This window comes from Streptomyces shinuiensis (assembly GCF_043660855.1).
Taxonomy (GTDB): domain Bacteria; phylum Actinomycetota; class Actinomycetes; order Streptomycetales; family Streptomycetaceae; genus Streptomyces.
The window spans coordinates 1,019,982-1,076,536 of sequence record NZ_JBIHML010000001.1; the positions used below are offsets into that span (position 1 = coordinate 1,019,982).

The following is a 56,555-nucleotide window of genomic DNA, read 5'->3' on the forward strand; positions in this document are numbered from 1 at the left end:
GAAGCAGCACCCATGAACCGCCCGTGGCGCGCTTCACAAGGCGCCGCACGGGAACGGCCTGCGTTTCACAGCTCGACGGCCATGTCATCCCTTACGCCGGGGAAGGGTTCCCCTGCTCCGGACGGACCGCGGGCCCCGGCGGGGAACGGCCGGGCGCGACACCGCGCACCCGCCCCGGCCGGGGTCGGCGACGATCCCGGCTCCCCGGACTCCGGGCCGGCACCGGCCCCGCCGGGTCAGAGCCTGCACAGCGCCTCGTCGGCCGCCGCGCGCAGTTCCTCGCGCTCCCGGGCGGCCAGCAGCACCAGGCGGGCCCGCGCGTCGCCCAGTGCCCCGAGCCCGTCCACGCAGGCGCGGGCCACCTGCCAGTGGTGGACGGGGCCGGCCAGCAGCCGGTCCAGGACGCGGATCAGGGTCGGCGCGGACTGCGGCGCGCGCAGGGCGGCCAGCAGCCGTACGGGGTGCAGCGCGTAGGAGGTGCGCAGCTCGTTGGTCGCCAGCGCCGCCGCGGCGCGGGCGGTACGCGGGTCACCCAGGCGCAGCAGGGCGCGGGCCGCGGCGGCGCAGCGGGCCGGTTCGCGGTGGTTGAGCAGGAACACCAGGGTCTCGAAGGCCCGGGGATCCCCGGCCCGGCCCAGGGTGCAGGCGGCCAGCTCCCGGGCCCACAGGGGGCGGGCGGGGGCGGTGAGTTCGGCGGCCAGCGCGTCGCGGGCGGCGGCCGTGTCCCGCCGGGCCAGGGCGAGCAGCCGCCCGTACTCCTCCGGATCCGCCTCGGCCCGCAGCCGGTCCACCATTTCGCGGTCCATCGTGCCCGCCCTGCCCACCGGCACGTCACCTCCCTGTGGTATGTGCCACATTCCTGGAAGCGGTCTACCCTCTGGCATTCGGGTTACCCGCAGGTTAGCCTGCTCATCGGAGCGGTACCCCCGCTCAGTCGGACGGCCTGGTGACGCAGCCGTCCGGTGTGCAGTCGGTTCAGCACGCATACACGCAGGTCGAGCACGGCCCCGGGACAGGGCCGCTCTCGCTCGTTCCACACCCGCGTAACGCCTCGGGCCCGGCGCTCCCGCGCGCCCTCGCCCGCCCCTCTCCCCTTTTCTCCCCCGCAGTCGTCACCGTCTCTTCCTCTTCCCTGGAGTCCCGTGATGGACCGTCCCACCCTCACCACTGTCGCCGTGGTCGGCCTCGGCACCATGGGCACCGGCATCGCCGAGGTCCTGGCCCGCGCCGGCCGCGAGGTCATCGGCATCGACACCGACGAGAACGCCGCCCGCCGGGCCGTCGCCGCGCTGGAGGCCTCCACCGCCCGCGCCGTGGAGCGCGAGCGGATCACCGAGCAGGAGCGGCGCGACGCGCTCGCCCGCTTCCGCACCTTCTGCGACCTCCAGGCCGCGGCCGAGGCCGATCTGGTCATCGAGGTGGTGCCGGAGGACTACGGGCTCAAGCAGCGCGTCATCACCGAACTGGACGGCATCGTCAAGCCGTCGGCCGTCATCGCCACCGGCACCAACGCCCTGTCGGTCACCCGGCTCGCGGCCGACTCCGCGCACCCCGAGCGCGTGCTGGGGATGCACTTCTTCAACCCCGCGCCCGCGATGAGGCTGGTGGAGATCGTCTCCTGTGTGCTCACCTCCCCCGAGGCGGTCGCCGCGGTCACCGGTCTCGCCGTCGACCTGGGCAAGGAGCCGATCCCGGTCGGCGACCGGCCCGGTTTCGTCGCCGACGGGCTGCTGTTCGGCTACCTCAACCAGGCCGCGGCCATGTACGAGTCGAAGTACGCCACCCGCGAGGACATCGACGCCGCGATGCGCCTGGGCTGCGGTCTGCCGATGGGCCCGCTCGCCCTGCTGGACCTGATCGGCGTCGACACCGCCCGCACCGTGCTGGAGGCGATGTACGCCGAGTCCCGCGACCGGCTGCACGCCCCCGCCCCGATCCTGGGCCAGCTCAGCGCCGCCGGCCTGACGGGCCGCAAGGCCGGGCGCGGCTTCTACACTTACGAGGCGCCGGGTTCGGCGACGATGGTGCCGGACGCACTCACCCCGCGCGAGGGCGAGCTGCGGGGCACCCCGCGCCAGGTGCGCTCCGTCGGCGTGGCGGGCTCGGGGACCATGGCCAGCGGCATCGCCGAGGTGTTCGCCAAGGCCGGCTACGACGTGGTGCTGGTCGCGCGCAGCGACGAGAAGGCACAGGCGGCCACGGCGCGGATCGCCTCCTCGCTGGAGCGGTCGGTGAAGAAGGGCCGGATGAGCGCCGGGGCCCGCGACGAGACGCTCGCCAGGGTCACCCCGGCCGGCTCGCTGTCCGCGATGGCGGACGTGGACCTGGCGGTCGAGGCGGTGGCCGAGGACCTGGAGGTCAAGAAGGGTCTGTTCGCGTCGCTGGACGAGGTGTGCAAGCCGGGCACGGTACTGGCCACCACCACCTCCTCGCTGCCGGTGGTCGCCTGCGCCCGCGCGACCTCGCGCCCGCGGGACGTGATCGGCATGCACTTCTTCAACCCCGCGCCCGCGATGAAGCTGGTGGAGGTGGTGAGCACCGTCCTGACCGGCGACGACGTCCACGCCACCGTGCGCGAGGTGTGCGGAAGGATCCGCAAGCACCCGGTGGACTGCGGCGACCGGGCGGGCTTCATCGTCAACGCGCTGCTGTTCCCGTACCTGAACAACGCGATCAAGATGGTGCAGGAGCACTACGCCGACATGGACGCCGTCGACGCGGCCATGAAGCTCGGCGGCGGCTACCCGATGGGTCCGTTCGAGTTGCTGGACGTGGTCGGCCTGGACGTCTCCCTGGCGATCGAGAAGGTGCTGCACGAGGAGTTCCGCGAGCCGGGCCTGGCCCCGGCGCCCCTGCTGGAGCACCTGGTCGCGGCGGGCTGCCTGGGTCGCAAGAGCGGACGCGGCTTCCGCGAGTACGCGAGGCGGTGAGCCCGGCGACCCCGGCGTTCCCGCCCCGGGCGGACTCCGGGTGGGGCGGGCTGCTGGATCCCGGCGGCCCACCCGCCGGCGGCGGTGCGCCGTGTAACGTTCCCCACATGTCGCAGTCCGTTCGGTCCGCCCGCCCCAACGTGCCCAGCCAGCGTCTGAAGATGCGCCGTGAGCTGGCCGCCGCCGCGATGGAACTCTTCGCCACCAAGGGCTACGAGGAGACCACGGTCGACGAGATCGCGGCCGCGGCCGGGGTGGCCCGGCGCACCTTCTTCCGGCACTTCCGCTCCAAGGAAGAGGCGATCTTCCCGGACCACGACGACACCCTGGAGCGCGCCAAGGCGGTGCTGGACGCGGCGCCCGCGCACGAGAACCCGCTGGACACCGTGTGCCGCGGCATCAAGGAGGTCATGCGGATGTACGCGGCCTCCCCGGCGGTGTCGGTGGAGCGCTACCGGCTCACCCGCGAGGTGCCCACGCTGCGGGAGCGGGAGATCGCGTCCGTGGCCCGCTACGAGCGGCTGTTCACCCGGTATCTGCTGGGCCACTTCGACGAGTCCGCCGTGGCCCACCGGGACGGCGACGAGGACGGTCTCGACGAGCCGCTGCTGGCCGAGGTGGCGGCGTCGGCGGTGGTCACCGCGCACAACCACGTGCTGCGGCGCTGGCTGCGCGCGGGCGGCCAGGGCGATGTGGAGGCCCAGCTGGACCGGGCCTTCGCCACCGTGCGTCGGACCTTCGGCACCGGCTTCGTCGCCAGCCGGGCGGCGGCCGACCTGCCGGCCGGGACGGGCGGAACGGACGTGGCGAGCGGCCGGGAGGGCGAGGTGCTGGTGACGGTGGCGCGCACCGACGCCCCGCTGGACCAGGTGATGCGCACGATCGAGGAAGCCCTGCGGCGGGGCTGAGCACCGCGCGGCACATCGAGCGCGAGCGGAAACCGGAGCGGTCGGACATAATCAGAACAATCGGACACGGACACGCGGCCGCCTCCCCCGGGAGGCGGCCGCTTCCGCCTGCACCCCGCTCATGCGTGCACTCCCGATGACAATTGAGGGAAATTCTTGGCACGCAGTGTCTTGTGAACTGGCACGCAGTGCCATAACGTGAGCGGTGTCCGGGCACTGTCCCCGCGGTCACTGCCGTGCGCCCGGGCGCCTGCGTCACAGGCACCTTCAGCGCTACCGCGCCGAGCCGCAGTACCACCGCCGAACCGACGGCACCAGCAGCTCACACAAGACCGAAGAAGACCCCAGCGACCCCTCAAGCGTCCCCGAACGCTCGCCGGAGGCCACAGTGAAGGAAATCCTGGACGCGATCCTCGCGTCGGACAGCAAGCCCGCCGACTTCGCCAACCTGGCGCTGCCCGAGTCCTACCGCGCGATCACCGTGCACAAGGACGAGGTCGACATGTTCGCCGGGATGCCCACCCGGGAGAAGGACCCGCGCAAGTCCCTGCACCTGGACGAGGTGCCCCTGCCGGAGCTGGGCCCCGGCGAAGCCCTGGTGGCGGTCATGGCCTCCTCGGTGAACTACAACTCGGTGTGGACCTCGATCTTCGAGCCGCTGTCGACCTTCGGCTTCCTGGAGCGCTACGGCCGCACCTCGGAGCTGGCCAGGCGCCACGACCTGCCGTACCACATCATCGGCTCCGACCTGGCCGGCGTGGTGCTGCGCACCGGCCCCGGCGTCAACGCCTGGCAGCCCGGCGACGAGGTCGTCGCCCACTGCCTGTCGGTGGAGCTGGAGAACGCCGACGGCCACAACGACACCATGCTCGACCCCGAGCAGCGCATCTGGGGCTTCGAGACCAACTTCGGCGGCCTGGCCGAGATCGCGCTGGTGAAGTCCAACCAGCTCATGCCCAAGCCCGGCCACCTCTCCTGGGAGGAAGCCGCCGCCCCCGGCCTGGTGAACTCCACCGCCTACCGGCAGCTCGTCTCCCGCAACGGCGCCGGCATGAAGCAGGGCGACAACGTCCTGATCTGGGGGGCCTCCGGCGGCCTGGGCTCCTACGCCACCCAGATGGCCCTGGCCGGCGGCGCCAACCCCATCTGCGTGGTCTCCTCCCCGCAGAAGGCCGAGATCTGCCGCGCCATGGGCGCGGAGGCGATCATCGACCGCAACGCCGAGGACTACCGGTTCTGGAAGGACGAGAACACCCAGGACCCCCGGGAGTGGAAGCGCTTCGGCAAGCGCATCCGCGAGCTGACCGGCGGCGAGGACGTGGACATCGTCTTCGAGCACCCCGGACGCGAGACCTTCGGCGCCTCCGTCTACGTCACCCGCAAGGGCGGCACCATCGTCACCTGCGCCTCCACCTCCGGCTACATGCACAGCTACGACAACCGCTACCTGTGGATGTCGCTCAAGCGCATCATCGGTTCCCACTTCGCCAACTACCGCGAGGCGTGGGAGGCCAACCGCCTGATCGCCAAGGGCAAGATCCACCCCACCCTGTCCAAGACGTACTCCCTGGAGGAGACCGGCCAGGCCGCCCACGACGTGCACCGCAACGCCCACCAGGGCAAGGTCGGCGTGCTGTGCCTGGCCCCGCGCGAGGGCATGGGCGTGCGCGACGCGGAGATGCGGGCCAAGCACGTCGACGCCATCAACCGTTTCCGGAACGTGTAGAGGTCACCCCCATGGCTGAGCGCCAGAAAGACCGTCCGTGGCTGATGCGGACGTACGCCGGGCACTCCACGGCCGAGGCGTCCAACGAGCTGTACCGGCGCAACCTCGCCAAGGGGCAGACCGGCCTGTCGGTCGCCTTCGACCTGCCCACCCAGACCGGCTACGACCCCGACCACGTCCTCGCCCGCGGCGAGGTCGGCCGGGTCGGGGTCCCGGTCTGCCACCTCGGTGACATGCGCCGGCTGTTCCAGGACATCCCCCTGGAGCGGATGAACACCTCGATGACCATCAACGCCACCGCCATGTGGCTGCTGGCCCTGTACCAGGTGGTCGCCGAGGAGCAGGGCGCGGACATCTCCGGGCTGTCGGGGACGACGCAGAACGACATCGTCAAGGAGTACCTCTCGCGCGGGACGCACGTCTTCCCGCCGGGTCCCTCCCTGCGTCTGACCACCGACACCATCGCCTACACCGTGGCGCACATGCCCAAGTGGAACCCGATCAACATCTGCAGCTACCACCTGCAGGAGGCCGGGGCCACACCGGTGCAGGAGATCGCCTACGCGATGTCCACCGCCATCGCGGTGCTGGACGCGGTGCGCGACTCCGGGCAGGTCCCCGCCGAGCGGATGGGCGATGTCGTCGGGCGCATCTCCTTCTTCGTCAACGCGGGCGTCCGCTTCGTCGAGGAGATGTGCAAGATGCGGGCCTTCACCCGCATCTGGGACAAGATCACCCGCGAGCGGTACGGGATCGAGAACCCCAAGCACCGCCGGTTCCGCTACGGCGTCCAGGTCAACTCCCTGGGGCTGACCGAGGCGCAGCCGGAGAACAACGTCCAGCGCATCGTGCTGGAGATGCTGGCGGTCACCCTCTCCAAGGACGCCCGCGCCCGCGCCGTGCAGCTGCCCGCGTGGAACGAGGCGCTCGGCCTGCCCAGGCCCTGGGACCAGCAGTGGTCGCTGCGCATCCAGCAGGTCCTCGCCCATGAGAGCGACCTGCTGGAGTACGACGACCTGTTCGCCGGATCGCATGTGGTCGAGGCCAGGACCGCCGAACTGGCCGAGGGCGCCCTCGCCGAGATCGAGCGCATCCAGGAGATGGGCGGCGCGATGGCGGCGGTGGAGTCCGGCTACCTGAAGTCGCGGCTGGTCGCCTCGCACGCCGAGCGCCGGGCCCGCATCGAGGCCGGCGAGGAGAAGATCGTCGGGGTCAACTGCTTCGAGTCCACCGAGCCCAACCCGCTCACCGCCGACCTGGACACGGCCATCATGACCGTGGACCCGGCGGTGGAGCGGAACGTCGTCGCCGCCCTCCAGCGGTGGCGCGACGGGCGGGACGAGGCCCACGCCCACCGGGCGCTCGCCGAGCTGAAGCGGGCCGCGGCCGGCAGGGACAACCTGATGCCGGCCACCCTCGAGTGCGCCCGGGCCGGGGTGACCACCGGTGAGTGGGCCTGGGCCCTGCGCGACGTCTTCGGCGAGTACCGGGCCCCCACCGGCGTGAGCTCCGCGCCCGTGGCGACCCCCGCCGAGGAGGGCTCGCGGCTGGCCGAGGTGCGCCGGAGGGCGGAGGCCACCGCCGCCGAACTGGGCTGCGGCAGGCTGCGCCTGCTGGTGGGCAAGCCCGGTCTGGACGGGCACAGCAACGGGGCCGAGCAGATCGCCGTACGGGCCCGCGACGCGGGCTTCGAGGTGGTCTACCAGGGCATCCGGCTCACTCCCGAGCAGATCGTCTCGGCGGCCGTCGCCGAGGACGTGCACTGCGTGGGGCTGTCGATCCTCTCCGGCTCGCACGCCGAGCTGGTGCCCGACGTACTGGACCGGCTGCACCGGGCCGGCGTCAACGACGTCCCCGTCATCGTCGGCGGCATCATCCCGAACGCGGACGCCGAGGCGCTGCGCGCCGCCGGGGTGGCGGCGGTCTTCACCCCGAAGGACTTCGGCATCACGGAGATCATCGGCCGTATCGTCGACGAGATCCGTACCGCGAACAAGCTCGATCCCCTGGAGGTCCCCGCATGACCACGCCCGTCAACCGGCTGCGTCCCCGCCGCTCGTGCCTCGCGGTGCCGGGCAGCAACCCCCGCTTCCTGGAGAAGGCCCAGGGGCTGGCCGCCGACCAGGTCTTCCTGGACCTGGAGGACGCCTGCGCCCCGCTGGCCAAGCCCGAGGCCCGGCACACCGTCGTGAAGTTCCTCAACGAGGGCGACTGGACGGGCAAGACCCGGGTGGTGCGCGTCAACGACTGGACCACCCACTGGACGTACCGCGACGTGATCACGGTCGTCGAGGGCGCGGGCCCCAGCCTGGACTGCATCATGCTGCCGAAGGTGCAGGACGCCGCCCAGGTCAGGGCGCTGGACATGCTGCTGACGCAGATCGAGACCACGATGGGCTTCGAGGTCGGCCGCATCGGCATCGAGGCGCAGATCGAGAACGCCAAGGGCCTGGTGAACGTCGACGAGATCGCCGCCGCCTCGCCCCGGCTGGAGACCATCATCTTCGGCCCGGCCGACTTCATGGCCTCCATCAACATGAAGTCCCTGGTCGTGGGCGAGCAGCCGCCCGGCTACCCGGCCGACGCCTACCACTACATCCTCATGCGGATCCTGATGGCCGCCCGCACCCACAACCTGCAGGCCGTCGACGGGCCCTACCTGCAGATCAAGAACGTGGACGGCTTCCGTGCCGTCGCCGAGCGCGCCGCGGCCCTCGGCTTCGACGGCAAGTGGGTGCTGCACCCCGGCCAGGTCGATGCGGCCAACGAGGTCTTCTCCCCCTCCCAGGAGGACTACGACCACGCTGAGCTGATCCTGGACGCCTACGAGTACTTCACCTCCGAGGCGGGCGGCAAGAAGGGCTCGGCGATGCTCGGCGACGAGATGATCGACGAGGCCAGCCGCAAGATGGCCCTGGTCATAGCGGGCAAGGGCCGGGCCGCCGGCATGGAGCGGACCTCGAAGTTCGAGCCGCCGGCCGCCTGAGCCACACCACCGCGGGCCGCTCCCGGCTCCCCGCTCCCCCTCCGCCGCCTCCCCGGGGCGGAGGAAGGGGCCGGGGAAGGGGGGCGGCCCGGTCCGGTACCCCCGTTCTTCCACCACACCACGGAGACTCACACCATGCAGTTCGGCCGCACCTACGAGGAGTTCGAGGTCGGGGACGTCTACCGGCACTGGCCCGGCAAGACGGTCACGGAGTACGACGACCATCTGTTCTGCCTGCTGACCATGAACCACCACCCGCTCCACATGGACACCAACTACGCCGAGAGGACGACGGACTTCGGCAGGAACGTGGTGGTCGGCAACTACATCTACTCGCTGCTGCTGGGCATGTCCGTGCCGGACGTCTCCGGCAAGGCGATCGCCAACCTGGAGATCGAGTCGCTGCGGCACGTGGCGCCGACCTTCCACGGCGACACCGTCTACGGCGAGACCACCGTCCTGGACAAGACGCCGTCGCGCTCGAAGTCCGACCGCGGCATCGTCCACGTCGAGACCAAGGGCTACAAGCAGGACGGCACCCTGGTGTGCGTCTTCCGCCGCAAGGTGATGGTGCCCACCGCCGAGTACATCGAGGCGCGCGGAGGTGAGCAGCCCGGCCGTCCCGAGCTGCGCACGGACGGGCGGGACTCCGGAAAGGGAGGCAAGTGACATGGGGCGCCTGGCGCAGACCGAGGGCCTGACGGACATCCAGCGGGAGATCGTCTCCACCGTCCGCGGCTTCGTCGACAAGGAGATCATCCCGGTCGCCACCGAGCTGGAGCACCGGGACGAGTACCCGGCCCAGATCGTGGAGGGCCTCAAGGAGCTGGGGGTCTTCGGCCTGATGATCCCGGAGGAGTACGGCGGTCTCGGGGAGTCACTGCTCACCTACGCCCTGTGCGTGGAGGAGATCGCCCGCGGCTGGATGAGCGTGTCCGGCATCATCAACACGCACTTCATCGTCGCGTACATGCTCAAGCAGCACGGCACCCGGGAACAGAAGGAGTACTTCCTGCCGAGGATGGCGGCCGGCGAGGTCCGCGGCGCCTTCTCGATGTCCGAGCCGGGCCTGGGCTCGGACGTGTCGGCCATCACCACCAAGGGTGTGCGCGACGGCGACGGCTACGTCCTGACCGGCCAGAAGATGTGGCTGACCAACGGCGGCACCTCCTCGCTGGTGGCGGTGCTGTGCCGCACCGACGAGGGCCACCCGGAGGGAACCGCCCCGCACAGGTCGATGACCACCTTCCTGATCGAGAAGGAGCCGGGTTTCGGCGAGGTCAAGCCGGGTCTGACGATCCCCGGCAAGATCGACAAGATGGGCTACAAGGGCGTCGACACCACCGAGCTGATCCTGGACGGCCTGCGCGTCCCGGAGAACCGGGTCCTGGGGGGCGCGACCGGCCGCGGCTTCTACCAGATGATGGACGGCGTCGAGGTCGGCCGGGTCAACGTGGCCGCGCGCGGCTGCGGCGTGGCCCAGCGCGCCTTCGAGCTGGGCGTCTCCTACGCCCAGCAGCGGCACACCTTCGGCAAGCCGATCGCCCAGCACCAGGCAATTCAGTTCAAGTTGGCCGAAATGGCCACCAAGGTGGAGGCTGCGCACGCCCTGATGGTCGGCGCCGCACGGAAGAAGGACTCCGGGCAGCGCAACGACCTGGAGGCGGGAATGGCCAAATATCTCGCCTCGGAGTACTGCAAGGAGGTCGTGGAGGACGCGTTCCGCATCCATGGCGGTTACGGTTTCTCCAAGGAGTACGAGATCGAACGGCTGTACCGTGAGGCCCCGATGCTCCTGATCGGCGAGGGCACCGCCGAGATCCAGAAGATGATCGTGGGACGCCGGCTCCTGGAGGAGTACAGGATCCAGGGGTAGAATGCCTCATTCGGGGTGTTTTCCCTTCAAAGGGACGACACCCCGAACCGAGGCCTTCCGGGGAGCCCGCGGTCCCGACAGGTGCTCTGGCTTGCCCAGTTGCCACCGGTAACCGATAGCATCCCGGGAAAGCCGCCGTCCCCCGTGTTTACGCGGCACCCTCCGCTACGAAGGTCATCCATGCCCCACAGCCCATCCTCTGCACAACGCGGCCGCATCCGTCTCGCGCGCGGAGCATCGCCGTGGCTCCTCCCGACCGTCGCCACCGCCGCCCTCAGCCTGGCCCGCGCCAGGCGTTCGAGAGGCGCAGCGGTGGCGGCAGTGCCCGCCACCGTCCTGGCGGCGGGCATGCTGTGGTTCTTCCGCGACCCCGAGCGGGAGATCGCCCAGGGCCGCGTCATCTCCCCGGCCGACGGCGTGGTGCAGAGCATCATGCCGTGGAAGGACGGGCGCACCCGCGTCGCGATCTTCATGAGCCCGCTGAACGTCCATGTCAACCGCGCCCCGCTGGCGGGCACGGTGACCTCCGTCGAGCACGTGCCCGGCGGCTTCGTTCCGGCGTTCAACAAGGAGAGCGAGAACAACGAGCGGGTCGTCTGGCACTTCGACACCGAGCTGGGCGACATCGAGATGGTCCAGATCGCCGGCGCCGTGGCCCGGCGGATCGTGCCGTACACCGAGCAGGGCGCCAAGGTCGAGCAGGGTGAGCGGATCGGCCTGATCCGTTTCGGCTCCCGTGTCGACCTCTATCTCCCGGAGGGCGTCGAGGTCGCCGTCGAGGTCGGCCAGCCCACGACCGCGGGGGTGACTCGCCTTGACCGTGATTGACCCCAAGAACCAGTGGGTCCCCGAGGCCGGCCCGGAGGACGACGGCGACGAGATGGGCGACATGCCGCTGTCCATGCGGCTGTCGATAGCCGACGCACTCACCCTGGGCAACGCCACCTGCGGCTTCCTGGCGGTGTACTTCACCACCACCGGCGTCCTGATCCCGCATCTGACGGGCAACGGCGACGGCGGCATGGCCCGGCACAGCGCCGCGACCGCCGTGATGCTGATGCTGCTGGCCTCGGTCTTCGACCTCTTCGACGGACTCGTGGCGCGCAAGCTGCGCAGCTCGGCGATGGGCGCGGAGCTGGACAACCTCTCCGACCTGATCAGCTTCGGGCTGGCGCCCGCGTACTTCGTGCTGGTCTGGGGCATGGTGGCCAACGACGCGCACCAGGGCGTCTCGGCGCTCGCCGGGATCGTGGTGCTGCTGGCGGTGGTGCTGAGGCTTGCCAGGTTCTCCTGCGTCACCCTGCCCAACGGGGTGTTCCAGGGCATGCCCAGCCCCTTCGGGGCACTGACGGTCGTCTCGATCGTGCTGCTGGAGCTGCCGTTCGTCCCGACACTGCTGGCCATCGTCGGAGTGGCCTGGCTGATGGTGAGCCGGGTGGAGTACCCCAAGCCGCGCGGGCTGCTGGCCGTGGCGATGCTCGGCTGGATCGTGCTGAGCATGGGCCTGCTGACGGCCTGGGCCTTCGACGCCCCGGGCGGTGAGCTGCTGCTCCAGACCGGCTGCGCGCTGCAGCTGGTGCTGGGCGCGGTGATCCCGCTGTTCGCCACCGCGCGCCGGGTCAACACCTTCCGCGACAACCGCCGTGAGGCACGGGCGGCGGCTCAGCCCTAGCCACCGGCGGCGGCCGGTTCGCACCGCGGGCGCCGGACGGGTTCCATGGAACCCGTCCGGCGCCCGCGGTGTTTCCCGCCTTCTCCTCCTGGCCCGCGCCTTCCCGGCCCGCGCCGGGATACACCAGCGGATTTACGGGGAGGCACCAGAAAGGGGCGGGGGGCAGGCCCCGGGCCCGCCGGACAGGGACGGGGACCGGAGGCGGAACGGGGGCCCGGCCCCGGACGAATCCGGGCCCGGGCCCCGTGGCGTCCGGGTCCTGTCACGGCAGGCTCGGGCGCCAGGTCAGCGCGCGGTCACTCCCCGAAGGAGAACGCCCGCGCGTTCTCGGAGGCCTCCGCCTCGCGGTGCACCTCAAGCCCGCCCTTGGTCTTCCCGTCCGGCTTGAGGATGAAGCTCTCCCGCGTCGAGGGCAGCTCCGGTTCGGTGAAGTCGTGCCGGATACCGAAGCCCCCGTCGTGGTCCTCCATGGACGTCAGCGCCCTGACCACGCCTTCCCGGGTGAGGTCCTTCTCGTCGCACGCCTGCTTCAGCGCCGCGCCGAAGACGGAGGCGGCGCTCCAGCCCGCGGCCACGCCGTTGTCGAGGATGTCATCGGGGTAGGCCTCGGTGTACTCCCGGGCCAGCCTGGCCGGCTCCGGCTCCTCGGACCCGATGGGCAGGGTCGAGGCGGCCACGTAGTAGTCCTTCTGCAGGACCGGGCCGGCCTGGGTCTTCAGCAGCTGCGGCGCGAACGCCGAGTTGTTGCCGATGATCGGCACGTTCAGGCCGCCGGCCGCCGACACGCCGACCAGGGAGGCCGCCTGGCGCGGCCCGGCGCTGATCACGATGGCCTTCACACCGGCCTTCTTGAACGCCGCCACCTGCGCGGACATGTCCTCGTCGGTCGGCTTGATCTTCTGCTCCACCAGGGTGAGCCCGGCCTTCTCGGCCGCGTGCTTCGCGCCCTCCAGGGCGTTCTCGCCGTAGTCGCCCTCGAAGTAGACATGGCCGAGCTTGTCGCCCTCGGCGATCTTCCCCTCCTCCAGCAGGAACTCGATCGCGTTGACCGTCTCCACGTCGTAGGTGGCGCCGATGACCCGGATGTACTCGCTGCCCAGCAGCTGGGCGGACCAGGCCTGCGGCAGCACCAGCAACTTGTGCCGGCCGTCGATCCGCTCCTTGACCGCGCTGACGAACGGCGAGCCGAGGAACTGCACGAAGCCCACCACCTTGGGCTGCAGCTCGGTGTACGCGGGGATCGCCTTGCCCGCGTCGTAGCCGTGGTCGCGGACGGTCAGTTCCAGTTTCCGCCCGCAGATCCCGCCGTCGGCGTTGATCTGGTCGATGTAGAGCTGCTGGGCCTGGGTGACGCTCTTGCCCAGGGAGGCGTAGACACCGGTCATGTCGGTGAGGGCGCCGATCCGGATGGTGTCGTCCGTCACGCCCTTGTCGGTCCGCACGCCGTCGGCGCCGGTGCCGCCGGAGTCGTCGCCGCCCGCCTTGGAGCTGCATCCCGTGGCGATGAGGGCGAGGGCGGTCGCGGCGACCACCGCGGCGGCGCGCGCCGTGTGCTTCTTCTGCGTCTTCAAAGTCTTCATGCCTCGTCTTTCTGGGTGTGACCGCGGCGGGCGGCGAGCCGCACCAGGCCGCCCGGCAGGAACAGCACGATCGCCACGATCGCGGCGCCGTACAGGTAGCGGGACATCTCGCCCGGTGCGACCCCGCCCGTCCCGGGGGCGGAGACCAGGGGCAGGGCTTCGCTGTAGCGGGTGAGGATCTGGGGCAGCAGGGTGACGAACACGGCCCCTGTGACGGCTCCGGAGACCGAGCCCAGACCGCCGATGACGATCATGGCCAGGTACTCCAGGGCCAGGACGATGCCGAAGTACTCGGGCACGGTCTGCTGGAAGACCAGTGCCAGCAGCACTCCGGCCAGGCCCGCGTACATCGAGGACAGAACGAACACCCCCGCCCTCTGCCGGGCCACGGGCACGCCCATCACCCCGGCCGCGATCCGGTGGTCGCGGATGGCGTTCAGCGCCCGGCCGGGGCGGTCGCGCAGCACGCCGTGCGCGAAGAAGGCGCACACCGCCAGCAGGACCAGCCCGGCGTACCAGAGCTTCTCCATCGACTGGAACGGCACGGCGGCGACCACGGTCTCGGTGTCGTCGAAGGTGATACCGAACAGCGACAGCGGCGGGACGGGGCGGCCGTTGTAACCGCCCGTCAGATCATGGGCGTTGAGCAGTACGTGCTGGCCGACGAAGACCAGAGCCAGGGTGGCGATGCCCAGGTACGCGCCCCGCAGCCGTCCGGCGATCGGGCTGAACAGCCCGCCCGCCAGGCCGGCCAGGGCCACCGCGCCGGTCACCGCCAGCCAGCCGGGCAGGCCCAGGCCGGCCAGCTCCCCGTCCCGGTCCCCGGCCAGCACGCAGTAGCCGTACGCGCCGACGGCGAGGAAGAAGGAGTGGCCCAGGGAGAGCTGGCCGGTGGCACCGGTCAGCAGGTTCAGCCCGATCGCGCCGATGGCGGCGGCCATGGCCAGCAGTCCGGCCTGGAGCCAGAAGCGGTCGAGGTAGAAGGGCAGGGCGAGCAGCAGGCCCCCCGCGGCCGCCGCGGCCGCCGTGTACACAGCGGCGCGGCGCGGCGGCCGGGCGCGGGCGCGGCGGCCGCGCCCGGTGGTGGGTCTGGCCTCGGACGCCCTGGCGGGTCCGGTGGTCGCGGCGGTGGTGGACTCAGACACGGGACAGCTCCCTCGTTCCGAACAGCCCCGCCGGACGTACCAGCAGGACCAGGAGCATCACCAGATAGGGGGCGAGGTCGCCGATGCCCCGGCCCAGGAAGGCCAGGTCGCTCTGGTATCCGGCGGCCATGGACTGGGTGACGCCGATGACCAGCCCGCCGACCAGGGCTCCGGTGGTGGAGTCCAGTCCGCCCAGGATCGCGGCGGGGAAGGCCTTGAGTGCCACCAGGGAGGTGCCGCGCTCCAGGCCGGGGGTGGGGAAGACGGTCAGGAACAGGGCTGCGACCGTGGCCAGTCCGCCGGCCACCGCCCAGGCCGAGGAGGACACCCGGCCCAGCCGGATGCCCATCAGCGCCGCGGTCTCGGGGTGCTCGGCCACCGCCCGCATCGCCACGCCCCAGGAGGTGAAGCGGAAGGCCAGCAGGAAGGCACCGATGATGAGGGCGGCGGTGACGAAGGCGGCCACCCGGGTCTGCGGGATGCTGACCGATCCCAGGGTGAGCACCTGATCGCCCCACGGGTCGCCCATCGGCAGGACGCGGGCGCCGATCTGCCGGGTCAGCTCGGTGACCAGCACGATGTCGACACCGATGGTGACGATGGCCAGCACGCTGTGGTCGTGTCCGCGATAGCGGCGGATCACCAGGAACTCCACCAGCGCGCCCACCGCCGCCGCGCCCGCGACGCCCACCAGCAGGGCCGCCCAGAACCCGATGTCCTCCCGGAGAACGGCGGTCAGATAGCCGCCGGCCAGCAGCAGCGAGGCGTGGGCGAAGTTCACCACCTCGGTCGCCTTGAAGATGATCACGAAGCCGAGGGCGATCAGCGCGTAGACCGAGCCGATGGACAGCCCGCTCAGCAGCAGTTCGACGAAGGTGGTCATGCGCTCGCCGCCTCCTGTCCCAGATAGGCGCGGACGACCGCGGGGTCGCGCTGGACCTCGTCGGGTGTGCCGTCGGCGATCCTGCGGCCGAAGTCGAGTACGGTCACCGCGTCGGCGAGCCGCATCACCATTCCCATGTCGTGCTCCACCAGGACGATCGAGATGCCGAGCCCCTCGCGCACGCCCGCGATCAGGGACGCGGTGCGGCGGCGCTCGTCGGCGGTCATGCCGGCCACGGGCTCGTCCAGGAGCAGCAGCCGGGGTTCCATGCACAGCGCGCGGCCGAGTTCGACGAGCTTCTGCAGCCCGTACGGCAGCGAGCCGGCGGGCTGGTTCAGGTAGGGCTCCAGACCGGTGAACTCGGCTATCTCGCGCACCCGTTCGCGGTGCCGGGCCGCCTCGCGCGCGGCCCGCGGCAGGCGGAGCCCGGCCGCCAGGTAGCCGGTGCGGGTCAGCCGGTGGCGGCCGAGCATCAGGCTGTCGGCGACCGTGGTGTACGGCGAGAGCGCGATGTTCTGGAAGGTGCGGGCCACACCGAGGGAGGCGATCGCGTGCGGTGCCAGCCCGGTCAGCTCCTCGTCGCCGAAGCGGACGCTGCCCGAGGTGGCGCGGTAGACACCGGACAGGACGTTGAAGGTGGTGGACTTGCCCGCGCCGTTGGGGCCGATGACTGCGTGGACGCTGCCCGGCTCGACGGTGAAGGAGACGGCGTCCAGCGCGGTGAGCCCGGCGAAGCGCACGGTGAGGTCGTTCACCCGCAGTGCGGGGACGTCTTCCCCGGCCGGTGCCGGGGTGCCGGGGGCCGTCACGCCGACCACCTGCGCAGGATCGCGGCCGGGCGCGGGGCCTCCTCGGACACGCCGACGGCGTCGGCGCCCTCCGGGGCGCCGGGGTGCCCGGCGTCGTCGGTGACGCCCAGGTATCGGCGGCGCACCTCGTCGGAGGCGGCGAGTTCGTCCGCGTCCCCGGCCAGGACCACCTCCCCCACCTCCAGGACGACCGCGGAGGAGGCCAGCCGCAGCGCGATCGCCGCGTTCTGCTCGACCAGCAGCACCGAGGTGCCCTGGGCGTTGATCTCCCGTACGGTCTCGGCGATCCGGTCGGCCATCAGGGGGGCCAGGCCGAGGGAGGGCTCGTCCAGGAGCAGCAGCCTCGGACGGGCCATCAGGGCGCGGCCCATGGCGAGCATCTGCTGCTCGCCGCCGGAGAGCAGTCCGGCCCGCTGGTGCGCCCGCTGCGCCAGCACCGGGAACAGCTCGTGGACCCGCGCCTGCGCCTCGGCGGCCGCCCGTCGGCCCCCGGCCGCGCCGAGCGCGCCGGCGCGGAGGTTGTCGGCCACGGTCATCCGGGCGAACACCTGCCGCCCCTCGGGCACCTGCACCACCCCGGCGGCCACCACCTGGGCGGGGGTGAGGCCGTCCAGCCGCTGTCCGGCGAAGGAGACCGCGCCGGAGGCGATCGTCCCGCCGTGGAAGCGCAGGGTGCGCGAGACGGCGCGCAGCAGGGTGGTCTTGCCGGCGCCGTTGCCGCCGAGGACGGCGACCACCGCGCCCTCGGGTACGTCAACGGAGACCGAGTTCAGCGCCCTTACCGGGCCGTAGCCCACGGACACCCCCCGGACCTCCAGCGAAGCGGCCGTCATCGGCCCTCCTCTTCTTCCGTCCTGTCCCCCGGTGGGCTCCACCGGGATCACGGCGCTCACCCCAGCACCGGCCGTGGAGGGCCGTCCACGGCCGGTGGGCGAATCGCTGCCGGTGACCAGAGGTGCCCGGGCCCGGCTGTGCACGGGCACAGCGGATCCGCAGCCTCCGCTCCCGGTCGGATGACGGGGTGTTACGGAAGGACGGAAGGGGACGGCCGCGCCGAGCAGGCCGAAGGCCGGACCGCGCGGTACGGACCCTGTTGGTTAATTCGGGCCCTGTTGCTTCGCCCCGTCGACGTGGTCGGCGGGGCGGAGTGCTGCGAAGTGGCGGGTGCGGGTGCGGGCCCGGGGTGTTTCGGTGAGGTGGGCGTCGAGGCGGGCGAGGTTGATGGCGGCGCCGGTGAGCTGGTGCTGAAGGCTGGTCTTCGTCAGGCCCCGGTAGCGGGATCTGCGCAGGCCACAGCGCCCGACGCCCTGGGAGATGGTGCCTTCGACGCCGGCGCGGATCTTGTAGCGGGCTTTCCACTCGTCGGTCTGCCGGAGAGCGCGGGTGCGTTGAAGGGCCTGGTGCTCGTCGTGCTGCCGCGGAGTGGGTTCCCTGCGTTCGGCCTTGGGTGAGCTGACGCAGTCGCGCAGTGCGGGGCAGTGGCGGCAGTCGGCCGGGGAGAATCTGACCCGGATCACGGGAAGCTGCTGCCGAGAGCTCGCAGAGCCCACTGGGTGCTGGTGGCTCCGTTCGGGCAGGTGACGTGCTGCTGGTCCCCGTCGAGGGTGAAGGCGCCCTGGCCGTAGCCGCTGCCGTTCTTCGCCTGGGCGACGGTGACCGCCCGGAGCGGTCCGTGCCGCTCGATGCCGTGCTCGCGGCGGGCGGCCGCGATCTGGGCGGCGGTGGCATATCCGGTGCCGACCCAGTGTTCGCCAGGCCGACAGTCCCGTTCGGCCAGGCCGTTGTGGATCTTCTCGCTCATCACGCTGTCGGGGACGGTGGCGACGGCCGTGGCCACGTTCGTGATCAAATGTGGGGTGTCCGGCTCACAGGTCTCGGTCAGATGGGTCTTGTGTCCGTTCCAGAGGATGTCGCGTTTCTTGCTGCCCCTGGCTTCTGGGTCACAGGGCGTGACCAGGCGTTTTGCGCCCGGCGGTCGGTCTTGGGGGTCCCGTCGCCTCGCCTCGCCCCCGACCGGGTGGAAGTGCTGGGCCCACATCTGCCGCAGGATCTTCACCTGCTCCAGACCTGCTCCAGCTCCCGGAGCGCGGCCGGTGCCTGAGGTGCGAGGACGGCCCCGAGCAGCCGCATCCCGTCCGTCCCGATCCGTCGGCCGGCCTCCTTCCGTCCGATGTGGGCCCCGGGGAACCGGGAGTCCTCGGCCCGGGTGGCGTAATGCCGGAACCAGTCCGGTGCGGCGATCTCCGCCAGCCGGTCGGGGGCGGCCTGCGCGAGCGCGTTCAGCGCCGAACGAAGCGTCTCCGCGGCCGTCTCCAGCCAGCACAGTTCCCGAACCGCGGACTGCACATGCGTGGAATCGGTCCGGGCCCGGCCTGACGTCTTCAGCGGGCCTTTGTCACGGGCCGCGGCCAGGATGCCGTCCAGCACCCTCCGCCCGGCGTCCGCTTCGACGAGGCGGTCCCGGAACTCTGCCAGCACCGAGAAGTCGAAGCCGGGATCGGCCAGTTCCGGCGCGAGGGCGTATTTGAAGCCGATCCTCGCCCGCACCGCCTCGGCGGCCTGCCGGTCGGTGAGCCCCTCGACGAACTGCAACACCAGCGCCGGCGCCGGCGCCAGTCGGCCCGGTGACCAAGCAGGCTTCCCCCGCGCCGGGAAGAGGTCGGCGAACTCCTCGTCAGTGAACGGCGGACCCGGCCCGTCCCGGACCCGGGTCGCCCGGCTCCCCTTCGGGAACGCGGCCCGCGTCACCCGCACCGTCTCCGCCGGGATCCCCCCGGCCCCTTCGGCTGCATGGACGGCGACACCCACCCCATACGACAACGTCGGCTCCCAGGACCACAACCGGGTCTTGGGAGCCGACGTCACGCACGGGCCCGAAATAACCAGCAGCGTCCGTACAGGGGCGGTGCGGGCCCTCGGGGCAGGTCACAGGCGGTCGGCCGCCAGCCGCTCGGCCACCCGCTCCAGCAGCGGTCCGGCCTGCGCCATGCAGACGGCCGGGTCCGGTTCGAGGTCGGTGAGGGCGTACGCCGCCTCGATCCCGGCGGCCCGCAGTCCGTCCTCGCCGATGGTCAGGCGCCCGCACACCGCGACCACGGGCAGGCCCGCCCGGCGGGCGGCGGCGGCCACCCCGGCGGGGGCCTTGCCTCGCAGGGTCTGGGCGTCCAGCGAGCCCTCTCCGGTGATCACCAGAGCGGCGCGCTCCAGGGCGCCGGCGAAGCCCAGCACCTCCAGCAGCACCTCGATGCCGGGCCGGAAGGAGGCGTCGAGCGCGGCGAGGGCCGCGTAGCCGACGCCGCCGGCCGCGCCCGCACCGGGCCGCTGGGCCAGGTGCGCGGCGCGCGGGCCGAGAACGGTCTCCAGCACGCGGGCGTAGTGGGCGAGCGCGGCGTCCAGGACCTCCACGTCCGCCTCCCGCGCTCCCTTCTGGGGGCCGTAGACGGCCGCGGCTCCGTGGGGTCCGGTGAGCGGGTTGTCGACGTCGCTCGCCAGGATGATCTCGGCGTCCTTCAGTCTCGGGTCCAGGCCCGACAGGTCGGCCGTCGCCAGGTGGCGCAGCGGTCCGCCGCCGGGCCGGAGGGGCCTGCCGCCGGCGTCGAGGAGGCGGGCGCCGAGCGCGGTGAGCATGCCCGCGCCTCCGTCGGTGGTGGCGGAGCCGCCCACGCCCAGAACGATCGTGCGCGCTCCGGCCTCCAACGCCGCGAGCAGCACCTCGCCGGTGCCGTAGGTGGTGGCCGACAGCGGGGCGAGGGCGCCCTCGGGCACCTTCTGGAGGCCGGAGGCCTGGGCCATCTCCACCACGGCGGTGTCGCCGCGCAGCGCGTAGGAGGCGGTGACCGCATCGCCCAGCGGCCCGGTGACCGCCGTCCGGCGCAGTGCGAACCCGGCTGCGACCGCCGCGTCGACGGTGCCGTCGCCGCCGTCCGCGACGGGCAGTGCCTCGACCTCGGTCCCGGGGCGGGCCCGGCGGATCCCGGCCGCGGTGTGCTCGGCCACCTGGGCGGCGGTGAGCGACCCCTTGAACTTGTCCGCGGCGATCAGCACGCGGCCTGTCTCGGTATGTGTCGTTTCCACGCGGTCTCTCTTGTGTCTCGAACAGGCTGTCGCGCCGTCTAGACCCTACCGGCGGCGGGCATACGGGACCACGATGCGCCGTCGGACGGCCCACGGCCGCTCGGCGCGCCCGTCCGGTGAACCGGAAGAACCATTTCATAGTTGGGTGATATGAGCACGGATGTGAGCAAGCCGCCCCAGGAGCCCGCCCCGGAGACGGCCCACGAGGACCAGCCTCCGGACACCAAGGTGATCGCCATCGGAGTGGTGGCCGTGCTGGCCGTGGTGGCCTGGGCGGCCATCGGCACGGACGGCTTCTCCTCCGTCTCCACGACCGCGCTGAACTGGGTGCTGGGCAACTTCGGCTGGCTGTTCACACTGGCCGCCGACCTCTTCCTGGTGCTGTCCCTGGTGATCGCGGTCAGCCGCTTCGGCCGGATCAGGCTCGGGAAGGACTCCGACAAGCCGGAGTTCTCCAACCTGTCGTGGATCGCGATGATGTTCAGCGCCGGCATGGGCATCGGTCTGATGTTCTACGGCGTCGGCGAGCCGCTGACGCACTACGTCGACCCGCCGCCCTTCGGCGACGTCCGGAGCGGCGGCGGAGCCGCCGAGCGCGTCGCTCTGGAGTACTCCTTCTTCCACTGGACGCTGCACCCCTGGGCGATCTACGGCGTGGCCGGTCTCGCCCTGGCCTACGCCACCTTCCGCAAGGGCCGCGGCAACCGCATCAGTTCGGTCTTCGTCCCGCTGCTGGGCGAGCGCCGCACGAACGGCTGGCCCGGCCGGGTCATCGACCTGCTGGCCGTCTTCGCCACGGTCTTCGGCACAGCCACCAGTCTGGGCCTGGGCACCCTGCAGGTGGCCAAGGGCCTGAACCTGACGGTCGGCTGGGACGACACCCGGGAGCTGCAACTGCTCATCATCCTGGTGCTGTCGGCCGCGTTCGTCGTCTCGGCGTTCTCCGGACTGCACCGGGGCATCAAGTGGCTCAGCAGCATGAACGTGGTGCTCGCCGCCCTGCTGATGGGCTTCGTCTTCCTGCTGGGCCCGACCGTGTTCATCCTCGACGCGATCCCGGCGGGAGTCGGCGCCTACCTCCAGGATCTGGTCGTGCTCTCCTCCCGGACCGGCGCGTTCGGCAACAAGGAGTGGCTGGGCACCTGGACGATCTTCTACTGGGCGTGGTGGCTGTCGTGGGCGCCGTTCGTGGGCACCTTCATCGCCCGCATCTCCCGCGGCCGCACCATCCGCGAGTTCCTGACCGGCGTCCTGCTGGTGCCCAGCGGCGTCACGGTCGTCTGGTTCTGCGTGATGGGCGGCAGCGCCATGCGGCTGGACGCCACCGGCGAGGCGGATCTGGCCGGGAGGCTGGAGGACGGCGTGGAAGCCTCGCTGTTCGGCCTGCTGGAGGCTCTGCCGCTGGGCACGGTCACCTCGGTGATCGCGATGGTCCTGGTGATGACCTACTTCGTCACCAGCGCCGACTCGGCCTCCCTGGTGATGGGTTCGCTGACCTCCGGCGGCACGCTGCACCCGCGCGAGTGGCTGGTCATCGTCTGGGGTGTGCTGATGGCGGCGGTGGCCGCCGTGCTGCTGGTGGCGGGCGGCCTGGAAGGGCTGAAGACGGGGACGATCCTGGTGGCGCTGCCCTTCGTGCTGGTGATGCTGACGCTGTGCTGGTCGCTGGTGAAGGAGCTGCGCCAGGACCCGGGCGCCGGGCCGCCCCGCCACCATCCGCTGCACGGGGCGCGCGAGGCCATCGGTGCGATGGTCGGCGAGGCCGTCAGCGAGCAGCAGGCCGCCCGCCGCCATCCGCGGCTGCGGAGGGCTGCGGAGGGTAAGGCGCCGACGCGGAACGGGGAGGACCAGCAGGGTTCATGACGCCTCCGGGCGCTTCTCCCGGCGGGGCGGACCCCGCCGGGAGAGGTACCCGGCCCGCGCTCCCCGGAGCGCGGGCGGAAACGCGGGCAGGACCGCTGCCGGGACTTTCGACCGCCTCTCGGTCCTTCTCCCGCCCTCGGCGTGAGACCCCGTGCCGCGAAGGCGGCTCCTCCGGGGGGCGGAGCCTCTCCGGGCGCGGGCCCGCCTCCCGCGGCGGCCTCACCCTTCCTGGATCCTGGGCTCGGTGTCGATCTCCCGCAGCCGGACCTCCGCCGCCTCGCCCGTTCGCGTCTCCGTGCGGTGACCGCGCTCGACGTAGTCGCGCACGACCGCCTCGATCGCGTCACGGGGGTTGCCGATCCCGCTCAACACCATGACCTCGACGACCAGTTCGGTGTCGAGTGAGATCTCGGTCCTCGCCATGCCGGCACTCCAGCCCCGGCCCGGCCGGGCCGGGAGCCGGTCGCACGGACCCGCCTGGGCCGGGTACACCGCCCTCCTCCCCGCACGGCCCGGAGCGCCGGGCGGGGAGGGCCCGGTGCGGCGGCGCGCTACGCGCGCTGCCGCAGGCGGCGCCAGACCGCCTTCGCCGCGTTGTGGCCGGACATGCCGTGCACGCCCGGGCCCGGCCAGGTGGCCGACGAGCACAGGAAGACGGCCGGATGGGCGGTGGCGTACGGGACGCGGGCGAGCCCCGGCCGCAGCAGGGTCTGCAGCCCGGTGAAGGCGCCGCAGGCGATGTCGCCGCCGACGTAGTTGGCGTTGCGGGTGGCCAGCTCCGGCGGGCCCGCGGTGGCGCGGGCCAGCACCCGGTCGCGGAAGCCGGGCGCGAAGCGCTCGATCTGCCGCTCGATCGCCTCGGTGGCGTCCCCGCTCCAGCCGCGCGGCACATGGCCGTACACCCAGAAGACGTGTTTGCCCTCCGGCGCCCGGCCAGGGTCCACCACGGTGGGCTGGGCGGTGATCAGGAACGGCGGGTCCGGCTGGACGCCCTCGCTGGAGGCGGCGCGCAGCGCGGCGGCGATCTCGCGGCTGGAGGGGCCGATGTGGACGGTCCCGGCGCGGCGGGCGGCCTCGGACGTCCACGGGACCGGGCCGTCCAGGGCGTAGTCGATCTTGAAGACTCCGGCGCCGTAGCGGAAGTGCCGGTAGGCGTCGCCCAGCCCGGCGATCCGCGCCAGCGCGGTGGGCGAGGTGTCGAAGACGTAGGCGCGGGCGGGCGGCAGCTCGTCCAGCCGCCGCACCTCCACCCCGGTGTGGATCCGCCCGCCGAGGTCGCGCAGAAAGGCGGCGAGCGCGTCGGACAGGGACTGCGAGCCGCCGCGCGGCATCGGCCAGCCGACCTCGTGCGCGGCCAGCGCGAAGACCAGGGCGATGCCGCCGGTGGCGGGCGAGGTGGTCGGGCCGATGGCGTGGGCGGCCAGTCCGAACATCAGCGCCCGCGCCCTGTCGTCGCGGAAGCGGCGCGCCAGCCAGTCCACCGGCTGCAGCCCCAGCAGCCCGAAGCGGGCCAGGGTGAACGGGTCGCGCGGCAGCCCGTCCCACGGCACCTTGAAGAAGTCCCCGACCAGGGTCTTCCAGCGGCCCAGGAACGGCGCCACCAGCCGGCGGTACGTCCCCGCGTCGCGCGGCCCGAACGAGGCGGCCGTCTCGGCCGGCGAGCGGGCCAGCACCCCGGCCGTGCCGTCGGGGAAGGGGTGGGCCAGGGGCAGCTCGGGGTGGAGCCACCGAAGGCCGTACCGCTCGGTGAGCGGCATCGTGGAGAAGGCGGGCGAGCCGACGCCCAGCGGGTGTACCGCCGAGCAGGGGTCGTGCCGGAAGCCGGGCAGCGTCAGCTCCTCGGTGCGCGCCCCTCCCCCGACCGACTCCATCGCCTCGAACAGCTCGACGGCGAAGCCCCGCCGGGCCAGCTCCACCGCGGCGGTCAGCCCGTTCGGACCGGCTCCCACCACGACCACGTCACGCATCGACGCCACGTCGGTTTCTCCCCTCGGCGCTGAGGTCTGACCGGCTCAGGCCAGCAAGGAGAGGATACGACGCACCGTCAGGGCGTCCCGGGCGGCGGTGAAGGGCAGCGCGTTGCCGCCCGCCAGGCGGAACGGTTCCCCGGTGAGCGTGGCGTGGCCGCCGCCCGCCTCGGCCACCAGCAGCAGCCCGGCGGCGTGGTCCCAGGCGTTCTCCCAGGTGAAGGCCACCGCGTCGAGCGCGCCGCGCGCCACGTTCAGGTACTCCAGACCCGCCGAGCCGCACGGCCGGGGCCTGAGCCCATCGGTGTACAGGCCCTCCAGGGAACGCTTCTGCACGTCGGTGGTGAAGTCCGGGTGCGAGTGGGCGACCTCCAAAGACGCGTCCGGCACGGGCGCCCCGGAGCGGATCGCCTCGCCGTTGAGGCGTGCGCCCTCGCCGCGCACGGCGACCGCCAGCTCCTCGCGGGCGGGCGCGTACGTCCAGGAGGCCAGCAGTTCGTCGCCGCGGGCGAGGGCCACCAGGGTGCAGAAGCCGGGGTCGCCGTGGACGAACTGTCGCGTGCCGTCCACCGGGTCCACGATCCACACCGGCGCCTCGCCGCCCAGCGCCCGGTAGACCGCCGGGTTGTCGTGCACCGCCTCCTCGCCGACGACCACCGAGCCGGGCAGCAGCGCGGTCAGGATCCCGGTCAGGTGCTCCTCGGCGCGCCGGTCGGCGATGGTCACCAGGTCGTGCGGGCCGCTCTTCTCGGTCACCTCGTGCTCGGCCAGCTGCCGCCAGCGCGGCATGACCTCGGCCGCGGCGGCCTTGCGCACGGCCTCCTCGACACCCGTCAGCAGTTCGTCGTCGATCACCCGTCCATGGAAACACGCCGCCGGGGGTTCCCGCCGGACGGCGGATGGACGCGGGGTGAACGGCGCGGGCCGGGCCGCCCCGCCCGGACCGGCCCGCGCCGTCAGCGGCCCACCGCGTAGCCCTGCATCCCGCGCGGGTTGGCCGCCGCCGACAGCACGCCCGTCTCCGGGTCCCGGGCGACCGCGCACAGCCGTCCCTCCGTCCAGGGGCCGGCGACGGTCACCAGATGCCCGCGCCGCCGCAGCTCGCGGACGGCCTCCTCGCCCGCGCGGGACTCGACCGTGACGGCTCCCGGCCGCATGGTGCGCGGCCAGAACGAGCCGGGGAAGCCCTCGTGGTGCCAGCCCGGCGCGTCGATGGCGCCCTGGAGGTCGTGTCCGCCGCGCACCGGCTCGCGCAGGGCGACGGCGAGGAGGAAGTGGGTCTGCCACTGGTCCTGCTGGTCTCCGCCGGGCGTGCCGAAGGCCAGGACCGGTTCCCCGCCGCGCAGCGCGAGCGAGGGGGCGAGAGTGGTGCGCGGGCGGCGGCCGGGGGTGAGGGTGTTCGGCAGCCCGGGCTCCAGCCAGGCCATCTGGAGCCGGGTGCCGAGCGGGAAGCCGAGGGCGGGGACGACGGGGTTGGACTGGAGCCAGCCGCCGCTGGGCGTGGCGCTGACCATGTTGCCCCAGCGGTCCACGACGTCCAGGTGGCAGGTGTCGCCGGAGGTCGCGCCGTCGCGGGCCACGGTGGGCTCGCCGGTGCCCGCGGTCCCGTCCCCGGCCCGGTACCCCGTCCGTGCGGCGGCTCCGGCGGCGTGGGCGCCGAGCCGGGGGGCGCGTCCACCGGGGCTGCCGGGGCGCAGCTCGTGGGAGGCGCTCTCACCGATGAGGGTCCGGCGCCGCGCGGTGTAGGCACCGGAGAGCAGGTCCTCGAGCGGTACGGCGTCGGCCCCCTCCGCGTCTCCGTACCAGGCCTCGCGGTCGGCGAAGGCCAGCTTGCTCGCCTCGATCAGGGTGTGGAGGTACTCCCCCGTGCCGTACTCCGGCCCGCTTCCGGGCAGGTCCGCCAGGAGGGCGAGCTGCTGGAGCATCACCGGGCCCTGCGACCAGGGCCCGGCCTTGCAGACCGTCCAGCCGTGCCAGTCGTGGGTGACGGGCTCCTCGTAGGAGGCCGACCAGGAGGCGATGTCGTCGCCGGTGAGGGTGCCGGCGTGTCGCTCGCCGGAGGTGTCCATGGCCGGGCGGGCGGCGAAGTCGGCGAGCGCCTCGGCCACGAAGCCCTCGCGCCACACCCGCCGGGCGGCCTCGACGCGCCCCTCGCGTCCCGTCCCGGCCGCCTCCGCCTCGGCCAGCAGCCGCCGCCAGGTGGCGGCGAGGAGGGGGTTGCGCAGCATGGCGCCGGGCGCCGGGGAGCGCCCGGCGGGCAGATACAGCTCGGCGGAGGTCGTCCACTCCGTCTCGAACAGCTCGCGCACCCGCTCCACCGTCGCCCCGATCCTCGGGACGGCCGGGTGGCCGTGTTCGGCGTAGCCGACGGCGTACTTAAGCACGTCGGCGAGCTCGCGGGTCCCGTGGTCGCGCAGCAGCGTCATCCAGGCGTCGAACGCGCCGGGGACGGCGGCGGCCAGCGGGCCGGTGCCGGGCACCAGCTCCAGGCCGAGCGAGGTGTAGTGCTCCACCGTCGCGCCGCGCGGCGCGGGCCCCTGCCCGCACAGCACCCGCACCGGGCCTCCGGCCGGCGCCAGGATGACCGGCACCTCCCCGGCGGGGCCGTTGAGGTGCGGCTCGACGACCTGGAGGACGAAGCCCGCGGCGACCGCCGCGTCGAAGGCGTTGCCGCCGTCCTCCAGGACCGCCATGGCGGATGCGGAGGCCAGCCAGTGGGTGCTGGAGACCATCCCGAAGGTGCCCTGCAGGGTCGGGCGGGTGGTGAAGGTCATCGGCTCGGCTCCCGGGGGCAGGCGGTCGGCGGAGGGTGGCACGGTCCGCGGGCGCGGCGTGTCCGGGCGCAGTGTGCCACCGCGGCCGGGCGGAACCGCGAAAACACAGAAACACGAAAACACGGTCGAGTTCCGGACGCCCGGCTGCGTAGGCTCGAGAGCATGAGCACGCAGGGCAGGCAGGGCGCGCGGGACCCCGGTGGGAAGGGCGGGAACGTGGAGGCCGGGGCGGGCCGGAGGCCGCTGGTGGCCCTCCTCAGCGGCGCGGGGGTCTCCACCGACTCCGGAATCCCCGACTACCGCGGCCCGAACGGAGTGTGGCGCAAGGACCCCGAGGCCGAGAGGCTCGTCACCTACGACTACTACATGAACGATCCGGAGATCCGCCGCCGCTCCTGGCGGATGCGGCTGAACGGCCCGGCACTGCGGGCCAGGCCGAACGCCGCGCACGAGGCCGTGGTGCGGCTGGAGCGGTCCGGGGTGCCGGTGCGGGTGATCACCCAGAACGTCGACGGGCTGCACCAGATGGCCGGGATGCCCGACCGCAAGGTGCTGGAGCTGCACGGGACCGCGCGGGCCGTGGTGTGCACCGGGTGCGGCGCGCGTTCGGAGATGGAGCGGGCGCTGGAGCGGGTGCGGGCCGGGGTCGCGGACCCCGAGTGCCTGCGGTGCGGCGGCATTCTGAAGTCGGCCACCGTGATGTTCGGCGAGGCGCTGGACCCGCTGGTGCTGTGCGAGGCGCTGGCCGTCGCCAGGGCGTGCGAGGTGTTCGTCGCGGCCGGCACCAGCCTGCGGGTGCAGCCCGCCGCCTCGCTGGCCGGGATCGCCGCCGAGCACGGTGCGCGGCTGGTGATCGTCAACGCCGAGCCCACGCCGTACGACCCGCTGGCCGAGCGGGTGGTGCGCGAGCCGATCGGACGGGCGCTGCCGGCTCTGCTGGAGGAGCTGGCGGCGGGCTGAGGCGCCCCGCCGCGCGGGCACGGCGGGAACGGTGGCGCGGAGCGGCCCCCTCACCCCGCCCCTTGTCATGCTTCGAACAGAGACGCATCCGGCGATACGCTTCCGCACCATGGACGACAACCTGCGCGACATCGTGCTGGGCGTGCTCGCGGCCGGCATCACCACCTCGCTCGGCTGGTTCGGCCGCACCCACCTGTGGCGCCGCGCGCTCCGCCGCAAACAGCGTTTCTTCGGAATGCCGGAGCACTCCGAGTGCCTGATGGTGGTCGGCCGCAAGGCCGCCACGGGGGAAGGCGCCGTCTCCCGTGACGACGTGTTCGCCCTGCTGGAGCTGTCCGCCCTGGTCAAGGACTGCGGCGCGAACGCGCAGGTGTCGTCGCACGAGAACGTCCGCCAGGGCTTCGGCGAGCGGACCGAGTTCTGTGTGGGAGGACCGGCTGCGAACCGGCGGACGGCGGCCCACCTCCACTCCCTGCTGCCGGGGGTCCGAATCGACACCGCCCCCGAACCGGGTCCGGACCAGGCCGCGTTCACCATCGGCGGCGAGTGCTACCGGATGGAGAGGGGATCGGTGGAGTACGTCCTGCTCGCCCGGCTCACCGCGGGCGAGGGCTCCCACCCGGTGTTCGTCCTGTGCGGCCAGCGGGCCGTCACCAACCAGGCGGCCGCCCGCCACCTCGCCCGCCACCACGCCCGGCTGGCCCGCAAGTACGGCACCGACGGCGACTTCTGCCTGCTGCTGAAGGTGGTCAACTCCCAGGCGTACGGCCCCGACGTCGTCGAACTGGTCGCGGACGTCACCCGGGAGGCCACCACCGCTCCGTCCGCGCCCGCGCCCGTGCCCCCGCCCGCCCGCCGCCAGCACCGGGCACGCGGCCGGACCGAGGGCTGACCCGGTCAAGTACCGGATTGTGCAAGGAGTTCACGGAACCGGGTACCGATGTCGCCGAGGTGTTCCCGATGATGTTGCCCACGACGCCTCATGCGGCAAAGGCCCTCCTCCTACCCTGTTGACCCAGGTACGGAGACCGTTCCCACCCCGCAGGCGGCAGCACGGAGAGGAGTCCCGGATGGGCGACAGCAGACCGGTCTACCAGCGGATCGCCGACGATCTGCGGCAGCAGATCGACGAGGGGGCCCTGGCCGTGGGCTCCCGCATCCCCTCGCGTTCGGAGCTGAAGCGCACCTACGCCGCCAGCGACCAGACCGTGGACCGGGCGGTGCGCGTGCTGAAGGCCGCCGGCTACGCGGAGGGGCAGTTCGGGCGGGGGGTCTTCGTCACCGACCGCAGCCCCGCCGGCAGCCTGCTGCGCACCGGCGAGGCGGTGGACTCGCCGTTCGCGGCCAGGCTGCTCACCGGCTCCCCGCCCGCTCCCACACTGCTGTGGGAGGCCACCTCCACCGCCACCGGGGCCCCGCCGCGGATAGCCGAGCGGCTGGGGATCGGCACGGGCGACCGGGTGATGTGCACCCGGTACGAGTACCTCGCCGACCGGCGCCCGCTCCAGCTCGCCACAAGCTGGGAGCCGCTGGCACTCACCGAGGGCACCGAGGTGGTCTTCCCCGAGCGCGGCCCTTACGCCCGGCGCGGAGTGCGCGAGCGGTTCGCGGCCATCGGCCTCCCCGTGGCACGGGCCACCGAGCTGGTCGGCTCGCGGTCGGCCACCAGCGCGGAGTCACAGGCCCTGGGATGCTCTCCCGGGCAGTGCGTGACGGTCATCGAACGCACCCACCACACGGCGGACGGCCGGGCCGTGGAGACCTCCGACATCGTGGTGCGCGCGGACCGGTGGCGGCTGGAGTACCACATCACCTTCACCGGCTGACGGCCCGCTCCCAGGCCGCGACCGGGATCCGGGGTCCGGCGCGCCCCGCCCGGCGTCCGCCACGCGCCCGCCGCCGATCCGGCCGGCGCCCGTCACGCCTCGGAGGCCTCCGCGTACACCTGCGACAGCTCCGGCGTGCCGCTGAGCGCCCACTCGTGGCCCGCCGCCACCACGTCCAGCTCCCGTCCGGAGGCCAGCCGCACCACCGGCCGGCCGCTCGGCCACACCTGCCAGGCCGCGCCGGGCACCGTGCGGACGACGACGGTGCCCAGGTACAGACCCGCGTCGTTGCCCAGCCAGGTCAGCGCCTCGGGGTCCTCGTCGCGCCAGCGCGGCAGGAGCTGGTCGAGGGCGGCCAGCGACCCGGGCGTGTCCTCCAGCTCGATCCCCGCCGACTCGGCCTGCCTGCGCAGCAGTTCGCACTCGGACAGCGGCTGCGCCACTCCCTCGGCGTCATGGGGGGCGGCCTGCATCACCGCCACTCCGCGGGACATGCCGTGCTTCTTGCGCCAGTTGTCCAGGAAGGGGATGTTCATACGCCTCAGCGTGACATCACCGGCTCGGTGAACGGCACAAGGCACGCGGGCGGGCCTTCACACCTCCAGGTCGACGACGACCGGGGCGTGGTCCGAGGCGCCCTTGCCCTTGCGCTCCTCGCGGTCGACGTAGGCGTCCTTCACCGTCCCCTCGAAGGCCGGGTTGCCGTAGACCAGGTCGATGCGCATGCCCTTGTTCTTCGGGAAGCCGAGCTGACGGTAGTCCCAGTAGGTGTAGGGGCGGTCGTACTTCAGCGGGCGCGGCACGACGTCGGCCAGGCCCGCCGCGCGCAGCTCGGCCAGTGCCTCGCGCTCGGCCGGGGTGACGTGTGTGGAGCCCTCGAAGACCGCGGGGTCGTAGACGTCCTCGTCGGTCGGCGCGACGTTGTAGTCGCCGAGGATGGCGAAGGGCCGCTCCCCCGGCCCCTGCGCCGACTCCCGCACGGCCAGCTCCCGCAGCGCGGCGAACCACCTCAGCTTGTACTCGAAGTGCGGATGGCCCACCTCGCGGCCGTTGGGCACGTACACCGACCACACCCGCACTCCGCCGCAGGTGGCGCCCGCGGCGCGGGGCTCGGTGGCGCCCTCGTAACCGGGCCCCCCGGGCAGGCCGATGACCGGCTCCTCCAGGCCCACCCGGGACAGCACCGCCACCCCGTTCCACCGGCCCGAGGCGTTGACCGCGGCCTCGTAGCCCAGCTCGCGCAGCGGTTCGGCCGGGAACGCCTCCGCCGTGCACTTCAGCTCCTGCAGGCACAGCACGTCCGTGCCGCTGCTCTCCAGCCAGGCCAGCAGCCGTTCAAGCCGTGAGGTGATCGAGTTGACGTTCCAGGTGGCGATACGCATGGCAGCGAATCTACCGCCCGGCACCGACAGCCGGCGGGCGGCGGAGCGCCCTTCCGGCGGGGCTCGGCCCTTCCGGTAAGGCTCAGCCCTCCCGCAGTGCGACGCTCTGCCCGGGCTCCAGCCGGGTGTGCTCCGCGCCGGCGATGCCGGGGCCGTTCGGGCCGAGCAGTCGGCCGTAGATCAGATGCCCGAAGTCCGACAGCAGCCCGTCGTGGACGTCGTACGCCACGCGCGGCCGTACCTCGCGCACGTAGTCGACGACCTCGGCGACCCTGCTCCAGGGGGCGTGCACCGGCAGCAGCAGGGTGTCCACCGGGCGGCCGGGGACGGTCAGGGCGTCGCCGGGGTGGAAGACGGTACCGGCCGCGCCCGCGGTGACGGCGTAGCCGACGTTGGTGACGCGAGGGATGTCCGGGTGGATGACGGCGTGCAGTTTGCCGTGCACCTCCACCTCGAAACCGGCGGCGGTGAAGGCGTCCCCGCCGCCGACGGTGTGGACGCGGCCGGGGAAGGCCGCCGAGATCTGCTCGGCGACGCTGCGCAGGGTCCAGATCTGCGCGGCCGGGTTCGCCTCCAGCGCGGCGCGCAGCCGGCTCTCGTCGAAGTGGTCGGGGTGCTCGTGGGTGACCAGGATCGCGTCGGCGCCGACGGCGGCGTCCGCCTCGCTGAAGCCGCCCGGGTCGATGACGAGCGTGCGTCCTTCACGGTGCAGGGCGACGCAGGCGTGGCCCTTCTTGGTGAGCTCCATGAGGCCATTGTGCTGCCCGCCCGCGATCTCCGCCCCAGAGTCCCGCCACCGTCTCCGCCGCCCGCCGTCCCGGTCGCGGGGGCCGGTCCCGGGAGCGAGCCGCGGGGTCAGTCGCGGGGGGCGGTCTCCTCCGCTATGACGCGCCGGGCGACGGCGAACGCGGCGCCGGCGGCGGGCATTCCGCAGTAGACGGCCGTGTGCAGCAGCACCTCCCCGATCTCCTGCGGGGTGAGCCCGTTGCGCAACGCGGCGCGGGTGTGGGAGGCCAGCTCCTCCAGGTGCCTGCCGGCGGTGAGCGCGGTGAGGGTGACCACCGAGCGGGTACGGCGGTCGATGCCGGTGCGGGCCCACACCTCGCCCCAGGCGTAGCGGGTCAGGAGGTCCTGGAAGTCGCCGGTGAAGTCGTCGGTCTCCTCGGCCACGCGGTCGACATGGGCGTCGCCGAGTACGTCCCGGCGGAGCCTGAGCCCGGTGTCGTACGCGGTGCCGGGGTGGCCCCGGTGCTGCTCGCCGGCGGTCAGGGCGGCGACCGCGGCACCGGGGGGCAGGGCGTCGGGCGCGCGGCCCGTGCCGTCGGCGGGCTCCTGGGCGGGGACCGGGGCGGCCGCCGGGGTGTCCCGCCGGCCGGCGGGGAGGGCGGCCGAGAAGTGTCCGGTCAGCAGCTCGGTGATCTCGCCGGGCCGCTCCACGGGGGCCATGTGACAGGCGTCGGGGACGAGGGCGAGCCGGGCGTCGGGGATGCCCGCGACCAGGGCTCGGGCGTCGGCGGGCGGGGTGACCCGGTCCTCGGCTCCGGCGACGACCAGGGTGGGCACGCCGACGCGGGCCAGCTCCTGGCGTATGTCGAAGGAGACCAGCGCCTCGCAGGCGGCTATGTAGCAGCCGGGGTCGGTGGTGCGGACCATCTGGACGGCCCACTCGACGATGGCGGGCTGCGCGGCGGCGAAGGCGGGCGTGAACCAGCGCTCGGGGATTGAGCGGGCGATGGGGTCCAGTCCGTTGGTGCGCACCACCACGCCGCGCTGCCGCCAGGTGTCGGGGGTCGCGTGGCGGGGGGCGGAGGAGATCAGCGCCAGGGAGGTGAGCCGGCCGGGCGCGTCCAGCGCGATCCGGGCACCCACGGCGCCGCCCAGGGAGCAGCCCGCGTAGGCGAAGCGGTCGGCGCCGACGGCGTCGGCGGTGGCCAGCAGCCGGGCGGCGAGGTCGCCGACGGAGGTGGCGGGGTGGGCGGGCGCGCCACCGTGGCCGGGCAGGTCGTAGCGGAGCACCCGCCAGTGGCGGCTGAGCTCCGGGACCTGGCGGTCCCACATGTGCCATGTGGTACCGAGCGCGGGTCCCAGGACGACCAGGGGTGCGTCGGGCGGTCCGTCGGTCCGGTACTGGAGGGTCTTGGTCTCGCTCACGAAGCCCCACGCTACCGACCGCCGGGTACGGGACGGGTGGGCGGGGGCGGCAGAGCGGGTACACAGGGGCCGCCCGGCGGCCGGTTCCGTCAGAACTCGACCGTGGAGACCGCGTAGACCCGCAGGCGGTCCTCGCTGGTGACGTCCACGGTGACCGCCAGGTCGGGCCGCTCGCCGGGCCGCTCGATCCTGGTGCCCGCGTAGCGGCGGCCGGCGGCGTCCAGTTCCCAGCCCACCTTCTGCGCCTGCCGTCCGGTGACGCCGGGGGCGCCCTCGCGCAGGGCGCGCGGATCGCCGCCGGCCTCCTCGACGAACCGTTCCAGGCCCTGCCGGGAGGTGCGGAACTGCACGTAGAAGGAGCTGCGCTGCCAGCTGTTGGCCTCGTAGTGCGCCACGTAGCTGGACCCGCCGGGCACGGGCACCTCGTAGATGCGGCTCTCCAGCTTGCTGGGCCACTGCCACACCAGGCCGGTGGCGGCGGCGGCGCGCTGCTTGTCCTTGCCGCTGTCGCGGCTCTGGTAGGCGGAGAGCACCAGGTAGCCGGCGGGGACGGCGATCAGCAGCACCACGATGATCGCGGCCAGCCAGCGGTGCCTGGGCCGGTGCGGCGGAGTCCCGGGCTGCGGCAGGGACACGGTGGTGGTCAACGGCCCGCCCCCCATCCGCGCGACGGCAGCAGGCCGACCCCGGCGCGCTCGTACCGCTCCACCCGGCGGCGGTTGGCGCGGCGGAAGCGGCGGGCGACCAGCCGGGCGAGGTCGGCGGCGCCGACCATGCCGGCCTCCGGGCCGAGTTCGGCGCGCGCGATACGGGCCTCGGGACGGTAGCCGCGGCCGGTGAGGTGGCGGCGGAAGGCGTCCCGGGCGGGGCCGATCAGCAGTTCGTCGGCGGCGCTGACCCCGCCTCCGACGACGAAGCAGGAGGGGTCCAGCGCGGCGGCCAGGTTGGCGATGCCGACGCCGAGCCACTCGCCGATCTCCTGGAGGAGCTCGGTGCACATCGCGTCGCCCTCGCGGGCCAGCCCGGTGATCAACGGCCCGGTGATGTCGCGGACGTTGCCGCCGACGCGGTCGATGAGCCCGTACGCGACCGGCGACTCGGCCACCGCCAGCTCGCGGGCCTCGCGGACCAGGGCGTTGCCGGAGCTGTACTGCTCCCAGCAGCCGCGGTTGCCGCAGGGGCAGCGGTGACCGCCGGGCACGACCTGCATGTGGCCGAACTCCCCGGCCACTCCGTACTTGCCCCGCTTGACCTGGCCGTCCTCGAGTATGGCGCCGCCGATGCCGGTGCCGAGGGTGATCATGACGAGATGGTCCTCGCCGCGGCCGGCACCGAAGCGCCACTCGCCCCAGGCGGCGGTGTTGGCGTCGTTGTCGACCATGACGGGCACGGCCAGGCGTGCGGTCAGCGCGTCGCGCAGCGGCTCGTCGCGCCAGGCCAGATGGGGGGCGAACAGCACCCGGGAGCGGTCGGCGTCCACCCAGCCGGCAGCCCCGATGCCGACGGCGTGCACGTCGTGGCGGTCGGAGAGGTCCAGGACCAGCTCGGCGATGGTGTCCTCGACGACCCTCGGGCTCTTGGACTTGTCGGGGGTCTCCGCCCGGACCTTCTCCAGGATGCGGCCGTCGGCGTCGACGACCCCCGCCATCACCTTCGTGCCGCCGATGTCGATGCCCACCGTGGGCACGCGCGGCGCGGAGACGTAGGAGCGCCGCTCGCGCGTGGCCACGGCCTTGAACACCGTCGCTCTGGCGGCCGCCCTGGTGGTCGTTCCGGCGGTCGTTCCGGCGGTCGTTCCGGCGGTCGTTCCGGCAGAGCCTCGGTGCGCCCGGTCACGGTACGTACTCATCACCGTCGATTGTGCCCTACGGAGCCCCGCGTTCCGGGTCCGAGGCACGGGTGCACGCCAGTTCGCGGCCGAGCCGGTCCGGCTCGCCGCCGGAAAGGTGCCGCCGTGCCGCCGATCGGCTCGGTGAGGCCGGGGTCGGGGCCGGTGAGCGTCCAGCCGTTGCGGAAGCCGACCGCGGGGGTGACCGGCAGGGACACCGCGACGCCGGCCCACGCGTTCGCCGTCCTCCGGCGGCTGGGCATCGAGGACACCCGCCGAGCCGGTGACCGTCACGCCCGCCGACAGGTCGGACCCCCGCCCGTCAGGGACACGGGAGGGACCGGGCGGCGCGGGTGGGGTGGAGGAGGTGGGCGGGACGGAAGAGGCGGGCCCTCAGAAGCGCACCGGCAGGCGGTGCGGGCCGCGGATGAGCATGCCCTGCCGCCAGGAGAGGGCCGCGGGGTGGATGTCGAGGGCCAGGTCCGGGCAGTGGTCCAGCAGCGCACGGACGGCGACGCGACCCTCCAGCCGGGCCAGCGGGGCGCCCAGGCAGTGGTGGATGCCGTGCCCGAAGGCGAGGTGGCCGCGGGACGCGCGGCGGATGTCGAAGCGGCCGGGGTCCGCGAAGCGCCCCGGGTCGCGGTCGGCGTCGGCGAGGGCCGCCAGCACCAGCTCCCCGCCGCCGGGGATCACCGTCCCTCCGATCTCGACGGGCTCGGTGGTGAAGCGGTAGCTGGGCGTCTCGACCGGGCCGTCGTAGCGCAGCATCTCCTCGACCGCGCCCTCGGTCAGGGAGGGGTCCGAGCGCAGCAGGGCGAGCTGGCCGGGGTGGGTGAGCAGGGCGAGGGTGCCGTTCGCGATCAGGTTGACGGTGGTCTCGTGGCCCGCGATGAGCAGCAGCCAGGCCATGCCGAGCAGTTCCTCGGCCGACAGCCGGTCGCCGTCCTCGTCGGCGGTGTGCAGCAGGGCGCTCAGCAGGTCCTCGCCCGGCTGCCGCCGCTTCTCCTCCAGCAGCTCGGCGAGGTACGCGGTGACGGCCTCGTTCGCGGCCCGCTTCTCCTCGAAGCCCGCGTTCCCGACGGCGGTGGCCGACCAGGCCCGGAAGGCGTCCCGGTCCAGGAACGGCACGCCCAGCAGCTCGCAGATGACCGTGATGGGCAGCGGGAAGGCGTAGGCGTCCACCAGATCGGCCCGCCGGCCCGGCTCCTTCAGCATCGCCTCCAGCAGCCCGTCGGCGATCTCCCGCACCCTCGGCTCCAGGGACGCAGTGCGCCGCGCGGTGAACTCGCGGGCGACCAGCCTGCGCAGCCTGGTGTGGTCCGGCGGGTCGGAGCTGAGCATGCTGACCCCGGCCGCCGGAGGGCCCACCGGCAGGGCGGGCGAGGCGTTGCTCCAGCGCTTGGACAGGCGCGGATCGGTGAGGACGGCCCGCGCCTCCTCGTATCCGACGACCAGCCACGCATGGACGCCCTCGGGCATCAGCACCCGGTGCACCGGGCCGCGGGCGCGCAGTTCGGCGTAGACGGGATAGGGGTCGCGGGCGAAGTCCTCGCCCAGGGAAGCCAGATCGACAGGTGCCCGCTCGTCCGTGCTCATCCGCGCCTCCGCTGTGTGGCCGTCCGCCACCGATGATGCCGGCGGGGGTCTTTCGGCGACATCGTTATCCGGTCAGGTGGTCCGGCGGGCCGCAGGTGGGCCGAAACAGGCCGTGCGGAACCTTCCCGCGACGGCCTGCCCGCGTGCCCGGGCCGCCGGGGTGCGGGACTTCCCTCAGCGCGTCGGCCCGCCGAACAGCTCGACGGCCCTGCGCACCTCGGCCAGCGCCTCGGCCAGCGCGCTCACCGACCCGACCGCCCCTGCGATCAGGAGCAGCGAGTGGCGCACCCGGACGACCTCGGGAGCGCCCGCGCGGAGCGCGGCGTCCACGGCGGCCAGTTCGTCCTCGGCTATCTGCCGGTCCGCCAACTGTGGACGGTAACCGGCCAGTTCCCGGTGCAGCCGGGCCACGGCCCGCCGCAGTGCGATGACCCGCGGGTCGTCCTGTCCTTGGACGACCGCCCGGCGCCCTACCGCTTCCTTCCGCAACGCAGCTCCCCCCACATGGATGCTGTGTTCCTCGTCGTCTGCCGTCGTGCTCCGTCGTGCTCCGTCTTCCCGTTGCCGGTTCTCCGCGGCGCTCCCACGCCGTTCCGCCGCCGTACGGGCTCGCGGCCCGGCCCCTCCCGGAGCCGTGCGGCCGGAAAACCGGAGCCGTGCGGCCGGAAAAGGGGTGCGCACAGTAAACGCCACTCTCCGCACATCGCGCTACACGGAGGGCGAGAATCGGGGCATGGTTCAGGCCAGCGGGACCGGCCGGGCCGGCAGGCGGTCCCGGACGCCCGGGCGGCGCGCCGCCCGGTGACGGGGGCGGGCCGCCGGGCGAACATGACCGGAAGTCGATCCTCCGGTCCGCCGCGGGACGCCACGGCCCTGCGAACCCGTTCCCGGCGGGCGCGTGCGTCGGGGACGATGAGCCCGCGAACCCCTTGTCCCCGCGGCCCTCCGGCCCGACCGTCCACCTGGAGCCGAGATTGGCAGAGACCGTGCCGGTGCGGTGCCCTCAGTGTCGTCGTGAGCACCTCTACACCGTGCCTTCCTACCCGTGCCGCTGCGGCGCCCCCGTGGCGCCCGCGCTGCTGCGCGGCGGGATCCCCGTACGGATCCGGCACCGCGCGTGGGCCGACTCCTGGCTGACGCTGCGCTGCTCCGCCTGCGGGCGGCACGACGAGTGGCCCCGGCCGGAGCTGGGCTGCCCGTGCGGCGCGCTGCTGCGGCCTCCCCTCGCCGAGCCCTCCGGTGCGGCCGCCCCGTCCGTCGTGCCCGCGGGCGGGGCGGCCGCACCGGGGGACGCGCCGCTGCCGGACGCGGCCCGTGAGCGGCCCGACTTCCAGCCGGTCGCCATCCGCACCGCCCGGGACGTGGTGACGGCCGCCGCACTCTACCTGGGCTGGCTGGGCTTCGAGCGGGTGCGCCCCGTGGTCGGGGCCCTCCCGGTCCCGGGCGTCGACCTGCGCGGGCCCGAGGTCCTGGCCCGGGTGGATCCCACCACCTCGCCGACCGGGCCGGACGCCGTCGAGACGCTGTGGCTGCACGGCCTCAACGAGTCGGCGGTGGCCGTCTGCTTCTCCCTGGCGGGCTACACCCGTCAGGCGCTCGGCCGTGCGAACGGTCTCGGGCTGCCACTCTTCACGCTGGACCTGGCGGGCACTCCGCAGCCGGTCAACGAGGCGGCGCACGCGCTGCTCCGCACCGGCGGCGGCCCGAACCGGCCTCCGGCGGAGTTCACTTAATCAAATTTGACCAGTGAGATGACCGGTACTACCCTCCCAGCAACTAGTCAAGTTTGATGAATGGAGAGTCTTGCCGAAGAACACCGAGACCGCCACGGCCCTGACCGGCTACACCCCGACCGAGGAGGACCTGCGGAGCGTGGAGGAGTGGTTCGCCTCCTACGACGAGCTCGCCTCCTCCCCCACCCCGGAGAACGTCGAGCGCATGGCCGACATGGCCGTCTTCCCGCTCAACCTGGTGACCGACGGCTCCGACGGCGACGGCCGGACGGACCAGTGGGACCGGCGGCGTTACACCGAGACGATGAACGCGGTGATGGGCTGCGGAGGGGACGAGGATGTCCGCTTCGACTCGGCGCGCACCCCGTTCTTCCTCTCACCCTGCCTCGTCGTGGTGTTCACCGACTCGGTGACGACGGCCGGCGGCGAGGAGCACCGCATGCGCTACGCCGACATCCTGGTGCGCCGGGGCGGCGTCTGGCGCTTCCAGACGATGGTCCAGAGCGGCTGGGCCGAGATGATGAAGGAGCGGCGGGACTGACGGCGCCCCCTCCGTGCCGGACCGGGCGGTCATCCGGTCCGGTCCGGCACCGGTCGGCTCACCCCTCCGCCCCTCCTCCCGTACCGCCCACCGCGAAGTGGACGAGGAACACCGCCGTCAGCAGCCACATGAGCGGCCCCGGTTCGCGCCAGCGCCCCACCGCCGTCCGCACGGCGGTGTAGGCGATGACGCCGGCGCCGATGCCGGTGGTGATGGAGTAGGTGAAGGGCATCAGGACGACGGTCAGGAAGACGGGGATCGCCGTGGTGCGGTCGGTCCAGTCCACGTACCGGGAGTTCCGCATCATCATCGCGCCGATGACGACCAGCGCGGCGGAGGCCACCTGACCGGGCACGACCAGAGCCAGCGGGGTGAACAGCAGCGCCGCCGCGAACAGCAGCCCGGTGACGACGGCGGACAGCCCCGTACGGGCGCCCTCGCCCACCCCCGCGGCCGACTCGACGAAGACCGTCTGGCCCGACGCGCTGGCCACTCCGCCGACCACCCCGCCGGCTCCGTCCACCAGCAGCGCCCGGCCCAGCCCCGGCATCCGCTCCCGCTCGTCGGTGAGACCCGCCTCGTGGCCGACGGCGATGATGGTGGCCATCGCGTCGAAGAACCCGGCCAGTACCAGGGTGAAGACGATCATGGTGAAGCCGGTGACGCCCAGATCCGCCAGGCCGCCGATCTCCACATTCCCCAGCAGGCCGAAGTCGGGGGCGGAGACCAGCCGTTCGGGGAGTTCGGGAACGGCGCCGCCCCACTCCTCGTCGCCGATGCCGAGGACGGCGGTGGCGACCGTCGAGGCGGCGGTGCCGGCCGCGATACCGACGAGGAGGGCGCCGGGCACCCCACGGGCCAGCAGCATGAAGGTCAGCAGCAGGGTGACGCAGAAGGCCAGCACCGGCCAGCCGGCCAGCCGGCCGCCCTGGCCGAGGGTGACCGGGGAGCCCGGTTCGCCCAGGCCGACGAAGCCCGCGTTGACCAGGCCGACCATCGCGATGAACAGGCCGATGCCGATGGTGATGGCGTGTTTGAGCGCCGTCGGGATCGCGTCCATGATCCGCTCGCGCATCCCGGTGACCACCAGCAGGATGATCACCGATCCGTAGATCACGCACATTCCCATCGCCTGCGGCCAGCTCACCTCGGGGGCGACCTGGGTGGCCAGCACTCCCGAGACGCCCAGCCCGGCGGCCAGCGCCAGCGGAACGCGGCCGATCAGGCCCATGGCGACGGTGGTGACGGCGGCGGCCAGTGCGGTCGCGGTGATCACCGCGGCGGGGTCGAGCCGGTTCCCGTAGCGGTCGGGGACGGACAGCAGCACGGGGTTGAGCAGCAGGATGTACGCCATCGCCATGAAGGTGGTGACGCCGCCGCGCACCTCCCGCGCGACCGTGGAGCCGCGGCGGGAGACGTGGAACCAGCGGTCCACGGGCAACCCCCTGGGAGACGGGGGGCCGACCACCCGGGGGTCCTCGGGGGGCTCGGGCTTCTCGGGGCGCTCGGGCCCGCCGGGGTCCTCCGGGCTCATGGGCCGCTCGGGCGCCCGGCGCCGGCGGCGGGCGCCGCCTCCCGGTCGGCGGGGCACGGGAAGTCCATGGCGTCGGCTCTTCTCGGTCGGTCGCGTGACCCCGCCGCCTGCCCGCGGCGGGGGCGGGCGCCGGGCGGGTGTGCGGGGATCGGGTGCCACATCCGTGTTACACCGCGCGCCCCCCGCGGACCGGCTCGTCGCCCGGCCGGTGCGGTCACCGGTGGCACGAAGCACCCGTACGGCCCACGCTCAGGTCTTGTAGATTCGAACGAAAGCCCGCGGGGCCGCGGGGTGCGGTACGCGCGCCCCGCGCACGAACGGTACGGAAAGATCGGCGGACGACGACGATGCGGTTGCGCGCACTCCTGGACAGCCCCTTCCCGGGGCTGCGGATCCTGAGCGGCGAGGAGGAGCTCGACCGTCCGGTGCGGGGCGTGATGACCACCGACCTGCGGGATCCGAGCCGCTATCTTTCGGGCGGCGAGCTGGTCCTGACGGGACTGGCCTGGCGGCGCGGACCCGAGGACTCCGAACCGTTCGTCCGCGTCCTGGCCGCCGCGGGCGTGGCCGCGCTGGCCGCGGGCGAGGCGGAGCTGGGCCCGGTGCCCGGGGATCTGGTGACGGCCTGCGCACGGCACCGGATGCCGCTGTTCTCGGTGGACGAGAAGGTCGCCTTCGCCACCGTCACCGAGCATGTGGTGCGGCAGGTCTCCGGTGAGCGGGCCGGCGATCTGGCCGCCGTGGTGGAACGGCACCGGCGGCTGATGTCGCCGGGCCCGGCGGGCGGCGGCCCGGAGGTGGTGCTGGACCTGCTGGGCTCCGATCTGGACCTGCGGGCGTGGGTGCTCTCCCCCGCCGGCCGCCCGGTCGCCGGGCCCGGCGCGGACCGGCTGCCGGCCTCCGTCCGCACCCGCCTGGCGGGCGAGCACCTGGCGGCGGTGCGGGCGGGGCGCCCCGGCCCGCACCGTGCGGTGGCCGACGGAGCGGTGTACTCGCTGTTCCCGGTGGGCGGCCCGCCGGCCGGTGCGGAGGGGGCCGGGCCCCGGGGGGCGGTGCTGTCGGCGCTGTCGGGCTGGCTGCTGGCCGTGGAGGCCGACGCGGACGAGTGGCCGGCCGAGCGGCTGGACCTGCTGCACGGCGTCACCCGGCTGATCGCGGCCGAGCGCGAGCGGCGGGACGCCGCACGCTCGGTGGGGCGCCGTCTGGCCGGGGAGGTGCTGGAGCTGCTCCGCATCGGCGCGCCGTCGGCCGAGGTCGCCGCCCGGCTGCGGGTGACGGCCCCCGCGCTGCTGCCCGGGGCCGGGGCCGCTTCCCTGTGGCAGGTGATCGTCGCCCGACTGGACTGGGAGGGCGGCCCCGGCCTGCCCGAGGACGAGCGGGCCCGGGCCGCCGGGGCCCTGCTGGAGGAGGCGCTGGCCGGTCCGGTCGTCGGTCAGGACGCGGCGGACCGGGTCGCGGTGGTGCCGGCCGGCGGGGAGGCCGTCGCGCTCGTCCCGTTTCCGGCGGCTCCCGGACAGGAGGCCGGCGGTGGGGAAGCCACCGGTGAGGAGGCCGGGCCGCCCGCCGGGACCGAGGGCGCGTTCGCCGCCGCCGACCTGCTCGACTCACTTCGGACCCCGCTGGAGCGCGGCCTGGACGGCCTCGGTGGCCCCGACGGACGGCTGACCCTGGGCGTCAGCGCCGCCGTCCACTCCGCCGGGGGCCTGCGCGGGGCCCTGGAGGAGGCCCGCCACGCCCGGCGCGTGGCCGCCGCCCGGCCGGGGCGGGTCTGCGCGGCCGGGCACGAGGAGCTGGCCTCGCACGTCCTGCTGCTGCCCTTCGTACCCGACGACGTGCGCCGCGCCTTCACCGCCCGGCTGCTGGACCCGCTGTACGAGTATGACCGGCGCCACCGCGCCGAACTGGTGCCCACCCTGGAGGCGTTCCTCGCCTCCGACGGCTCCTGGACGCGCTGCGCCGCCCACCTCCGTCTGCACGTCAACACCCTGCGCTACCGGGTGGGCCGCATCGAGCGGCTCACCGGCCGCGACCTGTCGCGGCTGGAGGACAAGGTGGACTTCTTCCTGGCCCTGCGCATGCGCTGAGCGCCCGCCCGGACCGGCCCCGCCCCGGACCGGAAGGGGGTACGCGCGCAGGCGGCGCCGCTACTTCGCGCTGATGGGTCCGTGCCTGGCCCTCTTCGTCGGCGCGTGGGCCTTCGTGCGCCTGTGGTCGGTCCCGCCGGCGATCGCGATGTGTCTGGTGGCCATGGTCGTCCCACCGGTCGCGGCGGCCGTCGCCAACCGGCGGGAGCCGGACGACCGCCGGTGGGAGGATTGACCGCGGCGGCCGAAAACGCATGCCGTCCGGAGTGTGTCAAGAGCTGACCAAGATTGTGAAACCGTTCACACTTACCTCTTGGCGGGGCCCCGGTGTTCGTGCTGGGATTCGCTCACATCCGGCTCGACGGCGCGCTTGGTTGGGGAGGGCACTGTGGCGGAGACCGCCATGTCAGGTTCGGTACGGCTGGAGGGTGCGGGATCGGGTGCGGGGTCGGGGCCGGGCGCTGACGCGGAGGGCGGGCCGCTCGACCACGCGGTGTGGCGGCTGAGGTCGCGCGGCTGCTGGGAGGACGCGGCGGCGCTGCTGGAGCCGGGGGTGGCGCGGGAGGACGCCGGGGCGGCGCTGCGGCGGGCGGGGCTGCTGGTGGAGCGCTGCATGTTCACCGCCGGCGGCTGGGAGCGCGCCGAGGAGGCGCTGCGGGTGGCCGAGGCCCTGGCGGCGACGGACGAGGAGCGCGGCGCGGCCGCCTGCGAGCGCGGCCACCTGGCCTACGCCGCGACGGTGCTGGCCGTACGCGACCGGGCCGACGAGGCCCGTGCCGCGCTGGGGCGGGCCGCCGCGCTGCTGCCGCCCGACTCCTCCCGGCGGGCGATGCTGGACTTCCGGCGCGGCCTGATGACCGAGCACTTCGGCGACAGCCCCCAGGCGGCGCGGGCGGCGTACCGCCGGGCGCACGCCGCCGCCACCGCCCAGGGGGACGCGCTGCTGTGCTCCTTCACCTGGCGGCATCTGGCCGGGCTGGCCCTGCGCGGCGGCGAGCTCGCCGAGGCGCGGCACGGCTTCGCCGAGTCGCTGCGGCTGCGCGAGGAGCTGGGTTACCTGGTGGGCATGGCCCCGGCCCTGGTGGCCCTGGCGGACGTCCAGCCGGAGCCGGAGGCGGAGCGGCTGCGGGCCGAGGCGCGGCGGCTGTTCCGTCTGCTGGGCGGGGTGCCGAACTGGCTGGCCGAGCGGCTGGCGCGGGAGGGCGGGGAGCGGTCCCCGGCTCCGGGTCCGGATCCGGCGGGGGATTTCGCGGAGTGACGCGCGCCACTCGTGCGGACGGCGTTGCCCCGGCACCGATCACATGAGCTAAGGTAAGCCTTACCTGTTATAGCCGTCGATTCGGTGGTACCCGCATGGCCATGTGCACCCTCGCCCCCGCGCCCGAGGCGCCCACAGCACCGTCGCCGCTGGCCGCGGCCTACGGCCGCCTGGCCGAGGTCTTCCCCAGTCTGCGGGTCACCGAGGTGCGGGAGGCCGGCGAACTGCCGCGCGGCGGCGGCTGGGTGCGGGCGGCGGAGCTGACCGAGGGCGGCGCCGCCCTGGAGACCTTCCTGGCCTGGGACGACGAGCAGGTACGGCGCGACTACGGCCGGCAGGCCCGGCCCGACGTGGTCGCCGGCTTCGGCCTGCACCGCTATGCCTGGTCGGTCTGCCTGCTGGTGACGCTCCCCTGGTTCCTGCACCGCCGGGCGCCGCGCGTCCCGGTGGGTTCGGTGGCCTACGACCGCGCCTCGGGCCGGCTGGCGGTGTGCGCCGAGGAGTTCTCCTGCCTGCCCGGCGACCCGGCCGCCGCCCTGCCCGGCGCCCGCGTCCTCCACGGTGAGGAGGCGCTGCGAGCGGCCGTGCGGGAGTCGGTGGCCGAGCACCTCGGTCCCGTCCTCGAGGCCTTCCGGCCGCGCATGCGCCGCGGACCGCGCGCGCTGTGGGGCATGGCGACGGACGAGATCACCGAGGGCCTGTGGTACGTCGGCCACCTGCTGGGCGAGGAGCGGCGCGCGATGGCCGAGGCGGAGCTGCTGCTGCCGGGCTCGGTCGCCCCGTTCCCCCGGGGCGCCGCCTTCCGGGAGCTGACCGGGCCGGACGGCGAGAAGTACCCGACCCGGGACCGGGCGAGCTGCTGCATGTTCTACACGCTGCGCCCGCAGGACACCTGCGTCACCTGCCCGCGCACCTGCGACGCCGACCGGGTGGAGCGGCTGGGTGCCGCGCGCGCCTGATCCGCCGTCCGCCCCGCTCCGGGGAGGGCCCGGAGCGGGGCGGACCGGCCGGGCGGGACGTGCGAGGCGGACTCCCCCGGGGTTCGAGCGTCCGGCCGGTGACCGGCGGCGAATGCGGCTCGCTACACTCCTGTTCGCACGTTCTGGCCACCATCGGCGGTTTTTTGGGCCCAAAGGGCCTGCCACACAATCTTTTTTCCGCCAGGATGCTGCGGGTCAACGAAGCCAACGCGAGCACGGCGGGGCCGTCTTGACGGCATGCCGCCAGGCAGGGGACACCCCCGGATGAGACTGACGGACATATCGATGAACTGGGTGCTGGCGGGTGCCGTACTGCTCGTCGGCGCCCTGGTCGCGGTCGTGTTGATGGGCCGCGGAAGCGGACGCCACAGGACCGAGGAGGACCAGGCCGCGGACTCCTGGGAGCGCATGGAGGAGCGCCGCCGCCGCAAGGAGACGGTCTACGCCATCGCCTCCTACGTACTTCTGTTCTGCTGCGCGGGCGTCGCCGCCGCGCTCTCCTTCCACGGCCTGGTGGGATTCGGCAGGGAGAACCTGGGGCTGTCGGGGGGCTGGGAGTTCCTGGTCCCCTTCGGCCTGGACGGCGCGGCGATGTTCTCCGCCGTCATCGCCGTGCGCGAGGCCAGCCACGGTGACGCCTCCCTCGGCTCGCGGCTGCTGGTGTGGCTCTTCGCGGGTGCCGCGGCGTGGTTCAACTGGGTGCACGCCCCGCGCGGCGACGAGCACGCGGGTGCCCCGCAGTTCTTCGCGGGCATGTCGATCGCGGCGGCCATCCTCTTCGACCGGGCGCTCAAGCAGACCCGGCGCGCCGCCCTGCGCGAGCAGGGCCTGGTGCCGCGTCCGCTGCCGCAGATTCGGGTGGTGCGCTGGCTGCGCGCGCCGCGCGAGACCTACGCCGCCTGGTCGATGATGCTGCTGGAGGGCGTGCGGACACTGGACGAGGCGGTCGACGAGGTCCGCGAGGACCGCCGCCGCAAGGAGGAGGAGCGCGCCCGCAACCGTGAGCAGCGGAAGCTGGAGCGGGCCCGGCTGCGGGCGATCAGCCGACTGGGCCGCGGTGCCGACGCGCAGCAGGTGGAGCTGGAGGTCAGCGCGGCCTCGCCCCAGCCCGCCCGGCCGCGCGCCGCGCTCCGGGCCGCCTCGGACGACGCCGGCGCCGGCGCACTGGGGGCGGACGGGCTGCGCAAGGTGGACCCGCCCCGCCCGGCGGACACGTTCGGCTCCGACGAGAGCCTGACCAGTCCCCGGCTGGACTCGCTGGAGGCCAAACTCGCAGCCATCGAGAAGCAGTTCGGCTGACCCTCCCGGCTCTGCCCCGCGGCCGCCGCGGCCGGTTCCCACCGGCCGCGGCGGCCGTACGGTCCCGTCCGCGCTCCCGGGCCGCTCACCGCGTCCTCACAGCACCCCTTCGAGGGTGAGCAGCAGCTTCTTGCGCTCCAGTCCGCCCGCGTATCCCGTCAGCGATCCGCTCGCGCCGATGACGCGATGGCAGGGGTGCACCACCGTCAGCGGGTTGGCGCCGACCGCTCCCCCGACGGCCCGCACCGAGCGCGGCTCCAGGCCCGCCATGACGGCCAGTTCGCCGTAGGTGACGGTGGTGCCGTACGGGATGCGGTCCAGCGCGGCCCAGACCCGCTCGCGGAACTCCGACCCCCCGGTGGCCGGGGTGAGGTCGAACTCCTTCAGCTCCCCGGCGAAGTAGGCGCCGAACTGCCGCACCACATCGGCGAAGGCCGCGTCGTCGCGCCGCCAGCCGGGCAGCACACGGGCGCCGCCCTTCTGGCCGGGCACGCTGACCGAGGCCAGTACGCCGGGCTCGGGCCCGGCGATCAGCAGCTCGCCCAGCGGGCTCGGGCAGGTCGTGTAGAGGGTCGTCATCGCTTCTCCGCGGTCTCGGTTCCGGTCTCGGTCGGGGGAGGGGTGAGGGTGGCGTTCCACAGATGGTGCAGGGCGTAGGAGCGCCACGGGCGCCAGCGCTCGGCGTCCCGCGCGCGGGCCCCGATCCGCTCCAGTCCGTGCCGCGTCCCGGCGTCGCCGGGCAGGAAGACGTCGGGGTCGCCCAGTGCGCGCATCCGGACGCAGCCGGCCGTCCACGGGCCGACGCCGGGCAGGTCGAGCAGGGCCCGTTCGGCCTCGTCCCGGTCGGCTCCGGGGTCGAGGACGAGGGCGCCGTCGGCGAGGGCGGCCGCGACGGCGCGGATCGCCAGGCGGCGGGAGCCGGGCATCCGCAGTTCTTCCAGGGGCGCCCCGGCGAGGGTTCCGGGGTCGGGGAAGACGTGGGTGAGACAGCCGTCGGGGGCGGGCAGCGGCTTGCCGTACGCCGCCACGAGCGCGCCCGTCAGCGCACGGGCCGCGCCCACGGTGATCTGCTGGCCGAGTACGGCGCGCACCGCCGCCTCGTGCGGGTCGGACGCGCCCGGCGAGCGCAGCCCCGGCAGTCCGCGGACCAGGGGTCCGAGCAGCGGGTCGCAGCCCAGTCGGTCGGCGACGGCGTACGGGTCGGCGTCCAGGTCGAACAACCGCCGCATCCGCTGCACGGCGGTGGTCAGGTCCCGCAGGTCGGTCAGGTGCAGCCGGCACGGCAGCCAGCCACCGCCCGGACCGCCGCCCGCCTCGTCCGCCCTCTCGCGGACCTCCGCGACGCCGTGGCCGTGGGGCAGGGCGAGGGTGCGCCGGTAGGTGCGGGCGCCGCTCTCCCCGGTGACCTCCTCGACGCCGGGGACGGCCCGACGCCGGAGGAAACCGAAGATCTCCTCGGCGGCGTACGGGCCCCGGTGGGCGAGCCGCAGCGCCACTCCCCCGCTCTCGGCCGCCTCCCGGGCCCGGATCGCCGCTCTGGCGCCGCCGCGGGCGCGCAGTTCGCGCGGGGTGCAGGCGTGGGCCTCGCGGATCGTGTCGTTGAACTGCCGCACGCTGGCGAAGCCGGAGGCGAAGGCGATCTCGGTGACCGGCAGCGCGGTGGTCTGGAGCAGCACCCTGGCGGTGTGCGTCCGCTGGGCGCGGGCCAGGGCGACGGGCCCGGCGCCGAGGTCGGCGGTGAGCCGGCGGTGTACCTGGCGTGCGCTGTAGCCCAGCCGGCGGGCGAGCCCCTCGACGCCCTCGCGGTCCACGACACCGTCGGCGATCATCCGCATCGCGCGGCCGGTGAGGTCGGCCCGCGCGTTCCACTCGGCCGACCCCGGCACGGCGTCGGGCCGGCAGCGGCGGCACGCCCGCAGACCGGCCCGCTGGGCGGCGGCGGCCGAGGGGAAGAACCGCACGTTGCCCCGCTTGGGGGTGACCGCCGGGCAGCTCGGGCGGCAGTAGATGCCGGTGGTGAGCACCCCGGTGAAGAAGACGCCGTCGAACCGCTCGTCGCGGCTGCGGACCGCCTCGTACCTGGCCTCGTCGTCCATCACGCGATCCAGTGTGCGCCGCCCGGCGGGCCGCCACTGGCGGAAATCGGACGCGGCGATGAGGGCTGCCCGGCCCTTTCGGAGCCGCCCGGGAGACGTGAGCCTCCGAGGCGGGGGCCGCGCGCGGCGTCCGGGTGCCGGGCACGGCGGGCGTCAGCGTTCCGGGAGCCGCTGGAGCAGTCCCCAGGTGAACTCCGCGACCACCTCGTGCCGCTTCCCCGCACGGTCCGGGGCGGTGAAGGCCAGCCGCCACCGGGAGGGCGCCGAGCCCTCCATCGGGCGGGCGGGCGCGAAGGCACGGGCGACCTCGTCCACCGTGCACGTCCACGGCAGCAGGTCCTCCACCGTGCGCGGCTTCGGGCCGGGCGCCCCCGGAGCGCGCACCAGCCACTCGTTCCACACCGCGCCGCCCGGCGCGGTCAGCACCTCCAGGCGCAGGTCCGGCCAGAGCGGCACCGGCCAGCGCAGCGCCCGGCAGTCCAGGTCGCCGACGCGGCGCGGCTCGTCCGTCTCCGGTTCGCCGAGCACCGAGCGGTACCGGCCCGCCGCGCCCCGGGAGCGCGGCGAGCGGCCGACGGCCTGCCAGCGGCGGTTGGCCTCGCGCATCTCGGCCCGGTCGGCGTCCAGCGCGCGCAGCGCGTCGAGCACCAGATCCGGCTGGAAGTCGGCCATCCTGCGCAGCAGGACGAGCTGGAACTGCCGGGGGCCGAACGGGTGGGCGGGGGTGTCGTTCCGGGTGGGCACGGGGCGACGGTAGCAACCGGCCGCCGCCCCCGCCCGGCCCCGCAGGTCAGCGGCGCGGGCCGCGTTTGCGCTCCGCCATGTGGCGGCCCCACGCCTGCTTCTGCCTCCAGTCGCGCCGCAGCTCCGCCCGCAGCCGGGCGTCGGTGCGGGCCGCGAGGTACTGGTTCTCGCGCAGCAGCTTGCGGTAACTGTCCAGCCGGCGCGGCGGCAGGGTGCCGTCGCCGACGGCGGCGAGAACGGCGCAGCCCGGCTCGGTGGTGTGCGCGCAGTCGTGGAAGCGGCAGGCGCGCGCCAGCTCCTCGACGTCCGAGAAGGCCCGGCCGACGCCCTCCTCGGCATCCCACAGCCCGGCGCCGCGCAGCCCCGGGGTGTCGATGACGACCCCGCCGCCGGGCAGCGCGAACAGTTCGCGGGTGGTCGTGGTGTGCCGGCCCTTGCCGTCGCTCGCGCGGGTCTCGCGCACGGCCAGCACCTCCTGCCCGACCAGCGCGTTGACCAGGGTGGACTTGCCCGCGCCGGACTGCCCGAGCACCACGGCGGTGCCGCCGCCGAGCACGGCGGCGAGCACGTCCGTCCCCTCACCGGCGACCGCGCTGACGGGCAGCACCGTCACGCCGGGCGCCGCGGCCTCGGCGTCGGCGGCGGCGGCGTGGACGGCGTCCGGGGCCAGATCGGCCTTGGTGAGGGCCACCAGCGGCCGGGCTCCGCTCTCCCAGGCCAGGGCGAGGAAGCGCTCCAGCCTGCCGGGATCGAGCGGGACGGCCAGCGAGACGGCGACGACCGCGTGGTCGACGTTGGCGGCCAGCACCTGTCCCTCGGAGCGCTTGGAGGAGGTGGACCGTACGAAGGCGGTACGGCGGGGCAGCAGGGCCCGGACCGTCCACGGCGTCCGGCGTCCGCCCGGTTCGAGCGCGGCCCAGTCGCCGGTGCAGACGGTGAGCAGCGGATCCGGGGAGGTGACGGGCGCGGTGTCGGCCCGTACGGGGCCGTCGGCGGTGACGGCGTCGCACCGCCCGCGGTCCACGCGGACCACGCGGGCGGGGGTCAGGCCCCGGCGCCCGTACGGGGCGAAGGCCTGTGCGGTGTGCCCGTCCCAGCCGTAGCGGGCGAGCGGGTGTGCGGAGTGTTCGGGTTGTTCGGGTACGTCGAGAGGGCTCAACGCGTATGACCCTTCGGGAAGGGCGGCCCCGGAGCGGCGGCCCGGAGGGCGGGCCGGATGTGGTCAGCCGGAGGCCGCGGAGGTGGAACGGACGGACTCGTTGCCGCGGGCTGCGCCCGCGGCGGCGGTGACGGCGGCCATGGGTCCCACCTCCTGTTCCCGGATCGTCGACGGCTCCCTCGGGACCGTGTCCCTCGGGGCGGCTCAGGACCCCTCGGGGCCCCTCGGACCCTCGCGCCGCCGACCTTAGAACGGCGGGTGGCCCACGCGCCACCGGTTTTCCCGGCGCCCTCACCCGTCCGGGGGAACCTCACGGGCCGCGGAGGCAAAAGCGCTCCCCGGGAAGACATAACCTGCCACTTGGTGGAAAATTAGAGCATAAGGGTGAAAGTCTCATAGGAGGTGGCTCAGATGGCCACACCCACGTCGCGCATCGAGGAACACCCTGATCTGATCGGGATGCGTGCGCGCTATGCGGAAGCCTCGGCGTCGCCGACGGCGCAGGGGATGGAGGCGCTGACCGTGCTGGCCGGCGTCTTCCTGCTGGCGTCTCCATGGATCGTGGGGTTCAGCCAGTTCAACTCGCTGACCGTCAACAACTTCGTCACCGGCATCGCCGTCGCGGTGATCGGACTGGCGCTCGCGGTGGCGTTCGAGCGCGCCTACGGCCTGAGCATGGCCGTGTGCGCGATCGGTGCCTGGACGGTGGTGTCCCCCTGGCTGGTGGCCGGCAACGTGGACACCGCCAGGACGATCCTCACCAACGTGATCACCGGAGGAATCGTCTTCCTCCTCGGACTGGCCCTGCTGGCCATCGGCAGGAGGGGCGGCAAGGGCAGCCGCGCGCACTAGAGGGGGTGACCCGACCCGGCGACCGACGGCTGACGGCGGGCCGGGGGCCGTGAGGCCCCGCGGCCCGCCGTCAGCCGTCGCGGTGGCGGGAGCGCAGCCGGGAGCGTATGTCGGACGGCGGCAGGAACTTCGTCCAGCGCTCGGGGAACTCCGCGGGCGGTTCGGGCGCTTCCCCGGCGTCCCCCTCGTCCCCGTCGCCGCCCTCGGCCCCCCGCATCGCGCGCCGCGCCGCCGCCGCGGCGACGACCTCGGCGGCGGCCTGCTCGCGGGCCCGTTCGCTGGCGCGGCGGGCGGCGGCGGTGGTGACCGAGGGCCACACGTGGTCGATGGCGGCGTTGACGGCCGCGCCCACCAGGACCGCGAAGGCCGAGACGCCGATCCACAGCAGTACGGCCACGGGCGCGGCCAGCGACCCGTACAGTGTCGGCCCGTCCACCGTGCGCGTGAGGTACAGGCGCAGCAGGAAGCTGCCCGTGATCCACATCAGCAGGGCGACCAGCGCGCCGGGGACGTCCTCCACCCAGGGGGATCGGACCGGTACCGAGACGTGGTAGAGCGTGGTGAGGAAGGCGATGGAGACGACCACCACCACCGGCCAGTAGAAGGCTTCGACCAGCAGCTCCAGTTGCGGCACCCAGCCGACCACCGCGTCCGGCCCGACGATCAGCAGCGGCAGGGCGACCGCGCCCAGCGGCAGCGCGACCAGGTACAGCCCGAAGGCCAGCAGCCGGGTGGCGACGATGCCCCGGTGGCCGTCGAGGCCGTACATGACGGTGATGGTGTCTATGAAGACGTTCATCGTGCGCGAGCCGGACCACAGCGCCAGCGCGAAGCCCACGGAGATCACGTCTGGCCGCCCGCCCTCGATCACGTCGTCGATCAGCGGTTCGGCGATCTGGCTGACGCCCCGGTCGGACAGGACGGTGGCGGAGGCGTTCAGGATGTTGGCACGGACGCTGTCGATGGTGTCGGTGCCGATCCAGGCGTCGAGGTAACCGAGCAGCCCGATCAGACCCAGCAGCAGCGGCGGCAGCGACAGCAGGGTGAAGAAGGCCGCCTCGGCGGCCAGCCCCAGGATCCGGTACTCCATCGCGGAGTTGACGGTGTCCTTCAGCAGCAGCCAGGCGAGCTTCCGCTTGGGGACGTTGCGGTACAGGGCGCGCGCCCTGCGCAGCGGGTTCGAGGACCGTTTCGGGGGTGAGGGGGCCGGTTGCACGCCCATAACGTATCCGGCCCGGTGATCGCGGCTCACACCGTGGCCCGCGGTACGGCCCGCCGGGTGGCCTGCCGGTTTCCCCGCGGACCGCGCGGCTCGCACACCGGTTCGCACACCGGGGCGGGCACGCGGGCCGGCACGGGCGGACCGGTACGGACACGGGTACGCGCCGGGCCGGGGATCACACCGCGTACAGGCCGTGGTCGGCGAAGACCCCGCGGGCGGCGGCCACCTGCTCCGGGGTGGGCACGGGGGTGCCGGCCAGGGGGAAGGTCCGGCCGACGGCCTCCCACTTGGCGGCGCCCAGCTTGTGGAAGGGCAGCACGTCGACGCGGGAGACGTTGCCGAGACAGGCCGCGAAGGCGGCGACGCCCTCGATGTTGTCGGGCCCGTCGGTCAGACCGGGGACCAGCACGAACCGCACCCACACCTCGTTGCCCAGCAGCGCCAGGCGGCGGGCGAAGGCCGCTGTGGGGGCGATCTCGCCGCGGCCCCCGGTGACCTTCCGGTACAGCCCCGGCTCCCAGGACTTGATGTCCAGCAGCACCAGATCGGTGTCGGCCAGCAGGGCGTCGGAGGCGCGGGCGCCGAGGAAGCCGGAGGTGTCCAGGGAGGTGTGCAGGCCCAGCTCGTGCTTGAAGCGGTGCAGCAGCTCTCCGGTGAAGACCGGCTGGAGCAGCGGCTCGCCGCCGCTGAGGGTGGCACCGCCGCCCGCCGCCCGGATGAAGGCGGTGTACTTCGCCGCCTCGGCGACGAGCTCGTCCGCGGTGGTGCGGCGGCCGTCGCGCAGCCGCCAGGTGTCGGGGTTGTGGCAGTACAGGCAGGCCAGCGGGCAGCCGGCGAGGAAGGCGGTGAAGCGGGTGCCGGGGCCGTCCACGCCGGTGGACAGGTCCCAGGAGTGCACCGATCCGGTGACCGGGCGGCGGGTGGCCGCCCCGGCGGGGGTGGCGGCCCCCGCCGGGGCGGCCGCCCTGTGCATCAGGCGGTCCATCACAGCACTCCGTGGAAGGTGCGGGCGATGACGTCGAGCTGCTGCTCGCGGGTGAGCTTGACGAAGTTCACCGCGTAGCCGCTGACGCGGATGGTGAGCTGCGGGTACTTCTCCGGGTGCTCCATGGCGTCCACCAGCGTCCTGTGGTCCAGGACGTTGACGTTCATGTGGAAGCCCCCGGCGGCGGTGTAGCCGTCCAGCACCCCGGCGAGGTTCCCGGCGCGCTCGGCCGGGGTGCGGCCCAGGGCGTCGGGGGTGATGGTGTTGGTCAGCGAGATGCCGTCCTCGGCGTCGTCGTAGTCCAGCTTGGCCACCGACAGGGCCGAGGCGATGTAGCCGTGGCGGTCGCGGCCGTTCATCGGGTTGGCGCCGGGGGCGAAGGGGGTGCCGGCGCGGCGGCCGTCGGGGGTGTTGCCGGTCTTCTTGCCGTAGACGACGTTGGAGGTGATGGTGAGCACCGACTGGGTGTGGACGGCGCCCCGGTAGGTGGGGTGGCGGCGCACCTTCTCCATGAAGCCGTGCACCAGCCCGCGGGCGATCCCGTCGGCCCGGTCGTCGTTGTTGCCGTAGGCCGGGTAGTCGCCCTCGACCTCGTAGTCGACGGCCAGCCCGGTGGCGTCGCGGATCACCCGCACCCGTGCGTGCTCGATCGCCGAGAGCGAGTCGGCGGCGACCGACAGCCCGGCGATGCCGCAGGCCATGGTGCGCAGCACCTCGCGGTCGTGCAGGGCCATCTCCAGCCGCTCGTAGGCGTACCTGTCGTGCATGTAGTGAATGATGTTGAGGGCGTGGACGTAGGTCCTGGCCAGCCACTCCAGCATCGCGTCGTAGCGCTCGGCGACGGTGGCGTAGTCCAGGTACTCGCCCTCGACCGGGCGGAACCCGCGCACGACCTGCTCGCCGGTGATCTCGTCGCGGCCGCCGTTGATCGCGTAGAGCAGGGCCTTGGCGACGTTGACGCGCGCCCCGAAGAACTGCATCTGCTTCCCCGTGGCCATCGCGGAGACGCAGCAGGCGATGGCGGTGTCGTCGCCGTACTTGGGGCGCATCAGCTCGTCGGACTCGAACTGCAGGGCGCTGGTGTCCACAGCGGTCCTCGCCGCGAACTCCTTGAAGCCCTCCGGCAGCGACTGCGACCAGAAGACCGTCAGGTTGGGCTCCGGCGCGGGGCCGAGGTTGTACAGGGTCTGCAGGGCGCGGAAGGCTGTGCGGGTGACCAGCGGGCGGCCGTCCTCGCCGATCCCGGCCAGCGACCAGGTCACCCAGGTGGGGTCGCCGGAGTAGAGCTCGTTGTACTCGGGGGTGCGCAGGAAGCGGACGATGCGGAGCTTGATCACGAAGTCGTCGATCAGCTCCTGGGCCCCGCTCTCGGTCAGCAGCCCGCGCTCGATGTCGCGCTGGAGGTAGACGTCGAGGAAGGCGTCGATGCGGCCGATGGACATGGCCGCGCCGTTCTGCTCCTTCACGGCGGCCAGGTAGGCGAAGTACAGCCACTGGACGGCCTCGCGGCCGGTGGCGGCCGGGCGGGAGACGTCGTAGCCGTAGGAGGCGGCCATCTCCTTCAGTTCGCGCAGCGCCCGGATCTGCTCGGCGTTCTCCTCGCGGTCGCGGATGACGTCCTCGGTGGGCCGGCGGTCGTCCAGCAGCGCGCGGTCGGCCTGCTTGTCGGCGATCAGCCGGTCCACGCCGTACAGGGCGACGCGGCGGTAGTCGCCGATGATGCGGCCGCGGCCGTAGGCATCGGGCAGACCGGTGATGATGCCGGCCGAGCGGCAGGCCCGGATCTCGGGGGTGTAGGCGTCGAAGACGCCGTCGTTGTGGGTCTTGCGGTAGGTGGTGAAGATCTTCTTCACCCACGGGTCGGGCTCGTGGCCGTAGGCCTTCAGGGCCGCCTCGACCATCCGCCAGCCGCCGGCCGGCATGATCGCCCGCTTGAGGGGGGCGTCGGTCTGCAGGCCGACGATCAGGTCGAGGTCCTCGTCAACGTAGCCGGGGCCGAAGGCGGTGATGGCGGAGGGGGTGGCGGTGTCCACGTCGTGCACACCGCGCTCGCGCTCGGCGGGGAACATCGCCAGCAGCTTGTTCCACACCGCGGTGGTACGGCGGGTGGGGCCGGTGAGGAAGGAGCCGTCGCCCTCGTAGGGGGTGTAGTTGTGCTGGACGAAGTCGCGGACGTCGACCGCGTCCCGCCACAGGCCGCCCTTGAAGCCCTGCCAGTCGCCGGTGCCGGTGCGGTCCGGCGAGTGGGGGGTCTGCGGCTGCGGAATGGTGGTCATGGCTGGTCTCCCTTGGGGTTCTCCCGTACGGGGCGGTCGGGCGGCTGTGCTCATGCCTTGGCGGCGTGGCCGTAGTAGGCCTGGCGCATCAGCGCCTGCATCTCGTCGAGCATCGGCATCCGGGGGTTGGCGGGGGCGCACTGGTCGGCGTAGGCGTTGCGGGCCTGCTCGGGCAGGGCGGCGAGGAACTCCCCCTCGTCCACGCCCGCCTCCTTGAAGGAGGCCGGGACGCCGCAGCGGGCGCGCAGTTCCTCCACGGCGCGGGCGTAGGACTCCACGCCCTCCTCGGGGGTGGCGGCCGGCAGGCCGAGCATCCCGGCGATCTCCTGGAAGCGCTCATGGGCCCGGTAGGTCTCGTACTTGGGCCAGCCGGTCAGCTTGGTGGGGATGCGGCCGTTGTGGCGGATGACGTGCGGCAGCAGCAGCGCGTTGGTCCGGCCGTGGGTGATGTGGAAGGTGTTGCCGAGGGTGTGGGACATTGCGTGCACCAGGCCGAGGAAGGCGTTGGCGAAGGCCATGCCGGCGATGGTGGAGGCGTTGTGCATCCGCTCGCGGGCCCTGGGGGCCTCGGGGCCGTGGGTGACGCAGCGTTCCAGGTTCTCGAAGATCAGCCGGATGGCCTGCAGGCACAGCCCGTCGGTGTAGTCGTTGGCGTAGACGGACACGTACGCCTCGGTGGCGTGGGTGAGGGCGTCGAAGCCGGAGTCGGCGGTGACGGCGGGCGGCAGGGTGGCGGTCAGGACCGGGTCGACGATGGCGACGTCGGGGGTGAGGGCGTAGTCGGCCAGCGGGTACTTGCGGGCGGCGGCCGGGTCGGAGATGACGGCGAAGGGGGTGACCTCGGCGCCGGTGCCGG

The 56,555-nt window shown here is 73.6% G+C and carries 48 protein-coding genes and 2 pseudogenes (1 of these 50 only partly in view); 21 read left to right on the plus strand and 29 right to left on the minus strand.

Translation table 11 applies throughout. From position 1 onward, the window contains the following. Window positions 1–236 precede the first annotated feature (236 nt). Window positions 237–806 (minus strand): HEAT repeat domain-containing protein, encoded by a 570-nt coding sequence (locus ACGRHY_RS04545; RefSeq protein ID WP_394637922.1) that lies wholly within the window; start codon window positions 804–806, stop codon window positions 237–239. Between the two features lie 339 nt (window positions 807–1,145). Here ACGRHY_RS04545 and ACGRHY_RS04550 point away from each other — a divergent pair, with 339 nt between their 5' ends. The 9 genes from ACGRHY_RS04550 (at window position 1,146) to pssA (ending at window position 12,098) form a co-directional block, all read left to right on the plus strand. Then, window positions 1,146–2,930, plus strand: a complete 1,785-nt coding sequence (locus tag ACGRHY_RS04550; RefSeq protein ID WP_394634097.1) for a 3-hydroxyacyl-CoA dehydrogenase family protein — start codon at window positions 1,146–1,148, stop codon at window positions 2,928–2,930. Between the two features lie 107 nt (window positions 2,931–3,037). Further along, entirely contained in the window at window positions 3,038–3,838 is an 801-nt protein-coding gene (locus ACGRHY_RS04555) for a TetR family transcriptional regulator (RefSeq protein ID WP_394634098.1), read from the plus strand. Between the two features lie 388 nt (window positions 3,839–4,226). Continuing rightward, on the plus strand, window positions 4,227–5,564 hold the full coding sequence (gene ccrA, locus ACGRHY_RS04560; protein ID WP_394634099.1) for a crotonyl-CoA carboxylase/reductase: 1,338 nt from the start codon (window positions 4,227–4,229) through the stop codon (window positions 5,562–5,564). Between the two features lie 11 nt (window positions 5,565–5,575). After that, the gene (locus ACGRHY_RS04565; RefSeq protein WP_394634100.1) at window positions 5,576–7,588 is read left to right on the plus strand and encodes a protein meaA; all 2,013 of its coding nucleotides are present in this window, start codon (window positions 5,576–5,578) and stop codon (window positions 7,586–7,588) included. Continuing rightward, window positions 7,585–8,550 (plus strand): HpcH/HpaI aldolase/citrate lyase family protein, encoded by a 966-nt coding sequence (locus ACGRHY_RS04570; RefSeq protein ID WP_394634101.1) that lies wholly within the window; start codon window positions 7,585–7,587, stop codon window positions 8,548–8,550. The genes ACGRHY_RS04565 and ACGRHY_RS04570 overlap by 4 nt, the downstream gene beginning before the upstream one ends. A gap of 135 nt (window positions 8,551–8,685) precedes the next feature. After that, the gene (locus ACGRHY_RS04575; protein ID WP_394634102.1) at window positions 8,686–9,219 is read left to right on the plus strand and encodes a MaoC family dehydratase; all 534 of its coding nucleotides are present in this window, start codon (window positions 8,686–8,688) and stop codon (window positions 9,217–9,219) included. Window position 9,220: 1 nt separating this feature from the next. Further along, complete coding sequence (locus ACGRHY_RS04580; protein ID WP_394634103.1) at window positions 9,221–10,426, plus strand: acyl-CoA dehydrogenase family protein; 1,206 nt, start codon at window positions 9,221–9,223, stop codon at window positions 10,424–10,426. A gap of 180 nt (window positions 10,427–10,606) precedes the next feature. After that, complete coding sequence (locus ACGRHY_RS04585) at window positions 10,607–11,254, plus strand: phosphatidylserine decarboxylase (RefSeq protein ID WP_394634104.1); 648 nt, start codon at window positions 10,607–10,609, stop codon at window positions 11,252–11,254. Next, the gene (pssA, locus tag ACGRHY_RS04590) at window positions 11,241–12,098 is read left to right on the plus strand and encodes a CDP-diacylglycerol--serine O-phosphatidyltransferase (RefSeq protein ID WP_394634105.1); all 858 of its coding nucleotides are present in this window, start codon (window positions 11,241–11,243) and stop codon (window positions 12,096–12,098) included. Before ACGRHY_RS04585 ends, pssA begins: the two co-directional genes overlap by 14 nt. Window positions 12,099–12,394: 296 nt before the next feature. Here pssA and ACGRHY_RS04595 read toward each other — a convergent pair whose 3' ends face one another. From ACGRHY_RS04595 to ACGRHY_RS04625, 7 genes and pseudogenes are all read right to left on the minus strand, one after another. After that, window positions 12,395–13,678 carry an ABC transporter substrate-binding protein gene (locus ACGRHY_RS04595; protein WP_394634106.1) on the minus strand — a complete coding sequence of 428 codons (1,284 nt, stop codon included), beginning with the start codon at window positions 13,676–13,678 and terminating at the stop codon, window positions 12,395–12,397. Further along, window positions 13,675–14,823 carry a branched-chain amino acid ABC transporter permease gene (locus tag ACGRHY_RS04600; RefSeq protein WP_394634107.1) on the minus strand — a complete coding sequence of 383 codons (1,149 nt, stop codon included), beginning with the start codon at window positions 14,821–14,823 and terminating at the stop codon, window positions 13,675–13,677. The genes ACGRHY_RS04595 and ACGRHY_RS04600 overlap by 4 nt, the downstream gene beginning before the upstream one ends. After that, window positions 14,816–15,706, minus strand: a complete 891-nt coding sequence (locus ACGRHY_RS04605; RefSeq protein ID WP_394634108.1) for a branched-chain amino acid ABC transporter permease — start codon at window positions 15,704–15,706, stop codon at window positions 14,816–14,818. The genes ACGRHY_RS04600 and ACGRHY_RS04605 overlap by 8 nt, the downstream gene beginning before the upstream one ends. Further along, window positions 15,703–16,524, minus strand: a complete 822-nt coding sequence (locus ACGRHY_RS04610; RefSeq protein ID WP_394634109.1) for an ABC transporter ATP-binding protein — start codon at window positions 16,522–16,524, stop codon at window positions 15,703–15,705. Before ACGRHY_RS04610 ends, ACGRHY_RS04605 begins: the two co-directional genes overlap by 4 nt. Continuing rightward, window positions 16,512–17,348: an ABC transporter ATP-binding protein gene (locus ACGRHY_RS04615; protein ID WP_394634110.1), complete on the minus strand. Its 837-nt coding sequence runs from the start codon at window positions 17,346–17,348 to the stop codon at window positions 16,512–16,514. Before ACGRHY_RS04615 ends, ACGRHY_RS04610 begins: the two co-directional genes overlap by 13 nt. 264 nt (window positions 17,349–17,612) lie before the next feature. Continuing rightward, window positions 17,613–19,328 (minus strand): annotated as a pseudogene (locus ACGRHY_RS04620) (transposase). Between the two features lie 112 nt (window positions 19,329–19,440). Then, window positions 19,441–20,589: a glycerate kinase gene (locus ACGRHY_RS04625; protein ID WP_394634111.1), complete on the minus strand. Its 1,149-nt coding sequence runs from the start codon at window positions 20,587–20,589 to the stop codon at window positions 19,441–19,443. Window positions 20,590–20,739: 150 nt separating this feature from the next. Between ACGRHY_RS04625 and ACGRHY_RS04630 the strand changes: the two genes are divergently transcribed. Further along, entirely contained in the window at window positions 20,740–22,452 is a 1,713-nt protein-coding gene (locus tag ACGRHY_RS04630) for a BCCT family transporter (protein WP_394634112.1), read from the plus strand. Window positions 22,453–22,671: 219 nt separating this feature from the next. Here the strand turns inward: ACGRHY_RS04630 and ACGRHY_RS04635 are convergent, their stop codons facing one another. From ACGRHY_RS04635 to ACGRHY_RS04650, 4 genes are all read right to left on the minus strand, one after another. Beyond that, window positions 22,672–22,875 carry a type II toxin-antitoxin system VapB family antitoxin gene (locus ACGRHY_RS04635; protein ID WP_394634113.1) on the minus strand — a complete coding sequence of 68 codons (204 nt, stop codon included), beginning with the start codon at window positions 22,873–22,875 and terminating at the stop codon, window positions 22,672–22,674. A gap of 128 nt (window positions 22,876–23,003) precedes the next feature. Next, complete coding sequence (locus ACGRHY_RS04640) at window positions 23,004–24,419, minus strand: phytoene desaturase family protein (protein WP_394637923.1); 1,416 nt, start codon at window positions 24,417–24,419, stop codon at window positions 23,004–23,006. A gap of 45 nt (window positions 24,420–24,464) precedes the next feature. Next, window positions 24,465–25,274: an inositol monophosphatase family protein gene (locus ACGRHY_RS04645; protein WP_394634114.1), complete on the minus strand. Its 810-nt coding sequence runs from the start codon at window positions 25,272–25,274 to the stop codon at window positions 24,465–24,467. A gap of 101 nt (window positions 25,275–25,375) precedes the next feature. Further along, entirely contained in the window at window positions 25,376–27,193 is a 1,818-nt protein-coding gene (locus tag ACGRHY_RS04650; RefSeq protein WP_394634115.1) for a gamma-glutamyltransferase family protein, read from the minus strand. A gap of 162 nt (window positions 27,194–27,355) precedes the next feature. On the opposite strand from ACGRHY_RS04650, the gene ACGRHY_RS04655 reads away from it, so the two are divergent. The 3 genes from ACGRHY_RS04655 (at window position 27,356) to ACGRHY_RS04665 (ending at window position 29,979) form a co-directional block, all read left to right on the plus strand. Beyond that, entirely contained in the window at window positions 27,356–28,153 is a 798-nt protein-coding gene (locus tag ACGRHY_RS04655) for an SIR2 family NAD-dependent protein deacylase (RefSeq protein ID WP_394634116.1), read from the plus strand. A 109-nt stretch (window positions 28,154–28,262) separates the two neighbouring features. Next, window positions 28,263–29,045 carry a hypothetical protein gene (locus ACGRHY_RS04660; protein ID WP_394634117.1) on the plus strand — a complete coding sequence of 261 codons (783 nt, stop codon included), beginning with the start codon at window positions 28,263–28,265 and terminating at the stop codon, window positions 29,043–29,045. A 178-nt stretch (window positions 29,046–29,223) separates the two neighbouring features. Next, window positions 29,224–29,979 (plus strand): GntR family transcriptional regulator, encoded by a 756-nt coding sequence (locus ACGRHY_RS04665; RefSeq protein ID WP_394634118.1) that lies wholly within the window; start codon window positions 29,224–29,226, stop codon window positions 29,977–29,979. 92 nt (window positions 29,980–30,071) lie between these two features. On the opposite strand, the gene ACGRHY_RS04670 is transcribed toward ACGRHY_RS04665, so the two are convergent. The 8 genes from ACGRHY_RS04670 to ACGRHY_RS04705 all read right to left on the minus strand — a co-directional run bounded on the left by ACGRHY_RS04670 (window position 30,072) and on the right by ACGRHY_RS04705 (window position 37,425). After that, window positions 30,072–30,515, minus strand: coding sequence for a DUF6278 family protein (locus ACGRHY_RS04670; protein WP_394634119.1), 444 nt, complete (start codon window positions 30,513–30,515; stop codon window positions 30,072–30,074). A gap of 57 nt (window positions 30,516–30,572) precedes the next feature. Further along, a complete protein-coding gene (locus tag ACGRHY_RS04675) occupies window positions 30,573–31,361 on the minus strand; it encodes an exodeoxyribonuclease III (RefSeq protein ID WP_394634120.1) in 789 nt (262 codons plus the stop codon). A gap of 82 nt (window positions 31,362–31,443) precedes the next feature. Then, window positions 31,444–32,109 (minus strand): MBL fold metallo-hydrolase, encoded by a 666-nt coding sequence (locus tag ACGRHY_RS04680; protein ID WP_394634121.1) that lies wholly within the window; start codon window positions 32,107–32,109, stop codon window positions 31,444–31,446. Window positions 32,110–32,216: 107 nt separating this feature from the next. Then, the gene (gene pcaDC / locus ACGRHY_RS04685; protein WP_394634122.1) at window positions 32,217–33,512 is read right to left on the minus strand and encodes a bifunctional 3-oxoadipate enol-lactonase/4-carboxymuconolactone decarboxylase PcaDC; all 1,296 of its coding nucleotides are present in this window, start codon (window positions 33,510–33,512) and stop codon (window positions 32,217–32,219) included. Between the two features lie 89 nt (window positions 33,513–33,601). After that, window positions 33,602–34,159 (minus strand): hypothetical protein, encoded by a 558-nt coding sequence (locus tag ACGRHY_RS04690; RefSeq protein ID WP_394634123.1) that lies wholly within the window; start codon window positions 34,157–34,159, stop codon window positions 33,602–33,604. Continuing rightward, window positions 34,156–35,361 carry an ROK family glucokinase gene (locus ACGRHY_RS04695; protein WP_394634124.1) on the minus strand — a complete coding sequence of 402 codons (1,206 nt, stop codon included), beginning with the start codon at window positions 35,359–35,361 and terminating at the stop codon, window positions 34,156–34,158. Before ACGRHY_RS04695 ends, ACGRHY_RS04690 begins: the two co-directional genes overlap by 4 nt. Window positions 35,362–35,733: 372 nt before the next feature. Continuing rightward, window positions 35,734–36,936: a cytochrome P450 family protein gene (locus ACGRHY_RS04700; RefSeq protein ID WP_394634125.1), complete on the minus strand. Its 1,203-nt coding sequence runs from the start codon at window positions 36,934–36,936 to the stop codon at window positions 35,734–35,736. 174 nt (window positions 36,937–37,110) lie between these two features. Further along, a complete protein-coding gene (locus ACGRHY_RS04705; protein ID WP_394634126.1) occupies window positions 37,111–37,425 on the minus strand; it encodes a DUF5955 family protein in 315 nt (104 codons plus the stop codon). 542 nt (window positions 37,426–37,967) lie between these two features. Here ACGRHY_RS04705 and ACGRHY_RS04710 point away from each other — a divergent pair. Continuing rightward, on the plus strand, window positions 37,968–38,669 hold the full coding sequence (locus ACGRHY_RS04710) for a hypothetical protein (RefSeq protein ID WP_394634127.1): 702 nt from the start codon (window positions 37,968–37,970) through the stop codon (window positions 38,667–38,669). Between the two features lie 70 nt (window positions 38,670–38,739). Then, window positions 38,740–39,210, plus strand: a complete 471-nt coding sequence (locus ACGRHY_RS04715) for a nuclear transport factor 2 family protein (protein ID WP_394634128.1) — start codon at window positions 38,740–38,742, stop codon at window positions 39,208–39,210. 58 nt (window positions 39,211–39,268) lie between these two features. Here ACGRHY_RS04715 and ACGRHY_RS04720 read toward each other — a convergent pair whose 3' ends face one another. Further along, complete coding sequence (locus ACGRHY_RS04720) at window positions 39,269–40,744, minus strand: NCS2 family permease (RefSeq protein WP_394634129.1); 1,476 nt, start codon at window positions 40,742–40,744, stop codon at window positions 39,269–39,271. Between the two features lie 347 nt (window positions 40,745–41,091). Here ACGRHY_RS04720 and ACGRHY_RS04725 point away from each other — a divergent pair, with 347 nt between their 5' ends. The 5 genes and pseudogenes from ACGRHY_RS04725 (at window position 41,092) to ACGRHY_RS04745 (ending at window position 46,365) form a co-directional block, all read left to right on the plus strand. After that, window positions 41,092–42,828: a PucR family transcriptional regulator gene (locus ACGRHY_RS04725; RefSeq protein WP_394634130.1), complete on the plus strand. Its 1,737-nt coding sequence runs from the start codon at window positions 41,092–41,094 to the stop codon at window positions 42,826–42,828. Between the two features lie 40 nt (window positions 42,829–42,868). After that, window positions 42,869–43,063 (plus strand): annotated as a pseudogene (locus tag ACGRHY_RS04730) (DUF3099 domain-containing protein); the annotation flags it as partial. 168 nt (window positions 43,064–43,231) lie between these two features. After that, window positions 43,232–44,086: a hypothetical protein gene (locus tag ACGRHY_RS04735; RefSeq protein ID WP_394634131.1), complete on the plus strand. Its 855-nt coding sequence runs from the start codon at window positions 43,232–43,234 to the stop codon at window positions 44,084–44,086. Between the two features lie 101 nt (window positions 44,087–44,187). Then, complete coding sequence (locus tag ACGRHY_RS04740) at window positions 44,188–45,045, plus strand: (2Fe-2S)-binding protein (protein WP_394634132.1); 858 nt, start codon at window positions 44,188–44,190, stop codon at window positions 45,043–45,045. 285 nt (window positions 45,046–45,330) lie between these two features. After that, complete coding sequence (locus ACGRHY_RS04745; RefSeq protein ID WP_394634133.1) at window positions 45,331–46,365, plus strand: DUF2637 domain-containing protein; 1,035 nt, start codon at window positions 45,331–45,333, stop codon at window positions 46,363–46,365. 96 nt (window positions 46,366–46,461) lie between these two features. Here the strand turns inward: ACGRHY_RS04745 and ACGRHY_RS04750 are convergent, their stop codons facing one another. The 4 genes from ACGRHY_RS04750 to rsgA form a co-directional block, all read right to left on the minus strand. Then, window positions 46,462–46,944, minus strand: coding sequence for a methylated-DNA--[protein]-cysteine S-methyltransferase (locus tag ACGRHY_RS04750; protein WP_394634134.1), 483 nt, complete (start codon window positions 46,942–46,944; stop codon window positions 46,462–46,464). Continuing rightward, on the minus strand, window positions 46,941–48,461 hold the full coding sequence (locus ACGRHY_RS04755) for an AlkA N-terminal domain-containing protein (RefSeq protein WP_394637924.1): 1,521 nt from the start codon (window positions 48,459–48,461) through the stop codon (window positions 46,941–46,943). The genes ACGRHY_RS04750 and ACGRHY_RS04755 overlap by 4 nt, the downstream gene beginning before the upstream one ends. Window positions 48,462–48,614: 153 nt before the next feature. Beyond that, window positions 48,615–49,133 (minus strand): hypothetical protein, encoded by a 519-nt coding sequence (locus tag ACGRHY_RS04760; protein ID WP_394637925.1) that lies wholly within the window; start codon window positions 49,131–49,133, stop codon window positions 48,615–48,617. A 118-nt stretch (window positions 49,134–49,251) separates the two neighbouring features. Then, window positions 49,252–50,364, minus strand: coding sequence for a ribosome small subunit-dependent GTPase A (rsgA, locus tag ACGRHY_RS04765; protein ID WP_394634135.1), 1,113 nt, complete (start codon window positions 50,362–50,364; stop codon window positions 49,252–49,254). A gap of 411 nt (window positions 50,365–50,775) precedes the next feature. On the opposite strand from rsgA, the gene ACGRHY_RS04770 reads away from it, so the two are divergent. Continuing rightward, a complete protein-coding gene (locus ACGRHY_RS04770) occupies window positions 50,776–51,216 on the plus strand; it encodes an SPW repeat protein (RefSeq protein ID WP_394634136.1) in 441 nt (146 codons plus the stop codon). Between the two features lie 70 nt (window positions 51,217–51,286). Here the strand turns inward: ACGRHY_RS04770 and ACGRHY_RS04775 are convergent, their stop codons facing one another. The 4 genes from ACGRHY_RS04775 to adhE form a co-directional block, all read right to left on the minus strand. After that, entirely contained in the window at window positions 51,287–52,432 is a 1,146-nt protein-coding gene (locus ACGRHY_RS04775; protein ID WP_394634137.1) for a YihY/virulence factor BrkB family protein, read from the minus strand. Window positions 52,433–52,613: 181 nt separating this feature from the next. After that, window positions 52,614–53,423: a pyruvate formate-lyase-activating protein gene (gene pflA, locus ACGRHY_RS04780; protein WP_394634138.1), complete on the minus strand. Its 810-nt coding sequence runs from the start codon at window positions 53,421–53,423 to the stop codon at window positions 52,614–52,616. Beyond that, a complete protein-coding gene (gene pflB, locus ACGRHY_RS04785) occupies window positions 53,423–55,699 on the minus strand; it encodes a formate C-acetyltransferase (protein WP_394634139.1) in 2,277 nt (758 codons plus the stop codon). Before pflB ends, pflA begins: the two co-directional genes overlap by 1 nt. A 50-nt stretch (window positions 55,700–55,749) precedes the next feature. Then, on the minus strand, window positions 55,750–56,555 hold the 3' portion of the coding sequence (gene adhE / locus ACGRHY_RS04790) for a bifunctional acetaldehyde-CoA/alcohol dehydrogenase (protein WP_394634140.1). It continues 1,906 nt past the right edge of the window; only the last 806 of its 2,712 coding nucleotides appear in the window; its start codon lies off the right edge, out of view; its stop codon occupies window positions 55,750–55,752.

Bases quoted from the DNA above. Each gene is read 5' to 3' on its own strand.
- ACGRHY_RS04545 (WP_394637922.1), bottom strand. From the start codon at position 806: ATGGACCGCGAAATGGTGGACCGGCTGCGGGCCGAGGCGGATCCGGAG.
- ACGRHY_RS04550 (WP_394634097.1), top strand. From the start codon at position 1,146: ATGGACCGTCCCACCCTCACCACTGTCGCCGTGGTCGGCCTCGGCACC.
- ACGRHY_RS04555 (WP_394634098.1), top strand. From the start codon at position 3,038: ATGTCGCAGTCCGTTCGGTCCGCCCGCCCCAACGTGCCCAGCCAGCGT.
- ACGRHY_RS04565 (WP_394634100.1), top strand. From the start codon at position 5,576: ATGGCTGAGCGCCAGAAAGACCGTCCGTGGCTGATGCGGACGTACGCC.
- ACGRHY_RS04570 (WP_394634101.1), top strand. From the start codon at position 7,585: ATGACCACGCCCGTCAACCGGCTGCGTCCCCGCCGCTCGTGCCTCGCG.
- ACGRHY_RS04575 (WP_394634102.1), top strand. From the start codon at position 8,686: ATGCAGTTCGGCCGCACCTACGAGGAGTTCGAGGTCGGGGACGTCTAC.
- ACGRHY_RS04580 (WP_394634103.1), top strand. From the start codon at position 9,221: ATGGGGCGCCTGGCGCAGACCGAGGGCCTGACGGACATCCAGCGGGAG.
- ACGRHY_RS04585 (WP_394634104.1), top strand. From the start codon at position 10,607: ATGCCCCACAGCCCATCCTCTGCACAACGCGGCCGCATCCGTCTCGCG.
- ACGRHY_RS04595 (WP_394634106.1), bottom strand. From the start codon at position 13,678: ATGAAGACTTTGAAGACGCAGAAGAAGCACACGGCGCGCGCCGCCGCG.
- ACGRHY_RS04605 (WP_394634108.1), bottom strand. From the start codon at position 15,706: ATGACCACCTTCGTCGAACTGCTGCTGAGCGGGCTGTCCATCGGCTCG.
- ACGRHY_RS04615 (WP_394634110.1), bottom strand. From the start codon at position 17,348: ATGACGGCCGCTTCGCTGGAGGTCCGGGGGGTGTCCGTGGGCTACGGC.
- ACGRHY_RS04630 (WP_394634112.1), top strand. From the start codon at position 20,740: ATGAGCACGGATGTGAGCAAGCCGCCCCAGGAGCCCGCCCCGGAGACG.
- ACGRHY_RS04635 (WP_394634113.1), bottom strand. From the start codon at position 22,875: ATGGCGAGGACCGAGATCTCACTCGACACCGAACTGGTCGTCGAGGTC.
- ACGRHY_RS04640 (WP_394637923.1), bottom strand. From the start codon at position 24,419: ATGCGTGACGTGGTCGTGGTGGGAGCCGGTCCGAACGGGCTGACCGCC.
- ACGRHY_RS04650 (WP_394634115.1), bottom strand. From the start codon at position 27,193: ATGACCTTCACCACCCGCCCGACCCTGCAGGGCACCTTCGGGATGGTC.
- ACGRHY_RS04655 (WP_394634116.1), top strand. From the start codon at position 27,356: ATGAGCACGCAGGGCAGGCAGGGCGCGCGGGACCCCGGTGGGAAGGGC.
- ACGRHY_RS04660 (WP_394634117.1), top strand. From the start codon at position 28,263: ATGGACGACAACCTGCGCGACATCGTGCTGGGCGTGCTCGCGGCCGGC.
- ACGRHY_RS04665 (WP_394634118.1), top strand. From the start codon at position 29,224: ATGGGCGACAGCAGACCGGTCTACCAGCGGATCGCCGACGATCTGCGG.
- ACGRHY_RS04670 (WP_394634119.1), bottom strand. From the start codon at position 30,515: ATGAACATCCCCTTCCTGGACAACTGGCGCAAGAAGCACGGCATGTCC.
- ACGRHY_RS04675 (WP_394634120.1), bottom strand. From the start codon at position 31,361: ATGCGTATCGCCACCTGGAACGTCAACTCGATCACCTCACGGCTTGAA.
- ACGRHY_RS04680 (WP_394634121.1), bottom strand. From the start codon at position 32,109: ATGGAGCTCACCAAGAAGGGCCACGCCTGCGTCGCCCTGCACCGTGAA.
- ACGRHY_RS04695 (WP_394634124.1), bottom strand. From the start codon at position 35,361: ATGAGTACGTACCGTGACCGGGCGCACCGAGGCTCTGCCGGAACGACC.
- ACGRHY_RS04700 (WP_394634125.1), bottom strand. From the start codon at position 36,936: ATGAGCACGGACGAGCGGGCACCTGTCGATCTGGCTTCCCTGGGCGAG.
- ACGRHY_RS04720 (WP_394634129.1), bottom strand. From the start codon at position 40,744: ATGAGCCCGGAGGACCCCGGCGGGCCCGAGCGCCCCGAGAAGCCCGAG.
- ACGRHY_RS04725 (WP_394634130.1), top strand. From the start codon at position 41,092: ATGCGGTTGCGCGCACTCCTGGACAGCCCCTTCCCGGGGCTGCGGATC.
- ACGRHY_RS04735 (WP_394634131.1), top strand. From the start codon at position 43,232: ATGTCAGGTTCGGTACGGCTGGAGGGTGCGGGATCGGGTGCGGGGTCG.
- ACGRHY_RS04740 (WP_394634132.1), top strand. From the start codon at position 44,188: ATGTGCACCCTCGCCCCCGCGCCCGAGGCGCCCACAGCACCGTCGCCG.
- ACGRHY_RS04745 (WP_394634133.1), top strand. From the start codon at position 45,331: ATGAGACTGACGGACATATCGATGAACTGGGTGCTGGCGGGTGCCGTA.
- ACGRHY_RS04750 (WP_394634134.1), bottom strand. From the start codon at position 46,944: ATGACGACCCTCTACACGACCTGCCCGAGCCCGCTGGGCGAGCTGCTG.
- ACGRHY_RS04755 (WP_394637924.1), bottom strand. From the start codon at position 48,461: ATGGACGACGAGGCCAGGTACGAGGCGGTCCGCAGCCGCGACGAGCGG.
- ACGRHY_RS04760 (WP_394637925.1), bottom strand. From the start codon at position 49,133: ATGGCCGACTTCCAGCCGGATCTGGTGCTCGACGCGCTGCGCGCGCTG.
- ACGRHY_RS04770 (WP_394634136.1), top strand. From the start codon at position 50,776: ATGGCCACACCCACGTCGCGCATCGAGGAACACCCTGATCTGATCGGG.
- pflA (WP_394634138.1), bottom strand. From the start codon at position 53,423: ATGGACCGCCTGATGCACAGGGCGGCCGCCCCGGCGGGGGCCGCCACC.
- pflB (WP_394634139.1), bottom strand. From the start codon at position 55,699: ATGACCACCATTCCGCAGCCGCAGACCCCCCACTCGCCGGACCGCACC.